Source organism: Ferrovibrio sp., from assembly GCF_036381655.1.
Classification (GTDB): domain Bacteria; phylum Pseudomonadota; class Alphaproteobacteria; order Ferrovibrionales; family Ferrovibrionaceae; genus Ferrovibrio.
Genome location: NZ_DASVCJ010000026.1, coordinates 1 through 55,829, shown reverse-complemented (window position 1 = coordinate 55,829; position 55,829 = coordinate 1). Strand labels below are relative to the sequence as shown.

Genomic DNA, 55,829 nt, shown 5'->3' with positions numbered 1-55,829 from the left:
AGCCGCCCGCAAAATAGCACAGCGACTCGCGCCAACAAGAGCGACCCATTGCCGCATTTACCGCCGCTTAATCCGGGATTGCTTAGGCTGCCCGACCTGTATGCGCCACGGGGCGCGAAGGAAGGTTGCAGTATGAACATGATGGCAAGTCCGGGCCAGGCGCGGTTGCATTCGATGTTGGCTGCCGGCCTCGAGGTGATGCGGATTCAAGAGGACCTTGCCGCCCGCCGCACCAATCTGGTGGCCGAATTGTTGCGGGACCAGAAGGACTTTTTCGAACAGCAGCATTACCCGCCCGGAGATGTCTTCGATCCCGACACCGGGGCGCAGTACTACTACCACTCGCACCGGGGCGACGGCCGCGAGCATGGCCATTTCCATGTCTTCCAGCGCCCGCATCTCCTGCCCGACCGCTTCGAGCCGGCCCGCCATGTGCGGGTGGGGATCGGCAGATGTTCGCCGCGCGAGGAGATCGGCTCGCATTGGCCGCGGGGCGAGCAGGCGCTGGCCCATATCGTCGGCGTCGCCATGGACAATTACGGTTTGCCGATCCGTCTTTTCACGGTGAATCGCTGGGTCGTCGACGAGACCTGGTTTTCGGCTCGCGACGTCATCGCCATGCTGGACCGCTTCGAGCTGAGTCACGGCTGGCCGGTGCGGGAAGTGAACCAGTGGCTCAATGCCCTGCTGCGGCTTTTCCAGCCCGAGATCGCCGAATTGATCCGACGCCGTGATGCAGCGGTCGAAGCGCGGGTGCGTGCCAATCCGCGCGGCGACGCGCTGGAAGACCGCAGCCTCGAGGTCACGGCCAGCATGGATATCTCGGTGGAGCGGCGCGTCCGTCAGCTCCGGCGTTCGCTGAGCCAGTAGGCGTTACCGCAGATGCCCGAGCCTACGCCAATCGGCATAGGCTTTGCGGAATCCCTCATACGAGTCCCAGACCGTCTTGAATTCCGGATTGGCGGCCTTTTCCTCTTTGACGACCTGATGCCAGGCCTGTTGGAGCGCCTCCAGGACGCCAGGCGGCCAGGTCTGGACGGCGATGCCCTTGGCATTGATTTCCTGCAGGGCCTTGATCTGCTCGGCTTCGCCTTCCGCCAGGCTCTTGCGGATATTGTCGCCGCAGATGCTGGTGATCTGATCGCGCTGAGAATCGGACAAGGCATCCCAGCTTGCCGCATTGATCAGCAGAGTCATCAGGCTGCTCTGCTGATGCCAACCCGGGAAATAGTAATAGCCGGCAGCCTTGTCGAAGCCGAAACGAAGGTCGACTTTCGGCGAGGAAAATTCCGCAGCGTCGATCGCACCGCTCTGCAGGGCATAGAACGTATCTCCGCCCGACATCGCGACAGTCTCGACGCCAAGTTTGGCGATGACCCTCGCCCCGAGGCCTTTGAAGCGCATTTTGAGGCCCTTGAGATCGTCGACGCTGGTGATCTCGCGGCGGAACCAGCCGCCGGATTTGGGCGGCAGGACCGCGCAGACGATGGGCTTGATATTGAACCGGGCGAAGCTGGCATCCATCAGCTCCTGACCGCCGCCGGAATCCAGCCAGGCCAGCAATTCGTCAGCGGCAGGGCCGAAGGGAACGGCCGAGAAGAACCAGAAGGCAGAGTCGCGGTCGGCAAATTCGCCTGCCGAAGCCCAGACCGCATCGATGGCGCCGTCCGATACCTTGTCGAGGAGCTGATCGTTCGGCACCACGGTTTTGGGTTCGTACAGCTTGAATTCGATATTCCCGTCCGACAGCGAGGCGAGCCGCTCGGCGGTTTCGGTGGCCATGGTTCCGATCAGCGGCGCACTGGTCGGCACGGTGCTCGCCAGCTTCAATACCTTATGGGGCGCCCGCACTTCCGGTACATTGGGGATCGATCCGGCAACCGGTTCCGCCTCCTTGATCGCGCGCGCGACCGGCGTTTCCGCCGAATGCTGCAACGACACCGCGCCGACGCCGACCAGAATCCCGACGACCAACGCGATGCCCGCCACGGCTACCATGCGCCCCATGAAGTATACCTTCTCGTCTCTCGGCCTTTACGACGGACTGCCTGCGCCGCGCAGCTTAGGCGTCATCAAAGGGCGCCGTCTATGCCGACCGGTCGTCTTGACCTTAGTTTCACATGAAACTAGTCTGCGAAAAACACTTTCTGGGAGGGGTATCGTGCGATCTACTGGTAAAGCTATTGCTGCCGCCATCCTGTTGGCCGGTTTCGCGGTGCCGGCCATGGCACAGGAAATCGAACTCAAGCTGAGCCATTTCCTGCCGCCCGGGCATGGCATTCAGCGGGATTGGCTGGGCCCTTGGGCCGAGGATCTGACCAAGCGCACCAACGGCAAGGTGAAGGTGACGATCTATCCTGCCGGCAGCGCATTCGGCAATCCGGCCCGCCAGCTCGAGCAGGCGGTCAGCGGCGTGGTGGATATCGCCCATGGCCTGCGCGGTCTGCCGGCTGGACGTTTCCCGCGCATGGGCATCATCGAATTTCCTTTCCTTGTGCAGACGGCCAATGCCGCCAGCCGGACGCTGTGGGATCTCTATCCGAAATATTTCGCGCAGGAATTTCCGCCTACCGTCAAGGTGCTGGCTCTGCATGCGCATAATGCCGGCCTGATCCATACGCGCGACAAGCAGGTCAAGACGATGGACGACCTGAAGGGATTGCGCATCCGTTCGCCCAGCCCGCAGATCAACGCCATGCTGCAGCAACTGGGGGCGACCCCGGTCGGTCTGCCGCCGGGCGAGGTTTATGAGAACCTGCAGCGCGGCGTGATCGACGGCGCCGTGTTCCCATGGGATCCGATCTATTCTTTCCGGCTTTTCGAGGTCACCAAGTATCACCTCGATGCGCGTTCCTATACGGCAAGCTTCTATTTCGTCATGAACAAGAAGAAGTACGACAGCCTGCCGGCGGATGTGCGCAAGGCGATCGACGATACCACTGGCGCGGCGCTGACCGAGAAATTCGGCGACTGGTGGAATCAGTGGGACGCTCCGGGCCTGGAAGCGGCCCGCAACAAGGGCAATGTGATCTCGTCGCTATCGAATGCCGAGCGCAATCGCTGGCGGGAGGCGCTGAAGCCGACGACGGAGAAGCTGCTGGACGATCTTGAGGCGCATGGCGTCAAGGATGCCCGCGCCATCTATCGCGACATGCAGCAGCATATCGCCAAATACGAGGGCAAATCCTGATCTCGTGCAGGTCCGCGACCCATCCCGCTTTCCAAAGCCGGGATGGGTCGTCATTTTTTGAGTTGAGTAGTCGCGCATGATCCGTATCTACCGTTCTGCCCAGACGGCCGCCGCTTGGGCGGCCAAGCTGGCCGTGCTTTGCGCCTTGCTGGCCGGCGCGATCACCTGCGCCGATATCGTGATCCGCAATGTCGGGGGCGAGGGCATCATCGGAACCGTCGACATCACCCAGATGCTGATCGTCGCGGCAGCTTTCCTGACGATTCCCCACGGCTTCATCAGCGACAGCCATGTCGCCGTGGATATGGGCGTCGACCGCCTGCCATTCCGGTTGCAGGCGGTCTGCAAGGCCGTGGCGGCGCTGCTTGGCGCGCTGCTGATGCTGGCGATAGGCTGGTACGGCATCGGCCAGTTCGACACGGTGGCGATGATGGGCGACCGGTCGCAGACCATCGGCCTGCCAATGGTCTGGTACTGGTATCCGCTGTTGGCCGGGTCCTTCTTCGCGGCATTGATCGCCGCCGTGGTCGCCTTCCGCTACGCCGTGGTGGCACTGGCGGGGCATGACGCATTCCTATCCTCCCAGTCCTCGGAGCCGAATTCATGATGCCCGCTCTGGTCGGCGCCGGCGGCTTTGCCGCCGTTCTGTTGCTCATGCTGGTCCGCGTGCCGGTCGCGGTGGCGATGGGCGTGGTCGGCGGGGTGGGCTTCCTGTTCCTGCAAGGCTGGGATGGCCTGGCCTATGTGATGGGCTCATCGCCCTTCGAAAGCGTGTTTCCCTACAGCCTGTCGGTGGTGCCGCTCTTCGTCATGATGGGCGTGTTCGCCTCCTATGCCGGCCTGTCACGTCAGCTCTACGACGTGGCCTATGCCTTTCTCGGCCATTATCGCGGCGGATTGGCGCTTGCCACCGTCGGCGCCTGCGCCGGCTTCGGCGCCATCTGCGGCTCGGCCTTGGCCACTGCGGCGACCATGTGCCGCGTCGCGCTGCCGGAGATGCGGCGCCACGGCTATGCCGACAGCCTTGCGGCGGCCTCGATTGCCGCCGGCGGCACGCTCGGCATTCTGATTCCGCCCTCCATCATTCTGCTGATCTATGCGCTGCTGACCGAGCAGTCGCTCGGCAAGCTGTTCATCGCCGCCTTGCTGCCCGGAATGCTCGGGACCGTGCTGTATATGGCGGCCATTACCATCACCACGCGGCTCAATCCGCGGCTTGGCCCGGCCGGCGATCGGATGAACTGGAATGCCCGGCTGCGGGTGATGCGCGGCGTCTGGCCGGTGATGCTGCTGTTCCTGCTGGTGATCGGCGGCATGTATATCGGCGTCTTTTCGCCCAACGAGGCCGCCTCGGTCGGCGCGGTGGGAGCGCTGCTTTTCGCCCTCGTCGGGCGGACCATGGGCTGGGACCGGTTCAAGGCCTCGCTGCTGGAGGCTGCGAGCACCAGCGGCATGATCTTCCTGATCCTGATCGGCGCCGGCCTGTTCAATTTCTTTTTCGAGACCACCAGCGTGCCGCAATATCTGATCGGCATCGTGAAGGAGTTGCACCTCGGCCCGGTCGGATTCCTGATCCTGCTGTCGCTCTTCTATCTGGTGCTGGGTTGCCTGATGGACGATCTGGCGATGATCCTGCTGACGCTGCCGCTGGTTTTCCCGGTCACGCGGGCGCTGGGCATCGATCCGATCTGGTTCGGCATCTATATCGTCACCATCGTCGAGGTCGGCCTGATCACGCCGCCGGTGGGGATGAACCTGTTCATCATCCAGGGCGTCGGTCAGATCAAGCTGCAGACCGTGATCAGAGGCATCCTGCCCTTCGTGCTGGCCGATATGGTTCGCATCGGCCTGCTGATCGCCGTGCCGCAGATTGCGCTGTTCCTGCCCGCCTTCATGGATTGAGCTTTTTCTTCGGCGGAACGATGCCATAGCGCCGCGCCCAGTCCAGGCTGGCGGCAGTGGCGCCGGCCGGGCGGTATTCGCAGCCGATCCAGCCGTCGTATCCGAGGGTTTCGAGGCGATCGAAGATGAAGCCGTAATCGATCTCGCCGCCGCCGGGCTCGCGGCGATCCGGCGGATTGGCGATCTGGATATGACCGATCCATGGCATCTGGCGCTCGAGGCGTTTGCTCAGATCGCCATGGATGATCTGGGCATGATAGATGTCGAATTGCAGGCGCAGATTGGGGGCGCCGATCTCGGTCAAGACCTTCTCGGCGTAATCGAAATCGTGCAGAAAGAAACCTGGAACGTCGCGCCGGTTGATCGGCTCGATCATCAGCATCAGCCCGGCGCCGGAAGCCTGTTCCGCGGCCCAGGCGAGATTGTCCATGTAGCAGGCCTCCAGGACGCGCCGGTCGCTCCCGGACTGCTCGAGGCCGGCGACGACATGGATCCGCGGACAGTTGAGGGCAGCAGCGAACTCGAAGGCCCGGTCCATGGCGGCACGGAATTCCTGGCGTCGGCCGGGCAGGGCGGTCAGGCCGCGCTCGCCGCCGGCCCAATCGCCGGCAGGGGTATTGAACAGCACGACCTGCAGGCCAGCCGCCTTCATGGCGGCTGCCACGGCCGCCGGGGCATGTTCATAGGGGAAGGTGAACTCGACCGCCTCGAATCCCTGATCCGCCGCGGCGGCAAAGCGGTCGAGGAACGGTTCTTCCTGGAACAGAAAGCTCAGATTGGCGGCGAAGCGCGGCATGGTGGCCCCCCTGGTCGGTTTGCCGAGACTGTCATTTCTGCTAACTCTGTCGCAAGTCCTCTTGTTTTTCCGGGCCGGGAGCCATGCAGCGCGGCGGATTGCAAACGGAGCGTGACGGGACGGTGCTGCGGCTCAGCCTGAGCGGCGCCTGGACACTGCCCAGCATGGCCGATCTGGCGATGCAGGTCACGGCCGTGCAAGCCGCCGGCCTGCGCCGGGCGGTGATCGATACCAGCCGGCTCGACCGGCTGGACACCGCCGGGGCCGTATTGCTGCACAGATTGTGGCGCCGATTGAGCGAACAGGGCGCCGCCGTGGACTGGCCTCAAACGCCGGAGCGGTATCGGCGGCTGCTCGATTACGTCGCGCCCTGTGAGGCATTGGCACCGCAGCCAAGGCCGGGCAGCGGGCTGATCGGCCTGATCGTCTATTTCGGCTGGCTGATGGAATTTTTCCTGCGCGAGGCGCGCCGGTTCGTCGCCTTCATCGGCCGGGTCGCCGAAAGCGCCGTCCGCACCGTTGTCCAGCTCAAGCATCTGCGGCTGACCTCCATGGTCTACCATATGGAGGAAACCGGTTTGCGGGCGATTCCGATCGTCGGCCTCTTGTCCTTCCTGATCGGCATGGTGATGGCCTATCAGGGCGCCAGCCAATTGCAGCGCTTCGGCGCCGAGATCTTCGTCGTCGACCTGATCGGCATTTCCGTTCTGCGGGAATTGGGCGTACTGCTGACGGCGATCCTGATCGCCGGCCGCTCCGGCAGCGCATTCACGGCGCAGATCGGCACCATGAAGGTGAACGAGGAAATCGCCGCGATGCGCACGCTCGGCCTCGATCCGGTGATCGTCCTGGTGCTGCCGCGCATGTTCGCGCTGATTATCACATTGCCGCTTCTGACCTTCTTCGCCGACATCATGGGCCTGCTCGGCGGAGCCCTGATGGCCTGGAATTCGCTGCATATAGACCCCTTCCTGTTCTTTCAGCGCCTGCATGACGTAATCACCCTGCGCACCTTTGTCGTCGGCATGATCAAGGCGCCGGTCTTCGCTGCCCTGATCGCGCTGGTCGGCTGTTACGAGGGACTGCGCGTCAAGGGCGATGCGGCGAGCGTCGGCCGCCTGACGACCCGTTCGGTGGTGCAGTCGATCTTTCTCGTCATCCTGTTCGATGCGTTGTTCTCCATCATGTTCAACATCCTCAACATCTGAGAGCTGGGCATGACCGAACAGCGCGAGGTGGTGATCCGGGTGCGCGGTCTGGTCAATCGGTTTGACCGCAATATCGTGCACGACCATCTGGATCTCGATGTCTTTCGCGGCGAAGTGCTGGGCGTTGTCGGCGGCTCGGGGACCGGCAAATCGGTTCTGCTCAACACCATCATCGGCCTCAACCGCGCGGCGGCCGGCAATATCGAGCTGCTGGGAACCGACATGATCCATGGCGAACCGTCGGCATTGACCGCGGTGCGGCAACGGTTCGGCGTTCTGTTCCAGAGCGGAGCCTTGTTCTCTTCGCTGACCGTGGCTCAGAATGTGCAGGTGCCGCTGAAGGAATTCTACCGGTTGCCGCAGGATCTGCTCGACGAGATCACGGCGGCGAAAATACACATGGTCGGCTTGCCGCCGGATGCGGCGACGAAATATCCGGCCGAGCTGTCCGGCGGCATGCGTAAGCGGGCCGGGCTGGCCCGGGCACTGGCGCTGGATCCGGAAGTGGTATTCTTCGACGAGCCGACCGCCGGCCTGGATCCGATCGGGGCTGCGGCTTTCGATCAACTCGTCCTCGATCTGCAACGCGCGCTTGGCCTTACCGTCTTCATGGTGACCCATGATCTCGATTCATTGCATGCCATCTGCGACCGGGTAGCGGTACTCGCCGAGAAAAAGGTTCTGGCCGTTGGACCGATCGAAGCGTTGCTGAGGAACGAGCATCCCTGGATCAAGGAGTATTTCCATGGGCCGCGGGCCCGTGCCGCCACCGTGACCGCGGCATTGGAAGGAAGGTGAATCGTGGAAACCCGTGCGCATCATTTTTTGATCGGCAGCTTCGTGCTGGTCTTCGTTGCCGCGATCATCGTCTTCTCCCTGTGGCTGGCAAAGTCGCAGGTCAGGAAGGATGTCGCATATTACAACATCTACTTTTCCGGCTCCGTCGCCGGCCTGGGCGTCGGCGGCGACGTCCGGTTCAACGGCATCAAGGTGGGCAGCGTCTCGCAGATCGTCATCGACCGCCAGAATACCAGCCAGATCCGGGTGACGGTCGAAGTCGATGCCGACACGCCGATCCGCAGCGATTCGGAGGCGACCTTGCAATTGCAGGGCATTACCGGCATTTCCTACGTGCTGATTTCGCCCGGCTCGGAAAAGGCCGAATTTCTGCCGGTGGTGAGCAGCGGCGGCCCAGGCAAATATCCGGTCATCCCGTCACGGCCTTCGGCCATCGAATATGTCGTCCAGGCTGCGCCGGAACTGGTGAAACGCGCCGTGGAGGTGCTCAGCGACGAAAACCTGAAGAACCTGTCCGGCTTTCTTTCGGACCTGCATCAGATTTCGCAAATCCTCGCCACGCGGCAGGACAAGATCGGCCAGGCGATCGACGGCTTTGGGCGCACCAGCGACGATATCGCCCAGGCCGCGGCGGCGGCAAGGCAGGTGGCGACCAAGCTCGATCGCGTGCTGGCGGAGACCGAGAGCACTCTCAATCAGACGAACAAGCTGGTCAGCGGCGATGCCACGCAGGCCGTGCAGGATGCCAGGCGCGCCATGCAGCAGCTTAACGCCACGCTGGCCGAAATCCAGGCCATGGTGCATGAGAACAGGGGGCCGCTGCAGGCGATCACCACCGACGGCCTCGGGGAATTTCAGCGCTTCATTGCCGAGGCACGCATCATGGTCGCCAGCCTGACGCGGGTGGCGCAGCGGCTGGAGGACAATCCAAGTGCCGTTCTGTTCGGCAACCGCGAACCGGAATACAAGGATGGAGGGGGGCGTAGATGAGCCGGGATTTCTCACGACGTCATTTGCTGGGAAGCGCCGTGGCACTCGGCACCGCGTCGATGCTCGCCGGGTGCAACGGAATCATCCCGCAGGCGCCGCCTTCCAATATCTACACGCTATCGCCGAAGACGACCTTTCATGCCGATCTGCCGAACGCGGACTGGCAGCTGGTGATCGAGGAGCCCTACGCGGCGGGCGGTCTGGATACGCATCGGATCGCCATCCTGACCAACCCGTATGAGGTGAAATACTATGCCGATGCGCGCTGGGCGGAGCGGGCGCCGCGCATGGTGCAGACGCTGCTGGTGGAGAGTTTCGAAAATACCAGGAAGATCGTTGCCGTCGGCCGGCAGTCGATCGGCCTGCGCTCGGATTTCAACCTGAAAAGCGAATTGCGGGAATTCCAGGCGGAGTTGAAGGAGGGCAGTCCAGTGCCCGAAATCCTCGTCGCCCTGAACGCCAAGATCATCGCTCAGCCGCGCCAGCAGATCGTCGCTTCCGCCAGCTTCGAGAAGCGTGTCCGCGCCAGGGATCCGCAAATCCTCGCGGTTGTGGCGGCCTTCGACGAGGCGCTGGGCGACGTGCTGCGCGAAGTCGTGCAGTGGACGCTGTTGACCGCCCGCAAGCCGGAGGCGTGACGCTCAGCGCCCGCCGCGCAGTTCGACGATCGGCTTCGACATGACGGCCTCCTGGTCCCAGGGGAACAGGATCCAGGTATCCTGGCTGACCTCGGTGATGTAGGTATCCACCAGCGGACGTCCCTCCGGCTTGGCGTAAATCGTGGCGAAATGCGCCTTGGGCAGCAATTTGCGCACGGCCCTGGCGGTGACGCCGGTATCGACCAGATCGTCGACGATCAGCCAGCCTTCGCCCTGATCGGCCAGGGCGGCATCGGCGGTTTTCAGGATATTGACCTCGGTGCCGCGCTGCAGGCCGTTGTAGGTCGAGCAGGAAATGGTTTCGATCACCCGCACTTCCAGTTCGCGCGCGACGATGGCGGCCGGCACCAGACCGCCGCGGGTGACGGCGACGACTCCCTTGAAATGGGCATTGTCCAGCAAGCGCCAGGCAAGCGCTTTGCAATGGCGATGCAGCTCCTCCCAGGAGACAGGAAAGAATTTGGTGAAACCGTGACCCTCGGTCATGCGGCGGCATCCTTCTCAAGAACGGCGGCGGTGGCGGCCTGATAGGCCAGGATGGGCTGGCGGATGTCGTCGGGTATGGCGACCGACTTCATCTGCGCATGATTGACGATGCAGGAGACCAGCTCGGCTTCGAAGCAGAGCTCATGGGCGCCGTTGCGGCCGCGCATCGCGTAGGTGATGGTCGAACGGCTGAGCCGGCGCACCAGCACTTCGATGGTGAATGGCTGGCCGAACTGGATCGGCTTGCGGAAATCCAGCTTGACGCTCACGCTGGGCGAGCCGAGTCCGTATTTCTGGTTCAGCTGAAACCAGTCGACCCCGACAACCTCGGCGAAGAAGCTCTCGGCAGCTTCCAGCACCCAGTCAAGGAAGCGTGGCGTATAGACGATCCCGGCCGGATCGCATTCACCCCATTTGACGATGCGACGGACGGTATAGGGATTCGGGGGCGCGGACATGCCCGCTCTTATACGAGCCGATTCTGCAAAAAAGAAGAGCCGAGGCAGGAGAAGAGGCGCCCCGGCAAAGGGGCGCCCCGAGGCAGGCCGAACGGAAGAAATACTGGAAAATCAGGCCCGTACGTACTCGAAATCGATCGGCTGGTTGTTGATGCCGCGGGCCGGGGGAGCGATCCAGTTCGCGAACTTGCCCCGCTCGGTGACCGGGCGCATCAGGCTGATCACATAGCTGCGGTCGGCCTCGGTCGGCAGCCATTCGTGCTGGCGGGCATCCCATTCGGCCTGGCTGATCACCTTGCCCTCCGGGGTGACGCGGACATCGGCGAACTGGCCGATCTGCCGATGGAAGCCGCGATGCGGCAGCTTCAGTTCGAAATCGATGCCGTGGCGCTTGATGATCTGGTTCCAGCGCATGACGCCGCGGGCGCAATCGTTGACATAGTCATCCCGCAGGCGCTCGTTCAGCGCCGGCAAGGCCGGCTCCTCGCTTTCCCCGATGGCGTCGCCGCGCAGCCGCAGCACCTTGTAGGCGGCATCGGCCAACTTGTGATCGTCATCGATGCGGGTCTCGTCGAAGCGGCCTTTGAGGCCCATCGTGTAGTAATTCGCCGCGTTGGTCGAAATTTCGGAACCGAACAGGTCGAGCGAAACCGAGAAGTGGAAGTTGAGATATTTCTGCAGGGTCGGCAGGTCGATTCCGCCATGCTTGCGCACGTCGTCGGTCTTGAAGTCGCGCATGATTTCGCAGGCGCGCTGAATCACGCGGCCGACGCCGGTCTCGCCGACGAACATGTGATGCGCTTCTTCGGTGAGCATGAAGCGGCAGGTCCGCGCCAGCGGATCGAAGCCGCTTTCCGCCAGCGAGGCGAGCTGGAACTTGCCGTCGCGGTCGGTGAAGAAGGTGAACATAAAAAAGCTCAGCCAGTCCGGCGTCTTCTCGTTGAAGGCGCCGAGGATGCGCGGCTTGTCGCTGTCGCCCGAGCGGCGCTGCAGCAGCGCCTCGGCTTCCTCGCGGCCGTCGCGGCCGAAATGCGCATCCAGCAGGTAGACCATGGCCCAGAGGTGGCGGCCTTCCTCGACATTGACCTGGAACAGGTTGCGCAGATCGTAGAGGGAAGGGCAGGTCTGCCCAAGTAGCCGTTGCTGCTCCACCGAGGCCGGTTCGGTATCGCCCTGGGTGACGATCAGGCGGCGCAGCACGCCGCGATATTCGCCCGGTACGTCCTGCCAGGCGGGATCACCCTTGTGATCGCCGAAGTTGATCTTGCGGTCGGCCTCCGGCTCGGCCAGGAAGATGCCCCAGCGGTAATCCGGCATCTTCACGTAATCGAAATGCGCCCAGCCCTGGGCATCGACGCTGGTCGCCGTGCGCAGATAGACCTCGCGGGCCTGGAAGCCGGCCGGCCCCATATCCTGCCACCAGTCGAGGAATTTCGGCTGCCAGTCTTCCAGGGCGCGCTGCAGGCGGCGGTTATCCGACAGATTGACGTTGTTGGGAATGCGGGAATTGTAGTCGATCGCCATTCTCAGACCCTCCTGCGGTCGTAGCCGGCGCGCTGGCCGGTGCCGTATTGCTTGAGTGCGCCTTGTTCGCCAACCGCGTTCGGACGTTGGAAAATCCAGTTCTGCCAAGCCGTGAGGCGGCCGAAGATCTTGGTCTCCATCGTCTCCGGCCCGCCGAAGCGCAGGCTGGCTTCCATGCCGGTCAGCGCGTCGGGCGAGAAGGCGGCGCGCTCCTCGATGGCGATGCGGACTTCGTCCTCCCAGTCGATGTCGTCGGGCGTGAACGTCACTAGGCCCGCTTCATCGGCGGCCCGCGCGTCGAGGTCCTCGCCGATCCGCTGCCGCAGCGCATCGACGCGGGCCGGATCGTCGAGATTGCGGCTGGCGAGCCGGCTCAGACCGTTCGGCATAGGATAGGCGCCGAAATTCAGCGGCGTCAGGCGCAGGGTTGCCGGCGGACGATTGTCGCCCTCGAAGCTGCCGTCCAGCATGTAGGAGCGGTCGGCTGCCAGCACCAGCTCGAGCAGGGTGCCGGTGAAGCAGGAGCCTGGCTCGACCAGCGTGAAGATCGAGCGCGACGAGACGTCGATGCGCTTGAAGACGCGCTTGAGGAACAGGCGGATCTCGCGCACCAGCCAGTGCGATTTATGCCGCTCCAATACGCCATCATAGGCGGCGACAAGCGCGGCATCGCCGGCGCTGCGGAACACCCAGATGCCGACGCTTTCCTCGTTGGTGCGCAGATGCAGGATCAGGTCGTCCAGCTCGCGCGCCAGCGCCAGCGGCCAGAATGCATCGCCTGCGGCCTGGATTGCGTCGGCAGCCGCCGGCGGCGGCGCCTGCGGGCCGGAAACGGTGATCTCGGCGACGCCCTTGGCGCGGTCGAGCCTGGCCTCGATATGGGAATACGCGATCCGGTCGCCTTCGATCTTGCGCTCCAGCCGGTTCAGCGCGATGCCCTTGGCGTCCGCCGGGCGATCGGACCGGGCGGCGAATTCCCAGGCGCGGGCCTGCACGGTCTCGGCCAGCTTGGTCCGGGGCACGACCTCATCGACCAGGCGCCAGTCGACGGCGCGCTTGCCCTTGATGCCTTCCTCGATGGTGCAGAAGAAATCGGCGCGGTCGCGGCGCACCATGCGCTTGTCGACAAGCCGCGTCAGGCCGCCGGTACCGGGCAGTACGGCCAGGAGAGGGACCTCCGGCAGCGACACTGCCGTATCGCCGTCGTCGGCCATGACGATGTAGTCGGCGGCAAGCGCCAGTTCATAGCCGCCGCCGGCGCAGGGGCCGTTCACGGCGGCGATATAGGCCTGTTTCGATTCAGCGGTGGCTTCCTCGATACCGTTACGGGTCTCGTTGGTGAATTTGCAGAAATTGACCTTCCAGCCATGGGTCGACTGGCTCAGCATGCGGATATTGGCGCCGGCGCAGAAGACGCGGTCCTTGGCCGAGGTGATGATGACCGAGCGGACTTCCGGATGCTCGAAGCGCAGCCGCTGGACGGCATCGTGCAATTCGATATCGACGCCGAGATCGTAGGAATTGAGCTTCAGTTCATAGCCCGGCCGCAGGCCGCCATTTTCCTGCACGTCCATCGCTAGGATCGCGATGGGACCGTCGATGCTCAGCTTCCAATGCTTGTACTGACCCGGCTCGGTGCGGAAATCCACCAACGCGGCGCCGTTCGACTGGCTTTCGGCCATGCGCAGTCCTCCCTTCGCTGATGTGCATTATAATACATCATTCCAAGGTGACAAGAAATATCTTGCAGCTTATGCGGCGGCTTCTCGCGCCAGCCAGCCGGGATGGGCCTGCACGGCGGCGATCAAATCCCGCGCGGCCTGGCCGGGGCTCTTGCCGGCCGTATCGAAGGCCAGATCGGCCCGGGCATACAGCGCCTCGCGCTGCGCCAGGATGCGCTTCAGGTCTTCCATGGCCTCGGACTGGCCGGCCATGGGGCGCAGGTCGCCCTGTGCCATGACGCGCCCCATATGCTCCTCCGGCCGCGCTTTCAGCCAGATCGTGAAGCAATGGCCGAGCAGATGGGCATAGGTGCCAGGCTCGGACGGCAGGCTTCCGCCGGTGGCGATTACCTTCGGCGTCGGGTCCATGGTGATCCGCTCCAGGGCTCGGGCCTCGAAACGGCGGTAGGCGCTCTGGCCGTAAAGGTCGAAGATCTCGTTCAGGCTCAGGCCGGCTTCCGATTCTATTTCATTAGCCATCTCAATGAATTGCAGGCGAAAGTTATCAGCCAGGATGCGGCCGAGCGTGGTCTTGCCGGCTCCGCGCAGGCCGATCAGCGCGATATGGCGCTTCACCCGCGGCGCAATCCCGAAGCGTTCGCGGATCAGGTTTTGCAGCTCCTCGATCTGCTCAGCCGAAAGCTCCTCGACCTGCCGCAACAGCAATGCCTGATCGACGCTCAAGGGAGCGCGGTCGCCGAGGAATTCGGTGATCGGCAGATCCATGGCGCGGGCAATCTGCCGCAGCAGCAGGATCGAGATATTGCCGGCACCCGATTCCAACTGGGCGAGATAGCGCTCGGAAACGCCGGAATCCTTGGCGAGAATCTTGCGGCTCATGCCGCGGCGGGCGCGGGCATTGCGCACCCGCTCGCCCACGGCTTGCAGAAAGGCCGTGTCTTCAGGGATGATCCGGTCGCGGCTTTCGGTCATGTCTGCATTATAATGCATTTTGCCCTAGAGTGCCAGCGGATCATGCGTTATAGTTCGGACCCACTACCGTATAGGAGATTTCGTCCATGCAGATTTCCGTACTTGTCGGCACCATGACCGGAACCGCCGAGCTTGTCGCCGGCGACGTCAAGAAGGCGCTGGAAGACAAGGGGCATGAGGTCGAAATCCTGTTGATGGACAATCTGCAGACCGATGTTTTCAATCGGCCGGGCGCCTTTCTGATCTGCACCTCCACCTATGGCCAGGGGGATGTCCCCGACAATGCCCGTGATTTCCTCGCCGACTTGCAGTCCCGCAAGCCCGACCTGAGCGGGAAGCTCTGCGGCGTCATCGGCCTGGGCGACAGCACCTATCAGGACACGTTCAATCACGGCGGCCAGCAGTTCGAGGAAATCCTGCGCGAGTTGAACGCCACGGTGGTCGGCGAACGCATGAGGCACAACGCTTCGGGCGGCACGTTGCCGGAAGAGGACGGCGTGGCCTGGGCATTGGAATGGGCCGAACAGGTGGCGCCGCTCGCACAAGCCGCCTGAAGAAAAATACGAGCGGCGTAAAAATCGGGAGGAAGCAATGCCGCGTTTTCTGGAGCTGCCGCGGCGGTACAACGCCGCCAGCCATTTCATCGACCGTCACCTCGTCGAGGGGCGCGGCGACAAGATCGCGTTCATCGACGACAAGGGCAGTTATACCTATGCCGACCTGGCGGCGCGAGTGAACCGGGCCGGCAACCTGCTGAAAAGCCAGGGCGTGCGGCCCGAGCAGCGGGTGATGCTGGCTCTGCTCGATGGCATCGACTTTCCGGCGATGTTTTTCGGCGCCATGAAGATCGGTGCCGTTCCGGTGCCGGTCAATACGCTTCTGACCACCAAGGATTACGATTTCCTGCTGCGCGATAGTCGGGCCGCTGTCCTGGTTGTCTCGGACGCGCTGGTCGAGAAGTTCCGGCCGGTCATTGCCAATCAGCCGCGCCTGGAACAGGTCCTGATCTCGGGCCAGGTGCCGCCGACGGTGACGCCGCTGCAGAAGCTGCTGGACGAGCAATCCGATCAGCTCGAGCCGGCCGATACCACTCCGGACGATATCGGATTCTGGCTCTACTCATCCGGATCGACCGGCATGCCGAAAGGCGCCATGCATCTGCATGGCGATCTGGTGCATACGGCCGTGCTGTACGGAGAGGACGTGCTGGGCATAAAGGCGGACGACCTGGTCTTTTCGGCTGCCAAACTGTTTTTCGCCTATGGCCTGGGCAATGCGATGACCTTCCCGCTGCATGTCGGCGCCACCGCCGTGCTGATGGCCGAGCGTCCGACACCGGCTGCCGTGATGCAGCGCCTGAAGCAGCATCAGGCGACGATCTTCTATGGCGTGCCGACGCTCTATGCCGGCATCCTGGCCGATCCGAACATCACCGGGGAAAGCGGCTCGGCGCGGCTGCGCCGCTGCGTGTCCGCCGGCGAGGCGCTGCCCGAGGAGATCGGCCGCCGCTGGCATAAGCTGTTCGGCGTCGACATCCTGGACGGCATCGGCTCGACCGAGATGCTGCACATTTTCCTGTCGAACCGGCCTGATGATGTCCGCTATGGCACGACCGGCATGGCGGTGCCCGGCTATGATCTGAAGATCGTCGGCGAGAATGGCCAGGAGGTGGAGCAGGGCGAGATCGGCGAGTTGCTGGTCAGCGGGCCGTCCTGCGCCGTGGCCTACTGGAACAACCGCGCAAAAAGCCTGGCGACGTTCCAGGGGCCGTGGACCCGCACCGGCGACAAGTATCTGCAGACCAAGGACGGCTATTATGTTTATGCCGGCCGTTCCGACGACATGCTGAAGGTCAGCGGCATCTGGGTCTCGCCCTTCGAGGTCGAATCCGCGCTGCAGGCACATCCGAAGGTTCTGGAAGTTGCCGTCGTGGCCCATGCCGACAGCGACGATCTGATCAAGCCGAAGGCCTTCGTCGTACTGAAGGAGGGCATGGGCGCCAATGATGCGCTGGTCAGCGAGCTTCAGGCTTTCGTCAAGGACCGTCTCGCACCATATAAATACCCGCGCTGGATTGAATTCGTCAGTGAGCTGCCGAAAACGGCAACCGGCAAGATCCAGCGGTTCAAACTGCGTGTGAAAGCCTAGATCGCGACGGTATGATTTCCGGGTTGCATCATGTCGGCTTGCCGTCCGGCCGCGTCGAATATCGCTGGATCGGCCAGAAGAATTCCACGCTGCGCGATACCGATCTGCCGGTCCTGGTCTTTCTGCATGAAGGACTGGGTTCGGTGGCGCAGTGGCGCGATTTTCCCGACCAGGTCGCGGCGGCAGCCAACCTGCCGGCTCTGGTCTACAGCCGGGTTGGCTATGGCGGGTCGGATCCCTGCGCGTTGCCGCGACCGCTGACCTACATGCATGACGAAGGCGAGAGGGAATTGCCGGCACTGCTGGCGGCTCTGGGCATTCGCAAGCATATCCTTGTCGGGCATTCCGACGGCGCCTCGATCGCGCTGATCTATGCCGGGTCGGCCCAGCGGGACGGCCTGCTCGGCTTGGCGGTGCTCGCGCCGCATGTTTTCTGCGAAGAGGTTTCCGTCGCCTCGATCGCTGCCGCCGACCGCGCCTATGCCGAGACAGATTTGCGCAGCCGCCTGGCGAAATATCACGGCGACAACGTGGACTGCGCCTTTCGCGGCTGGTGCGATGCCTGGCTGCACCCGGATTTCATGCAATGGAATATCGAAGCCTATGTCAGCCGCATCACGGTTCCCGTCCTGGTGATCCAGGGGGAAGGTGACGAGTATGGCACGACGGCGCAGGTTGACAGCATTGCTCGCCGCGCGGCGGGTGAGGTCGAGACCTTGCTGTTGCCGAATTGCGGCCACAGTCCGCAACGCGACCAGCCGGCGGCCACGCTGAAGGCCCTGGTTCGTTTCGCCGCCCGACGGATGTAGCTTTTAGCGCTTTCGCGCCAGTATCAGATAACAGAGAACCGGCTGGCCCATTTCCTCGCGGCCCTGGGTCTCCTCGAATTTGAGGATATCGAACCCCGCCTGCCGCAATGTGTCGCGGACATAACCCGCATCATGCTGGTAGCGGCCGGTGGCGCCGAGGCGATAGCCTTGTTCCGGAGCCGGTCCTTTCGCCGCTTCGACGGTGAAGCCAAGGACGCCTTGCGGCCCGGTCTTCCGGGCGATGGCTAGGAAACTCGGTTGCAGGTCGCCGAAATAGCAGAAGACGTCGGCGGCGATGGTCAGATCGTATTGATCGCTCGCCGCAGCGAGAAAGGCGCCCAGTTCGGTCTCATGCAGCGCGTCATACAGACCGCGCTCCCGCGCTTTCGCCAGCATGCCGCCGCTCAGATCGACACCGATCAGCTTGCGTGCCGCCGGTTTGAGGTAGGGCGCGCACAGACCGGTGCCGCAACCGGCATCGAGAACAATCAGGTCTTTCCGGTCGCCAAGCGCCTCCAAGGCGGCGCGGCTCAAGATTTCAGGAACGCGATAGCCAAGTCCTGAAAGGGCTTTCTCAAAATCCTGCGCAAACCGGTCGAAGATCTCGCGAACGTAGGTATCGCCGGCGCGCGCCGGGGTCTGTTCGCCGAGGATCGCCGCCGCCATGTGTTCGGCGACGGCGTGACCGTTGCTCATGGCGCGCCAGCGTCGTGCAAAGTCCTGCGCCTTGGCGGTTTCATCCAGCCGGATCAGCCCGTATAGCATTTCGCCCATGCTGTAATGCAGCATCGTATCGTCCGGTGCGACCGCCAGCGCCCGGAATACGATTTCCGCGCCTTCGGCATAACGGCCGAGCTTGTAGAGCGACAGCGACAGGTTGCGCAGCGCATGAATGTGGTCCGGCGCCAGCGCCAGAGCGGCGAGGGCGGCCTCGACGGCAGGAAGGTGCTTTTCCTCCGACGCCAGCAGGCCGGCCAAATTGGCATGAGCATCGGCATAGCGTGGCTCAAGCCTGACGGCTTCCCGATATGCCGCTTCCGCCTCCTGCGGCCGTTTGAGTTCGCGGTAGGCATTGCCCAGGCTGAAATAGGCTTGTGCATAGGACGGATGCAGGGCGATGGCTTGCTTGAAGCTTGCGATCGCGGCCTCGGCTTCGCCATTCAGGTTCAAGGCCACGCCGAGATTGAAATGCAGCAGCGGATCATTCGGCTGCCGCTGCAGGCCGTTGCGGTAGGTCTCGGTCGCCTGGCCGAGGCGCCCGTTGCGAAGATAAAGATTGCCGAGATGCACGTAGCCGTCGGCAACATCGGGAGCGAGCTGCACGGCGCGCTTGAACGCCTGCGCCGCCGGTTTGAAATCGCCTTTCCGGGCATGCAACTGGCCAAGGCCGAACCAAGCATCGGCGCGGCGCGGCGCCTGCTTGACCAGATTGTCCAGCACCGCCTGGGCGGCATCCAATTGCCCTTGGGCCAGGAGGGCATTGACCGCCACCATGGGATCCTGGCCTACGCCCGCCTGCTGCATGAGAGCTTCGCTTACCGACTTCGACATATATATTCCTGTCGTCTTGGCCGGACCGTAACCCGGCATACCAGTATCCGCGCAGATTACGGGAAGCTCGTTAACGATCTCAATCGCCTGGAGACCAGTTTTGCGGGTTTTCCGAATATAGCAACGTCCAGGCGTTGTCCGGCCTGCATCACGCCGGCTCGATCGTGGATGGACGCTTTTCGCCTGCTTACCTATGCTAACCGCCAAAAACAGGGACGGCGATATGGCGAGCGCAGATCAGGTCTCAACCGGGCAGAAACCGACTGCGGCACAGCTTCGCTATCTTCGGCGCGGGCTGAAGCAGCCTGGCGGCAAGCTTCCGCTTTTCGACGAACGGGGGCAGCTTATCAGTGCCAGCACGATCCAGTCCTGCATCAAGGCGGGCTGGGCCGTGCCGTGGTTCGAAAACCCGATCAAACCCGATTGGCTTGTCTGCAAGCTCACCCCCGAGGGAAGGGCGGTGCTGGAGGATTTGCGTTGACACCATTGTTGCGTTCGCGGCCGCTTTTGCTCGGCGTATTGGCCGTTATTGCGGGTTGGGCGTTGCCGGCCCATGCGCTTCCCGAAGACCGCTTTTCCGCGCCGCTCCACAAGCCGGACACCCCGATCCCCGGTACGGCGGAATTGCTGACCCGCGCGCAGGCCGGCGATCGCGAGGCGCAGTATCAACTTGGCCTGTCGTATCAGCTTGGGCTGGATGGAGTGCGCGATCTGACGCAGGCCCGCGCCTGGTTTGCCAAGGCGGCTGCCCAGGATCAGCCTCGGGCCTTGGCCGGCCTCGGTTTCCTGCTCATGCTCGGGCAGGGCGGCCCGCGCGATCTGGCGGAGGCCGAACGGGTTCTGCGCCGGGCCGGCGAGTTGGGAGAGGTGACCGCCTTGGCGAATCTGGCCGAACTCATCCTCGCCGATCGCCCGGAGGAGAAAGCGGAGGCCATAGCCCTGCTGGAGCGGGCCGTTTCCGGCGGTGCCGTGAATGCCCGCTATCGTCTGGGGCGTTTGCTGATGGAAGGCAAGGTCGTCAAGCGCGACCCTGCAAGAGGCCTGGCCCTGCTGGAAGAGGCCGCAGCGGCGGGAAGTCCCTATGGCGAGGCCTATCTCGCGTATCTGTTGAGCGGCGAGACGGACGTCAAGCCCGATCCAGATCGCGCCTTCAAACTCGCATCTCAGGCAGCCGATGCCGATTTGTCCGAGGGCCTGGTCGAACTCGGGCTGCTCTACGAGAAGGGCATCGGCACCCCGGCCGACGCCAGGCAGGCCGCCCGGTGTTACGAGCGGGCGGGCGAGCTGGGCGATCCGATCGGCTGGCATAACCTGGCGGCGCTCGAGGAAACCGGCGCGCTTGGAACGGTCGAGCTGGAGGCCGCGCGGGCGCATGCATTGCAGGCCGCAAGCATCGGCTACCTGCCCGCCGACGACATGGCCGGGCGGATGCTGTATCTGGGCAAGGGCGGTCCGGCGGATCCTGCTGCCGCGTTGCCTTATCTCAAGCGGGCGGCGGCTGCCGGTTTCCCCAGCGCCCAGAATTACCTGGCTTCGATCCTGTTCAACGGCGAGGGCGTCGCTGCCGATCAGGCGAAAGCCATGGATTGGTGGGAAAAGGCCGTTGCGCAGGGATTCGGCCCGGCCGTCAGCAACTACGCGACCCATCTCGCCGAGGGCAAGGGTCGGCCGGCCGATCCGGAAAAGGCCCGCGCCCTGCTCACCAAGACTGCGGAAGGCGGCTATGCCGGGGCGCAATTCCGGCTGGGGCTCTGGTACGAGCAGGGCTGGCTCGGCACGCCGCTTGACCTGCCCAAGGCGGTTCACTGGTTCCGCAAGGCGGCCGAGAACGGCCATGGCGCCGGTGCCTTTAAATACGCCGCCTATCTCGAAGCCGGCGAGGGCGGTGTTCGGGCCGATGCCAAGGCCGCCCTGCACTGGTACCAAGTGGCCGCCGAGCGCGGCAATCCCCTGGCGCAGTTCCAGCTGGCGCGCATCCTGTTCAATGGCGAGGCGGTGGCGGTAGACAGAGAGCAGGCCCTGGCCTGGCTGACCCGTTCGGCGCGGCAGGGTTATGCCGAGGCGCTGTTCGTGCTGGGCGATCTGACCTTCCGGGGCGATGGCCTGCCCGCCGATCCAGCCCGGGCCTGGGCCTATATGCGGCTGGCGGAGCAGAAGGGCATTCCGGATGCCGGCCAAGGCCGCCGCTATATCGAGGCGCGGCTGAGCCCTGAACAGCGCCAGCAGGCGGTTCTTGCCATCCAGCAACTGCTGGCCAGCTTTCGCAAGGAGGGGAACGAGGAATGATTGGATTGGCTCTCGCCGCCCTGGGATGGGTGTTGCTGCATGTCGTCGTGGCTGGACCGCTGCGGCCGTGGCTGGTCGGCCGGCTCGGATTGCAGCGCTACCGTGGGTTGTTCACGATCCTAAGCTTCCTGTCGCTGGGCGCCATGATCTGGACCTTCCGCCAGGCCCCGGCTGTGGCACTTTGGCCGCCCATGCCGGCTTTGAACCTCGTCCCGATCGTGGTCATACCGGTCGCGGCGCTGTTTCTGCTCGGCAGCCTGCGCAAGACCAACCCGACCATGGCCGGGCCTGACATGGTGCTGAAGGGGGAACTGCCGGTCATCGGCTTCATCAAGATCACCCGGCATCCCATGCTCTGGGCCTTCAGCCTCTGGGCCGCATCTCACATGATCGCCAGCAACGATCTGCGGATCTGGCTTTTGGCCGGGGCCATCCTGATCACCGCCGTCAACGGTATGCGTTCGATCGATCGCAAAAGACAGGGTGATTTTCGCGAGCAGTGGCAACGCTTTGTAGACAAAACCTCAGTCATTCCGTTTGCTGCGGCGGCACAGGGGCGGGTCAAGCTGCGTTTCGCCGATATTGGCTGGGGAAATGTCATAGGTGCCGCAATACTTTATGCGGTGATGGTGTGGGCTCATAACAATATTTTTGGAATTCCAATTTATTATAAATGATATAATGTATTAGAGTAAAAACTTAGAGTGGATTATCATAAGAATGGCGCGGCGTGCGGCAGGGCGTTTCCTGGGATGGTTCCGGCCCGACCGGTCGGCCGGCGGCCCGGGTTTGCAGCAGCAGCTCCATCAGGCGGTTCAGCGCGCCGTGCTCAGCCGCGAACTGCTTCCCGGCGAGCGCCTGCCGTCCAGCCGAGCCTTGGCCAGCGATCTGGGGGTCAGCCGTAATACCGTGGTCGCGGCGATCGAGCGCCTGGTGCTGGAGGGCTATCTGGAGGTCCGGCGGGGGGCCGGCGTCTTCGTTGCAACCGACATCGTTCCGGATGTCGTCCGCCCCGAGGCCGCCCCATCGCCCGGTCTATCGGATCGCGCCGGCGGATTTGCCGGCCTGCACGCAGAAGGCGAGTTCGGTGTTACTGCCAGGGCTTCCTCGCTTGGCCTGCCGGCGCTGGACGAGTTCCCGATCGAGCTGTGGCGCAAGCTGGCGCAGCAGGCGCTGCGGCGCCGCCCCAAGCTGGTCCTCGGTCCCGGCGATCCACAGGGCTTGCCGGAATTGCGGGCCGCCCTCGCGCGGTACCTGTCCGATACCCGCGGCGTGGTCTGCACGGCGCAGACCATCGTGATCGTTTCCGGCGCCCAGCAGGCCCTGGACCTGATCGGCCGCCTGCTGCTGGATCCGGGCGATACGGTGGCGGTGGAGGACCCTGGCTATCTGGGCGTGCGCCAGGCTCTCGCCGGCACCGGCGCGCGGCTGGCGCCGGTCGCCGTCGACGATCAGGGCTTCGATCCGGCAGCACTTCTCGGATTGAAGATTGTTCCCAAGCTGGCGGTGCTGACCCCCTCGCATCAGTTCCCGCTCGGCATGACGCTGCCGCTGGCGCGGCGGCTGGCCCTGTTGAAGATCGCCCGCGACAGCGGAATCTGGATCGTGGAGGACGATTACGACTGCGAATATCGCTACAGCGGCCCGCCGCTGCAGGCGCTGCAGGGCCTCGATGGCGGCAGCCGCGTGCTTTACGTCGGCACCTTCAGCAAGGTGCTATACCCTGGCTTCCGCCTTGGCTATGTCGTTCTGCCGCCGGATCTGGTGGAGGGATTTGTCCGCATCAAGGCCGTGGCCGACGGCTATGCGCCGAACTGGCCGCAGGCCATCCTGACGGCCTTCCTCGCCGAGGGGCATATGGCGCAGCATGTGCGCCGCATGCGCACGCTGTACCGCCAGCGGCGGACGGCTTTGCTGGCGGCCCTCGACCATCATGCCGCCGGCCTGTTGCGGCCGCGGCGGTCGGAGGCGGGGCTGCATCTGGTCGCGGAATTCGCTGACGGCCGCGACGATCTTGCCGCCGCGAAAGCGGCCGCCGGCGCGGGGCTCGGGATCGCGCCGTTGTCCAAATACGCCATGACAAGGCGGCTGAGCGGGCTTCTCCTAGGCTTTGCCGCAACGCCGGCGCCGGAGATGGACGCGGCGGCTCAGCGGCTCGTTGCCGCCCTCAGATAGCCCGGAAGCGGGATATCGGCTGTCTGCTGCGGATCCGGCAGGGGCGGCAGGAAGCCGGCCGCGAAGGGCAACTCGCCTGCCCAGACATGCAGTGCCATGTCTTCGGCGTCGTCTTTCGGCGGGCCGCGCCGAATCTTCGCCGAGGCCTCCGTCAAAGGCATCCGCAGGACCATGGTCGCTTTGAATTCCTGCTTGTTGGGGCTGCGAATCTCGGCCCAGCGGCCGGGCGTCAGGCGTTCCACGAAGGCCTCGAGTGCCGCCAGCTTCGCCTCGTCCGCGACGGCTTCGAACCGGCCGAAGGCGACCACCGAGCGGTAGTTCATCGAATGGTGGAAGGCCGAGCGGGCCAGCACGAGGCCGTCGAGCAGAGTGACGGTCACGCAGGCCGGGGCACCGCCGGCGAGCGTCATCATCATGCGGCTCTTGGTCGAGCCGTGGATATAAAGATGCTCGCCCTCGCGCCAGTAGGCGGTGGGAATGACGATCGGCTGATCGCCATCGCCGAAACCCACATGGCAGACATAACCGGCATCGAGTACGGCATGAATGGTGGCCGCATCGTAATGGCCGCGGTCGGGAACCCGCTTGATCCGGGTGCGTTGGCGAGGGGCGGCGCCGGTCCGATCTGGCATGGCAAGTCTCCTTGCCGGTCGGATACAGCAAGAGTGGACCTATGGTAAGTGCCAGTATTTGATCAAGATATAGATCCAGAATTGTAGACCAGCATAGGTTTACGATCACGGCTCGCCATGCTACAGCCCATGACAACGACAGTTCTGGAGTAATCTGACGGTGTGGGACAGCCTGCTGATGCTGGGCAAAGGCGGTCTGGCGGGGTTCATCATTGCTGCGCCGGTGGGGCCGGTGGGAGTGCTGTGCGTGCAGCGGACGCTGCATCGCGGCCGGCTGAGCGGCCTTACCGCCGGACTGGGGGCGGCCTGCGCCGATGCCTTCTACGGCGCCATAGCCGCCTTCGGGCTGAGCCTCGTTTCCCGTTGGCTGGAGCAGCATGAGTTGCTCTTCCGCGGCGCCGGCGGCCTGTTCCTCTGTTTCATGGCCTGGCGGATGCTGCGGGCGGCCTTGCATCCGATGCCGCAAAAGCTTCTCGCCGAGCCGCGCAACGGCCTGCTGTCGGGCTTCGTCTCCACCTTCGTCCTGACCGCCACCAACCCGATCACGATCGTGGCCTTCCTCGGCGTCTTCGCCTTCTTCGGCGTCGGCGCCTTCGGCCTGACCAATGCGATGGCCGCTTGGCTGGTGCTCGGCGTCTTTGCCGGCTCGTCGATCTGGTGGCTGTCGCTCGCGGGGCTCGCCGGCGCCTACAGGCACCGGCTGGGCAACGACAGCATGCGATGGATCAACGGCCTTTCGGGACTGCTCATGCTCGCCTTCGGCATCTATGGTGTGGGAAGCGTGCTGTTCATTTGGAGCCAGCGATAATGGATCAGCATTCGGCGCTGCCGCCGGTCGAATTGATGCCGAAGGATCTTTCGGCCTATCGGAAGGGCAACCGCGGCGTGGACTATGTCCATACCTTCGACTCCGGCCGGCCCGGCCCGCATGTGATCGTCAATGCGCTGACCCATGGCAATGAATTCTGTGGCATGATCGCAGTGACGACTTTGTTCGAGCGCGGCATCCGGCCGTTGCGCGGCAAGCTGACCTTGGTCTTCGCCAATGTCGACGCCTATCACCGCTTCGATCCGGCCCAGCCGTTCGAATCGCGCTTCGTCGAACGCGATTTCAACCGGGTCTGGGACCTCGACACGTTGGAAGGGCCGGACGAGACCGTTGACGTGAAGCGCGCCCGCGCCCTGCGGCATATCTATGCCGAGGCCGACGCTCTGCTTGATCTGCATTCGACTTCCTATGCCGTTCCGCCGATGCTGATCCACGAGCCGCATGAGAAGCTGCGGCCGCTGGCGCGGCATCTGCGCTCGCCGCTGCATCATGTGATCCTGCCGGGCGTGAAGCATCCGGGACGGCCGCTCATCCAGTACGGCGCCTTCGGCGATCCCGCGGCGACCCCGGTGGCCCTGGTCGTCGAATGCGGCCAGCACTTCGCGCGGACGAGCGGCGATCTCGCCATCGGCGTGACCATGCGCTTTCTCGACTATGCGGGTATGATTCCCGCCGATCTTGCGGCGCAATATGCACCCTTGGCGGGTGAGCCGCAGCGCTATGAAGTCATGGACGTGCTGGTCGCCAAGACGGACCAATTCAGGTTTGCGGCGCCCTTCGTCGGTTTCGAGGAGCTTGCCGGCGGCGCGCTCATAGCCGTGGACGGCGACGAAGAGATCCGCGCCCCCAAGGGCGGTTGCACGCTGATCATGCCTGCCCGGCGCATCCTGAAGGGCCGCGATGTCGTATCGCTTGCCCGGCCTCTGGCGTGAATCAGCCGCGGTATCGGCGGGCCGGGAATGATTGGTCCGCTGAAAAAGCGGTCGATCTGCACGACTGGCCGGCAGGGAGGCGGCCTTTTTCGGCGCGGTGCATTCGCAACAGATGTAGACGCGTCCGCGTCGAGCGCCTTATGATCCGCCAACGCCTTGGAGCCAAAGGGTTCTCTGGTGTCATATCCGGCCCGGTCACAACGGGCCACATCATCGTTGGGAGAAGGAAAAGGGGACGATGCAACGAGGCAAGTTTTTGAAGGCCACGCTGATCGCTGCTGTGGCAGCGGTCGCACTGCTCGGCGCGCAGCCGAGTTCGGCCAAGACGTTTACCTGGGCGAATGACGGCGACGTCAACTCGATGGACCCGTATGCCCGCAACGAGACATTCCTGCTCAGCTTCATGGCGAACATCTACGAGCCGCTGGCGCGTCGCAATCGCGATCTGAAGCTGGAGCCGGCGCTGGCCGAGAAGTGGACCCAGGTGAATCCGACGCTGTGGCGCTTCAATCTGCGCCACAACGTGAAGTTCCAGGGCGGCGAGCCCTTCACCGCCGATGACGTGGTCTTCTCCTACGCCCGCGCCATGGGCAAGGGCTCGAACGTTTCGGGCAACTTCACCTCGGTGAAGGATGTGCGCAAGGTCGACGACTTCACCGTCGAGATCGACACGAAGTATCCCGATCCGCTGCTGGTCGATAAGCTGGCGCAGATCGGCATCATGTCGAAGATCTGGGCGGAGAAGCACAACGCCACCTCGACTGCCGACATGACGAAAAACGAGGAGAACTTTGCCACGCGCAACGCGAATGGCACGGGCCCCTTCGTCGTCGTGAGCCGCGAGCCGGACGTGAAGACCGTTCTGGAGCCGAACAAGGGATGGTGGGACAAGCCGGAGCACAACCTGACCAAGGTCGTCTTCCAGCGCATCGCCAATGACGCGACCCGCGTTGCCGCCCTGCTGTCGGGCGAGATCGACATGATCTATACCGTGCCGCCGCAGGATACCGACCGCATCGCCAAGACTCCGGGCCGGCGTATCATTCAGGGGCCGGAAACCCGCGTGGTCTTCCTCGGCTTCAACCAGCAGGCCCCCGAGCTGCCGGAATCGAACATCAAGGGCAAGAACCCGTTCAAGGACAAGCGCGTGCGCGAGGCCTTCTACCGGGCCATCGACGTGGAGGCGATCAAGCGCACGGTGATGCGCGGCCAGTCGCAGCCGACGGCGCTGATGATCGGACAGGGTCTGAACGGCTACATGAAGGACCTCGATGTCCGCCCGAAATACGATCCGGTTTTGTCGAAGAAGCTGCTTGCCGAGGCGGGATATCCGAACGGTTTCGAAACCGGCATGGACTGCCCGAACGACCGCTACGTGAAGGATGCGGCGATCTGCCAGGCGGTCGTTTCGATGCTGGCCAAGATCGGCGTCAAGGTGAACCTGCTGGCGCAGACCCGTTCGAAGTACTTTGCCAAGATTCTGCGTACTTCCTCGGATATCGAGAAGTCGCCGAACACCAGCTTCTACATGCTGGGCTGGTCGCCGGGCGCGACCTACGACGTGCATAACGTCTTCGAATCGCTGATTCAGACGCCGAGCGCCAAGACCGGCAAGGGTCTGTTCAACGCGGGCGGCTACTCGAATCCGAAGTTCGATGCACTGGCCGACAAGATCGAGCAGGAGACCGATATCGCGAAGCGCAACGAGATGATCAAGGAAGCCACCAAGATCTATCTCAATGACTATGCGTATATCCCGCTGCATCAGCAGGTTCTGGTCTGGGCGGCAAAGGATACGGTCGATCTCTTCCAGCCGGCGGACAACTATTTCCCGCTGCGCTTCGTGAAGGTGAAATAATTACCTATCCTGTTATAACGGGCGGCCCGGACTATTGGTCCGGGCCGTAGCCGTTCGGGACCTGCTCTATGATTGCTTTTATAGTTCGACGCATTATCCAGGCTGCTCTTGTCATGCTGGCGGTGGCGTTCATCGCCTTCGCCATGTTCAATTTCGTCGGCGATCCGGTGGCGATCATCGCCGGCCAGGACCTTCCGGCGGAACAGCGTGTCGAGCTGCGCAAGACGCTTGGCCTGGACGATCCGATGCCGGTGCGTTTCGGCCGTTTTGTCGTCAATGCCGTGCAGGGCGATTTCGGCCTGAGCTACCGCACGACCCAGCCGGTCGGCCAGATGATCGCCGAGCGCCTGCCGGCGACGCTCGAACTCAGCCTTGTCGCTGCGCTGTTCGCATTGTTTGCCGGCATTCCGATGGGGGTTTTCTCCGGGCTCTATCCCCATCACTGGCTCAGCCGGTTGATGCTGACGATCTCGTTGATCGGCGTCTCGCTGCCGACATTCCTGATCGGAATTCTGCTGATCTACATCTTTGCCGTGCTGCTTGGCTGGCTGCCGTCGTTTGGCCGCGGCGAAGTCGTCAAGATCGGCTTCTGGTCCACCGGGCTGCTCACCATCGAGGGGCTCAAGGCCATCATCCTGCCGGCGATCACGCTCGGCCTGTTCCAGCTTACCTTGATCATGCGCCTGGTGCGGGCGGAGATGCTGGAAGTCCTGCGCACCGACTACATCAAATTCGCGCGTGCCCGCGGCCTGTCGAACCGGGCGGTGCATTTCGGCCATGCATTGAAGAACACGCTTGTGCCGGTGATCACCATTACCGGACTGCAACTGGGCTCGGTCATCGCCTTCGCGATCATCACGGAAACCGTCTTCTCCTGGCCCGGCGTCGGTTTGCTGTTCCTGCAATCGGTGCTTTATGCCGACATCCCGGTGATGGCGACCTACCTGGTGCTGATCGGTTTTCTCTTCGTCCTGATCAATCTGATAGTCGATATGCTGTATTTCGTCGTCGATCCGCGTCTGCGTTCTCAGGCTGCCAGGGTGGGGGGAGCCAAGTGATATCGCCGTTTGCACGCCTGTCGGCATGGTGGACGCAGATCCGGGACAGCGATCTGTATTGGAGCTTCACCCGCTCGAAGCTGGTCATGCTCTCGGCGTTGATCACCGTGGTGTTCTTCGCCGCCGCTTACGGTGCGCCATTGCTGGCGCCGCACAACCCCTTCGATCTGGCTTCGCTGAACCTGTCCGACGGTTTCAAGCCGCCGGTATGGGAAGAGGGGGGCGATCCGTCTTTCCTCCTGGGCAGCGACGATCAGGGCCGCGATATTCTGTCGACCATCATGTATGGATCGCGCACCTCGCTCAGCGTCGGATTTCTTGCGGTCATCTTCGCCATGGTGCTCGGTATCGGCCTTGGGCTGATTGCCGGCTATCTCGGCGGTTCGGTCGATGCCTTCATCATGCGCATCGCCGATGTGCAGCTGTCGTTCCCGGCCATCCTGATCGCCATGCTGGTCGATGGCGTCACCCGCAGCGTCATGGGCTCCGACCGGCATAGCGAGGCGGCGCTGACCGTGCTGATCGTCTCGATCGGCCTGAGCTATTGGGTCCAGTACGCCCGCACGGTGCGCGGCTCGGTGCTGGTCGAGAAGAACAAGGAATATGTCCAGGCCGCCCGTGTCATCGGCCTGCCCGGTCCGCTGATCGCGATCCGCCATGTGCTGCCCAATGTCATGGGGCCGGTGTTGGTGATCGCCACGATCAATCTTGCTCTGGCGATCATCACCGAGGCGACGCTCAGCTTCCTCGGTGTCGGGCTGCCGCCGACGCAGCCTTCGCTGGGTACGCTGATCAATACCGGCCAGCAGTTCCTGCTTTCCGGCGAATGGTGGATCACCATTTTCCCCGGTGCGGCCCTGGCCATTCTGGTGCTGTCGGTCAACCTGCTGGGCGACTGGCTGCGCGACGCCCTTAATCCCAAGCTCCGGTAGTTGGCGATGAGTAATCCGAAGCTTCTCGAAGTTTGCAATCTCCGCGTCGAATTCCCGACCCGGCGCGGCACGCTGGTGGCCGTCGACGACGTCTCGCTCGATATCTCGGCCGGCGAAGTGCTGGGCGTCGTGGGCGAGTCCGGCGCCGGTAAATCGATGACCGGCTCGGCCATCATTGGCCTGCTGGAGCCGCCGGGCCGGATCGCCGGCGGCGAAATCCGTCTCGAAGGCCGCCGCATCGACAATCTGCCGTATACCGAGATGCGCAAGATCCGCGGCCGGCAGATCGGCGCGATCTTTCAGGACCCGCTGACCAGCCTCAACCCGCTTTATACCATCGGCGATCAGCTCATAGAGACGATCCTCACGCACCTGCCGCTCAGCCATGCGCAGGCGCGCGACCGCGCCGTCAAGCTGCTCGAGGATGTCGGCATTCCCTCGGCAAGCGAGCGCATCTCGCATTATCCGCACCAATTCTCTGGCGGCATGCGTCAGCGCGTCGTGATCGCGTTGGCCCTGGCGGCGGAGCCGAAGCTGATCATCGCCGATGAGCCGACCACCGCGCTCGATGTGTCCATTCAGGCGCAGATCATCGCCTTGCTCAAGCGGCTTTGCCGCGAGCACGGTACGGCGGTGATGCTGGTGACCCACGATATGGGCGTCATTGCCGAAACCGCGGATCGCGTCGCCGTCATGTATGCCGGCCGTATCGCCGAGATAGGGCCGGTGCAGGATGTGATCAAGCGGCCGCATCACCCCTATACGATCGGTCTGATGGGGGCTATCCCCACCATGACGCACAAGGTCGAGCGCCTGACGCAGATTGACGGCTCGATGCCGCGCCTGAATGCCATCCCGAAAGGGTGCGCCTTCAATCCGCGTTGCCCCAAGGTATTCGACCGCTGCTATCGGGATCGCCCTGATCCGATGCCGGCCGGCTCCGGCCTGGCCGCCTGTTGGCTGGTCGAGGAGAAGGCTCATGTCTAAGAGCAACGTGCCAATGCTGACCGTGACCGGCTTGAAGCGGGTCTTCGATGTCTCGGCGCCGTGGCTGAATAGGGTGCTGGAGCGCAAGCCGAGAACCTTCGTGCGCGCCGTCGATGGCGTCGGCTTTTCGATCGACAAGGGCGAAACCTTCAGCCTGGTGGGCGAGTCCGGCTGCGGCAAGTCGACCGTGGCGCGGCTGATCGTCGGCCTCTACGAGCCCACCGAGGGTTCGATCAGTTTCGAGGGCGTTGAAATCGGTCCGGCGGCCGAGCGGGCCAAGCATCCGGACATCCAGGGCCGGATGCAGATGATCTTTCAGGATCCCTATGCCTCGCTCAATCCGCGCTGGCGGGTAGGAGACATCATCGCCGAGCCGATCCGTTTCCGCCGCCTGCTCAAGGACAAGAAGGCGCTCGACGATCGTGTCGCGGCGCTGTTGACGCAGGTCGGCCTTTCGCCTGTCGATGCGGCAAAATACCCGCATGAATTCTCCGGCGGCCAGCGGCAGCGCATCTCGATTGCGCGCGCCCTGGCGGGCGAGCCGGAATTTCTGGTCTGCGATGAGCCGACATCGGCACTCGACGTTTCCGTACAGGCGCAAATTCTCAATCTGATGAAGGATCTGCAGCGCAAGCTGGGGCTGACTTACCTCTTCATCAGCCACAATCTTGCCGTTGTCTATCACGTCTCCGACAAAGTGGGCGTGATGTATCTCGGCCGGCTGGTCGAATGGGCCGATACGCAGACCTTGTTCAACCGGCCGCAGCATCCCTATACCCGCATGCTGCTGGACGCCATTCCGGATCTGGACATGAGCGGCCGTGCCCGCGTGCCGGTGGCAGGCGAGGTGCCGAGCCCGCTCAATCCGCCGCCCGGCTGCAGCTTTCATCCGCGCTGCCCGTTTGCCAACGAGCGCTGCAAGCGCGAAGTGCCGAAGGCGATTCCGGTGCCGGGCGGTGCCGTCGCCTGTCATGCGGTGGAAGAAGGCAGGCTGCCGCCTTGGAAGGCCCAGGCTGCCGCCTAGGCGGGGCGGACTCTCGCCGCGGTGTGGTCTTGTAACAACCCTGTTCGGGGCTTAAATTCTCAAGCGAGGGCCGGTTCAGCCGGTCATCATCGCCGTTGCGTTTAAGCCATATCAATCAGCTGTCACCGGCGGGGGCATAGGCCGGGGCGGCCCAGAACAGGGAGGCCGGGCGATGAGTTACCGCGATATCCTGGTGCATCTGACACTCGATCCGCGCAATGAGACCCGCATTCAGGTTGCCATTGCCATGGCGCGCCGCTTCGGTGCGCGGGTCAGCGGCCTGTATACGGTGCCGCCGCCGAATGTGCCCTATTACATGGGCGAGTATATCCCGACCGAATTGATCCAGAAGCAGATGGACGAGGCCCAGAAAGCCTCCGCCAGCGCCCGGCAGAGTTTTCTGTCGATCTGCGAAGGGGCCGGCATCGAGCACCGCTGGCTTGCCAGCGACATGGCGCCGGTCGAGGCATTGCGCCTGGCGGTGCGGGCAAGCGACATGGCGATCGTCGGGCAGCCCGATCCCAATCCGGGCAATCCAGCCTCGGTTCCCTATGGAACCGATGTGCTGCCGCAGGAACTGGCGTTGCAGGCCGGGCGTCCGGTGCTTGCCATCCCGTATGCGGGACAATTCGGTGAAGTGGGGCGCCGCGTTCTGCTGGCCTGGAACGGCAAGCGCGAAGCGGCCCGCGCCGTGCACGATACGATGCCGATCCTGCGCGGCGCGGAAGTCGTGCATCTCATCGTGGTGGCGCCGGAGAAGAAGGGACGGACGCCTCTGGCCGAGATCGCCGAGCATCTGCAACGCTACGGTCTGCGGCTTGAGACGGCGGTCGTCGATGGTGGCGGCCAGAAGGTCGGCCTTGCACTGATGGCGGAAGCGCAGGCCCGCAATGCCGATCTGGTCGTCATGGGCGCCTTCGGCCATTCCCGCCTGCGGGAAATGGTGTTCGGCGGCGTCACGGAAACTGTGCTGTCCAATATGACATTGCCGGTTGTGCTGAGTAACTAGCAGCCATCAAAAAAGCCTCGTTTTCCAATTGACCCAAGTCAATGCCGCATCAGTTTCATGCGGCAGGATGGCCTTGTCGTCGCTCGGACGGCCAGATCAGGAAGCGAGGCATTCTCATGACCTACAGTGATATTCTCGTCCACCTTACCGACGATCCCCGCAATGGGGCCAAGACCGACGCGGCGCTCCTGCTGGCGCGGAAGTTCAATGCGCATGTGACCGCGCTGTACACTCTGCCGCCGCCGCAGCAACTCTACTACATGGGTGAATATGTTCCCGCTGAGCTGTTCCAGCGTCAGGCCCAGGAAGCCCGCGCCAAAGCGCAGAAGGCCAAGGCGGCCTTCGAAGCCGAGGCGGCCAAGCAGGGGGTGACCAGCGATTGGCTGGAAAGCGAGCGGCTGCCGGTCGATGCCGTCGAGACCTTCGGACGTTCCTTCGACCTGCTCGTGCTGGGCCAGCCCGATCCCGATCCGAAGGATCCCGCCGTTGTGCCCGCCGGTGTCGACGTGCTGCCGCATGAATTGGCGCTGCGCGCCGGCCGGCCGATCCTGACCATCCCCTATGCCGGCCAATATCCCGAAATCGGCAGGTACATCATGGTTGCCTGGAACGGCAGCAAGGAGGCGACGCGGGCGCTGCATGATGCAATGCCGTTCCTGACCGCCGCCAAGCAGGTGGTGGTGTTCGGCATCAATCCCGAGCAGGAGGGTGGCACGCCGGGCGCGGAGATCGCCCGCCATCTGGCACGGCACGGCGTCAAGGTCGAGGTCGCCAATGCCGTCGCCCAGGACATCGGGCCCGGCGAGGCCTTGCTGTCCGCCGTTGCCGATCGCGGCGTCGATCTGCTCGTCATGGGCGCCTACGGCCATTCCCGCCTGCGCGAAATGGTGTTCGGCGGAGTGACCGAGACGGTCCTGCGCAGCATGACCGTCCCCGTTCTGCTGGGCAACTGATCGGGCATGGTAAGGCCGAGCCGATGAGTTACCGCAATATCACCCTGTATCTTGCCGCCGATGTTTGCGGTGAAAAACCGGTTTGCGTCGATTATGCGGCGCTGCTGGCGCAGCATTGCGGCGCTCATCTGACCGGCCTGCTCAGCCGGCCGCGCCTTCCGATGGCCTATCACTATATCCCGCATTCGGTGATCGAGGAGCATAAGGCCAATCTGGAACTGGCGGCCAGGACAGCGCGCGATGCCTTCCAGGCATCGCTTGCCGGCTACGAGATCTCCGGCGAATGGATCGAATACGATGGCGGCGCTCTCGAGGCGATCCATGTCCATGGCCGTGTCGCCGATCTGCTCGTCATCGGCCAGGCAGGCTGCAAGAGCGAGGATCGCATCCTCGGCGACGAATATGGCGCCGAGCTGTTGAGGAACGATGCGGTGCTCGATCTCGGCCGTCCGGTCCTTGTCCTTCCGGCGGAGGCGAACGGGAGCGCTCAGGTTGCCGGGATGCGCATTCTGGCCGCCTGGAACGGCAGCAAGGAGGCGACGCGCGCCGTTCACGATGCTTTGCCTCTTCTGAAACGGGCTGGCGCCGTCACCGTGCTATGCATCAATTCGGACGGCGCTGCCCAGGAAAGCGGCGGCCTGCTGGTCCGTCATCTGGCGCAACATGATGTCGCGGCCGAATTGTCCGTGCTGCGCCAGGACGGAACGGAGATCGGCGAACTGATCCTCTCGGAAGCGGCAAGGCATTCGGCGGATCTTCTGGTCATGGGCGCCTATGGCCATGTCCGGTGGCGCGAGGTGGTTTTTGGCGGCGCCACCGAAACCGTGCTCGCCGACGCCACGATCCCGGTCCTGTTCAGTCATTGATCGCCTGGCGGCATTTGCGGCAGGTGGCGTCAGGCGCTAAAGTCCTGATACGCTATGACCCTGCTTTCCGCCGCCCAAAGCCTTTTACTCATCGTCGATATCCAGGATCGCCTTCTGCCGGCGATGCAGGACGGCGAGGCGGTTGTCCGCAATAGCGCCATTTTACTGCAGGCGTCCGGCAAACTCGGCATTCCGGCGCTACTGACCGAGCAGTACCGCAAGGGCCTGGGGGGGACCGTGGCCGCGGTCGCCGAAGTTGCCGCAGGCGCTCCCGTCTGCGAAAAGATGCATTTTTCCGCCTATGCCGATCCGGCGATAAGGGGGCGTATCGAGCAGTTCGGCCGCAAGCGGATCGTCATCGCCGGGATCGAAGCGCATGTTTGCGTGTTGCAGACGGCGCTGGACCTGATTGCAGGCGATTACGACGTTTTCGTCGTTGCCGATGCCATTGCCTCCCGCCGCCGGGAGAATGTCGAGTTGGCCAGGCAGCGTCTGGGCATGGCGGGCGTGGCGCTGGTCAGCACGGAGATGTGCCTGTTCGAGTGGCTCGAAACTGCATCGCATGCCCAGTTCAAGGCGCTGTCTCAGTTGATCAAGTAATCGAAAGAAAGGACAGACGATGCGCCAGCCCCTGGTGCTTGTGCCCGGCTTGTTGCTCACCGCCGATTTCTGGCGTGAACAGGTGGCGCGCCTGTCCGGCACGGCGCAATGCATTGTCCCGTCCGGTCAATACAATCTGGACAGCATGACCGACATGGCACGTGCGGTGCTGGCCGAGGCGCCTGAGAAATTCGCCCTCTGCGGACTCTCGATGGGCGGCTATATCTGCCACGAGATCATGCGCCAGGCGCCGGAGCGGGTCACCAAGCTGGCGCTGCTCGACACCTCGGCGCGGCCGGACACGCCCGAGCAGACGCAGCGCCGCCGCGCGTTCATTCAGCTGGCGCAGACCGGCCGTTTCAGGGGCGTCACGCCGCAATTGCTGCCTGTCCTGCTGCATCCTGACAATCTCGACAAGAAACCGCTGACCGACCGTCTGATGGCGATGGCCGAGGAGATCGGCCGCGACGGCTTCATCAGGCAGCAGACGGCGATCATGGGGCGTCCCGACAGCCGGCCCCATCTTCCGCATTACAAGGTGCCGACCCTGGTGCTTTGCGGCCGTCAGGATGCGCTGACGCCCTTGGAAGGGCATGAGGAAATGGCGGCGCTGATCCCCGGCGCCGAACTGGTCGTCATCGAAGGCGCCGGCCATCTGCCGCCGATGGAAGAGCCGGACGCCGTCGCAGCGGCGCTGCGCCGCTGGCTGACGCGCTGACAGCCAGTTTCAGGCCCGATGGAAGGCCGCGGGGCCGAGCATCGCCACTTCGATGCGGTTGCGTCCGTTGGTCTTGGCGCGATACAGCGCGGCGAGAGCCCGTTGCAGCACCGACGCCCAGTCATTGCCATGCAGGCCGAGCGTGGCGACGCCGAAGCTGGCCGTGACCGTCAGCTCGGTATCCGCATCCACCCACAATCTGGCGCCGGCGATATGGTTGCGCAGGCGTTCGGCGAGAATCTGCGCACCGTCAAGCTGGGTGCTCGGCAGGATGACGCAGAAGGTCCCGCCATCGAGCCGGCCGAATTCATCCTCGCGCCGCAGATTGCCGGCCACCGCTTCGGCCAGCCGGCGCAGCACGACATCGCCAGTCGGATAGCCGTGGCGGCGGTTCACCTGGGTCAGGAAATCGAGGTCGAAGGCCAGGATGGAGAGGGGAAGGCCATGCCGCCGCGCCCGCGACACTTCCTTGACGCCGAACTCGTCGACCAGGCCGCGGCTGAGCAGGCCGGTGAGGTCGTCGAGCTGGACCGCGGAGCGCAGGCGCTGCTGCAGGCGCTGGGTCAGCATCAGGCCGCAGGCCGTCGTCGCCAGGAACGAAATGATACAGGGGATCAGGAAGATGCCGTTGCCCAACGGGCCGCGGCTGAAGGCGGCGGTATCGAACAATCCCGTCACGGCGGCCACGGCGCGCAGGAAAAACAGCACCGCCATGATGCCGAACATCATCCCGGCCAAAGCCTGGGTCTGCAGAAGGCCGGGCTCGATCCGGTGCAGCATACCCCAGGCGATGGTGCCGCAGATCGCCGTCAGGGCCAAGCAGACCACGGCGACGCGGATAACGGGGTCGGGCGCCCAGAAGACATAATAGCTGAACGGCACGATGAACACCGCTATCGCGGCGATGCCGAGGACGAAGGGCGGCCGCTTGCGCAGGAAGCGGGCGCAGCCCCAGCCGAAGACGACGAAGCCGATGACGAAGGCGAGGTTGCCGATGAAGGCAATGAAAGGCTCGTTGTCCGGCCGGCGCAGCAGCAGAACGGCGGCGCCGGCGCCAATGATGGCATTGGCAAGGGCCCAGGTCGAAGGGCCGGTCTCGCGCGGATGCACGAGGCTGAAGCCGAACATCACCAGGACGTTGACGGTAGCCGTGGCGATCGACACCAGGGCGATGGTCGAATAGCCCTCGATGCCGACGAAATCCATGGCTAGACGTCGATATCGGTCGCGAAAGCGGCGCGCTCCTGGATGAATTGGAAGCGCATCTCGGCTTTGCGGCCCATCAGCCGTTCGACCAGATCGTCGGTCTCCTTCACGTCGTCGGTCAGCACCTGGACCCGCAGGAGTGTGCGGTTCTTGGGATTCATCGTGGTTTCCTTGAGTTGCGCGGGCGGCATCTCGCCAAGGCCCTTGAAGCGGCTGACTTCCACCTTCTTGTTGCCGAAGACCTCCTTGGTCAGGCGGTCCCTGTCGAGATCGTCCATCGCATAGACCGTCTTGCCGCCATGGCTGAGCCGGTAGAGCGGCGGCTGGGCGAGATAAAGATGGCCATGCTCGATCAGCTTGGGCATCTCGCGGAAGAAGAAGGTCATCAGCAGCGAGGCGATATGCGCGCCGTCGACATCGGCGTCGGTCATGATGATGACCTTGTCGTAGCGCAGATCCTCCTCGCGGTATTTGCTGCCGGTGCCGCAGCCGAGCGCCAGCACCAGATCCGACAGCTCCTGGTTGGCGGCCAGCTTGCCCGAGCCGGCGGAAGCGACGTTGAGGATCTTGCCGCGCAGCGGCAGCACGGCCTGGGTGCGGCGGTCGCGCGCCTGCTTGGCGGAGCCGCCGGCGCTGTCGCCCTCGACGATGAAGATCTCCGAACCGTTGGCGGCTTCGTCGGAGCAATCGGCCAGTTTGCCGGGCAGGCGCAATTTGCGGGTCGCCGATTTGCGGCCGACTTCCTTCTCGGCGCGGCGGCGCAGGCGATCCTCGGCGCGCTCGATGATGCGGTTGAGCAGGGCATTGGCGTGCTGCGGCGCGCCGGCCAGCCAATGGTCGAAATGATCCTTCACCGCCGCTTCGACCAGCTTCTGCGCTTCCACGGTGACCAGCTTGTCCTTCGTCTGGCCCTGGAATTGCGGCTCCTTGATGAAGACCGACAACATCGCCGTGGCGCCGCCGATGATGTCGTCGGCCGTGATGCTGCTGCCTTTGCGGTTGTTGGTCAGCTCGGCGTAATCCTTGAAGCCGCGCAGCAGGGCCGAGCGGAACCCCGCCTCATGCGTGCCGCCTTCCGGCGTCGGCACGGTGTTGCAGTAGGAATGCAGCCAGCCTTCGTCGATTTCCTGCGGCCAGTGGATCGCCCATTCGACCTGGCCGCGCTCGCCGGCCAGAGCCGCGCGCCCGGCGAACGGCGTCGGCGTGACCGTCTGCTGGCCCTCCAGCTGCGCCGCGAGATAATCCTGCAGGCCGCCGGGGAAATGCAGCACCGCCTCGGTCGGCGTATCGTCTCCGGTCAGGATCAGCTCGGCCGCGCATTTCCAGAAAATCTTGACGCCCGGATACAGATAGGCCTTCGAGCGCGCCATCCTGAAGATGCGGGCCGGGCGGAAATGCGCGCCCTTGCCGAAGATCTGTTCGTCGGGATGGAAGATCACGCTGGTGCCGCGCCGGTTCGGCGCCGCGCCGACCTTGATGAGTTTTCCCTTCGGCGCGCCGCGGGAATATTCCTGCCGCCACAGTTCGCGCTCGCGCGCGACCTCGACGATCAGCCGGTCCGACAACGCATTGACCACCGAGATGCCGACGCCATGCAGGCCGCCGGCGGTGGAATAGACCTTGGAAGAGAATTTGCCGCCGGAATGCAGCGTGGTGAGAATCACCTCCAGCGCCGACTTGTCCTTGAACTTGGGGTGCTTGTCGATCGGGATGCCGCGGCCGTTGTCGAACACCCTGAGCGCACCGTCGGCCTGCAATTCGACCTCGATGCGGTCGGCATGGCCGGCGACCGCCTCGTCCATCGCATTGTCGAGCACCTCGGCGAACAGATGATGCAGCGCGCGCTCGTCGACGCCGCCGATATACATGCCGGGCCGGCGGCGCACCGGCTCGAGGCCTTCGAGAACTTCGATATCCTTGGCGGTGTAATCACTGCCGCTCTTACCGCCAGACTGGAACAAGTCGTTCATAACATTCATGGATTCTATTTACGGGATGACTCGTCGTTGCGACGCAGTATAGTGTGGGCAGGTCTAGCGGCACAACCAACATATGGTGGATGAATGGCAAACGCTTCCCAGGATAAACGCCAGGATACGCGCCAGGATACGGGACGGGCGGACGATCAGGGCGGCTTGTCGCACATGCGCGTCGACCGGGGCGAGCCGCTGATCCGCACCGCGCCGATGCCCGCTGACATGAACGGCAACGGCGATATTTTCGGCGGCTGGGTGCTCAGCCAGATGGACATCGCCGGCGGCATCGTCGCCGCCCGCCGCGCCCAGGGCCGCGTCGCCACCGTGGCGGTGGATGCCATGACCTTTCATCAGCCGATCAAGGTCGGCGACATCGTCTCGATCTACGGCCACATCATCCGCGTCGGCCGCAGCTCGATGGCGGTGAAGCTGGAGACCATCGTGGCGCGGCGGCTCGATCCGACCGAGATCAAGGTGACCGAGGGCGTCTATACCTACGTCGCCATCGACGAAGAGGGGCGGCCCAGGCCCGTGCCGGTCGAAGCCTCTTCCGTCAGGCCATGAAGCCGCCGACCCAGACCAGGCCGGCGGATCATTGGGCAGCAGACGAGATCGTCGCGCCCGAGCTGGTGGCGCTGAAAGCCTGGTACGATGGGGCCAGAGGCGCGCGGCCGATGCTGGCTTTCGCCGCGCTGCCGTATCTGGCGACCTTGCCGGGCGCGGCGGACCTGGCGCTGGTCGCGCTCGCCGAGGAGGATGGCAGCTATCTCTATCTGCAGACGGGCGAGGGCTATCGCCGGACCGCCGCGGTCGGCGGCGGCGGATTGCAGCCGCGGCCGGATGGCAGGATCGCCGAAACGCGGCCGGTGATGTGTCAGCATCTCGATCTGGCGGCGGCGCAGCGGGCGCCGTTCCATGTCAGCGTGACCCGCTGGGACGGGCTGAAGATCCTGCAATACGACCGGCTGATCCTGCCGCTGGACGACGGTCAGCAAAAGGGGATGGTGACACATCTTCTGGTTGGCGAATGCTTCCTGCGTCTGGCCAAGGATGCCTGAGGTTTTTTTCAGCTAGATCATTGTATGTCAGCATCGGGTTCGGCCCATTGCGCATCAATAGAGGCCGTTGACGGCCAATTCGGTGCCGATCGAGGGCTGATGGAAAGCCAATTGAATGCCCGTTGAGTTCCATTCGAGCCAAGTCAGGCCAATTGGAACCAATTCGAGTGACGAAAATATTCTTGTTAAACGAGTGCGTCCTGCCAGCCGGACCAGGCTAGCGTCAGGGGCAAGCTACGTCTGCACGATGTGCAACAGCAGCAAAGGGTTTCGTAAGAACGTAATGCGAACTCTCTGTCGCGTCAATACCCCCGTGCCATGGCATGGCCTCCCCCAAGACAAGGCATGACGCCCTATATGGACAGGATCGATTTCGCTGCCGGATTCCACGCCATGATCATCCATCGGCAGATCAAACAGCTTCATCCCGCCTTGCGCGACGATATCGGCGATCTGCAGACGCGGCGGCCGTTGCCCGGGCCGGGCATCGCGCATGTCGGGCCGTTCCTGTTTCTCAATCATCACGGTCCGCAGGTCTATCCGCCGCATAATCGCGGCCTGCCATTCGGGCCGCATCCGCATCGCGGCTTCGAGACGGTGACTTTCATCCTCGAAGGCGAACTGGCGCATCGCGACACCGCCGGCCATGAAAGCATCATCCGCAGGGGCGGCGTGCAATGGATGACGGCCGGTCGCGGCCTGATCCATGCCGAATTGTCGCCGGAGGATTTCAAGCGCCAGGGCGGCGCACTGGAGATTCTGCAGCTCTGGGTCAATCTGCCGGCCAAATTGAAGATGACCGCGCCGCGCTATATCGGCCTGCAGGCGGATGCGATCCCGGTGCTGCCGGGCGAAGACGGCAAGGCGCGCCTGCAACTCATCGCCGGCGAATGGCACGGCAAGCATGGGCCGGTCCCATCGCTGACGGGCGTGTTCATGGCGGTGATCGAAGCCAAAGCCGGCGCGCATCTGGCTTTCGCCGGATTGGAGGGCCGCAGCATCTTCCTTTATGTCGTGCGCGGCGCCATCCGCGTCGGCGGACAGGAGGCGGGCGGCTTTGATCTCGTCGAACTGAGCGAGACCGGCGATGCGCTGGGCATCGACGCGTCCGCCGACAGCGTGCTGCTGTTCGGCCATGCCGATCCGATCGACGAGCCGATCGTGGCGCATGGACCTTTCGTGATGAATACCTGGCCGGAAATCGAGCAGGCGATCCGCGATTATCAGGCCGGCCGGTTCGAGGTGCCGGCAGCCTGATGCCACCCAGCCGCGAAGTATAGGCCGCCGCCGGCCGCCCCTCCCGTATCGGTTGCATCCATTACCGTCTAATTACTTGTAATTCCAAGGGAATTGACGAAGCTAAGCATCGTCGCGCAAGGCAGAATGAAAAACAGCCGGCCTTGCGCGCTTTCGCTTGGGGAATGCTTTGTCGACGCTGTTTCGCACCGGGGGGAGTTCGGCTGCCAAGGCCGCCGCCTCCGCTCAAAGCCGTGGCCAACCGGGACCGTTCGCGCGCCTGCGCGACAGCCTGAACCGCTGGCTTGGCCGGATGCCGCCCGCCGTGGCGACTCTGGTGCTGGTCGGCATGATCGTGGTCGGCGCGGTGGCGTTTCATATCCTGTATGGCTGGCTGTTCTGGAAAGTGCCGGGCCTCGACTTCCTGCTTATATCGGCACTGGTCGCCGCAACGGTGGCGACGCCGATCATTCTCCTGGCGCAGCGACTGATCCGCTCGCTGCGCGGCACCAAGAACCAGCTTCGGATGATGACGCGCGAACTCGCCATCGCGCTGCATAAGGCGGAGGACGTCAATCACGCCCGCATGCAGCAATTCGCCAATATGAGCCACGAACTGCGCACGCCGATGAATGCCATCCTCGGCTTCTCCGAAATCCTGCGCAATCAGCGCTTCGGCCCGATGGGCAATGCCCGCTATCTCGAATATGCCGGCGACATCAACGACAGCGCCCAGCATCTGCTGGAACTGATCAACAACCTGCTCGATCTCGCCAAGATCGAGGCCGGGCGCTTCGATACGCATGACGCCGCGCCGATCGAAATCCATCACGCCGTCGAGATGGCGGCCCGCATGGTGCGGCCGCTGGCCGAGCGGCAGGGCGTGACGCTGAAAGTGACGACGGCGGAGCAGGAGCTGCACATTCATGTGGTCGAACGCATGCTGCGGCAAATCCTGATCAACCTGTTGTCCAACGCCGTGAAATTCACGCCGCATGGCGGCACGGTCGGCGTCACCGCCCAGCTGACCGAGGACGGCAAGGTGCGCATCGCGGTGCGCGACAGCGGCATCGGCATGTCGCCCGAGGAGATTCGCATCGCCTTCCAGCCCTTCGGGCAGATCGATAGCATGCTCAGCCGCAAGCATGCCGGCACCGGGCTCGGCCTGCCGCTCACGAAGGCGATGGTCGAACTCAATCAGGGCGAACTGGCGCTGCGCAGCCGGCCCGGCGAGGGTACCGAGGTGATCCTGGCTTTCCCGGCCTGCGATGCCGAGGGCGTCTTTCTGCGCAAAATCAGCGGCCGCGGCGAAGGGCCGCCGCAGTAAGCCGCCTCGTCAACTCGTTGCCCAGGTCAGGCCGCTGCCCGCCGCCCGTTGCCGCTTTTTGCTGACATGCGGTCCAGCCTGCGGCCGATCTCGGCGACCTGCTTGCGCAGCCAGATCGAGCCGGGATCCATCTGCGCCCGCACCGGCCAGAACATGAATTGCTCGTCGATGCCGGGATCGAGCGGCGGCGTCAATGCCGCAAGGCGCAGCGCCGGCGCCTGCGCCTCGACCAGCCGGCGAGGCACGAAGGCGACGAGGTCGCTCGCCGCCGCCATATGCAGGGCCTGCAGATAGCTCGGGACGGTGAGCGCGATGGGGCGGGCGAGGCCATGCTGCTCGCGCAACCAGGCATCGATCATATCCTCGCGCTGGCCGCGGTCGACGACGGCGATATGCCGCGCCTTCATGAAGCCCGGCAGCCGTTTCAGCTTCGCCGCCTGCGGATGGCCCTTGCGCACCGCCAGAACGTCGGAATCGCTATACAGCCGCTGGCGGTGAAAGCCGTCGAAGGCATCCGGCGTGCAGGCGATCACCAGGTCGATATTGCGCGCCAATTCCGGCGTCATGATCGCCGGGCCGCGCCAGGGCAGCACATCGAGCGCCACGCCGGGAGCCGCGGCGGCCACGCGCTCGACCAGCGGCATGACGATCAGGTTGAGCAGCAGATCCGGCATCATCAGCGCGAAGCGCCGCGTGGCGCTTGCCGGATCGAAGCCGTCGGCAACGAACAGGCCGCGGACCTGATCGAGCGCCTGGCGCAGGGGCGCCCGCAGTTGCTGCGCCCGCGGCGTCAGCTCCATCCGCGCGCCGGTACGCACCAGCAGGGGATCGCCGATGACCTCACGCAGACGGCGCAGGGTATGGCTCATCGCCGGCTGCGACAGGCCGACGCGCATCGCCGCGCGGCCGACATGGGCATCGGTCAGCAGCGCATCGAGCGCCACCAGGAGGTTGAGGTCGAGCGCGGCCAAATTCATCACGCGAATATATATCATCCGGCCAATCGATTGGAAGAATGGCATGCCGGCGGCGCATGATCCGGCGCGACAGAGGATATCGGGAGCGCAGGCATCATGGACGCAGCAGAGAACAAGAGAATATTGCAGCAGGTCTTTGCCGGACTGGCGGAGGGCGACCCCCGGCCGTTGGTTCAAGCCCTGGCGGAGGATTTCTGCTGGGTGATCACCGGCAACACCAAATGGTCGCGCCGCTATGAGGGGAAGCAGACCGTGCTGGACGAGCTTTTCGCCAGGCTGCGCGAGCGGATCGTGGGGCGTATCAAGACCCGCGCGCATCGCTTCATCGCCGAGGACGACAGCGTCGTGGTGCTGGCGCGCGGCGACAACCTGACCGTCGCGGGCAAGCGCTATGACAACGATTACTGTTACGTCTGCCGGCTGCGCGACGGCAAGCTGATCGAGTTGATCGAGTATTTCGACACCGAACTGGTGCGCGAAGCGCTCGGCGATCCGGCGGTGCCGCTGGCGGCGGGATGAGCCTCGGCTCGGCTTGACAGGCCGCGTCGGCGCCGGTATTTCCGCAGCCGGATGTCGCGCTGCCGTCCGGCGGTCGACCGTAAGCGTTAACGTCACTCAACGCATCCCGCGCCCGACCCGGTCCGGCGCGAATGAAGGTATGCGTGATGACGGCTCAAACTTCTCCGATCAAAACCTCTCCCGTGCTTTGGCGACTGCTGCCCTTCGTCGCCATCGTCTTTCTCGGCTTCCTGACGGTCGGCATCCCGCTGCCGGTGCTGTCGGCGCAGGTGCATGGCGCGCTCGGCTTCGGCACCGTGATGGTCGGCTGGGTGATCGGCATCCAGTCGATCGCCACCGTGCTGACCCGGCAGTTCGCCGGCGTCACCTGCGACAGGCGCGGCGCCAAGGCGGCGGTCCTGCTTGGCCTGCCGGCGGCGGTGCTGGCCGGTGCGGCCTATCTTGCCTCGGCGCTGCTGCCCGTTTCCGCCTCCGTAAGCCTGACCATCCTGCTGGCCGGGCGGCTGCTGCTCGGCGTCGCCGAAAGCCTGTTCCTGACCGGCGCGATGAGCTGGGCGATCGCCACGGTCGGGCCGCAGAATACCGGCCGCGTCATGGCCTGGCAGGGCATCGCCATGTATGGCGCGATGGGTCTGGGCGCGCCGCTCGGCCTGTGGCTGCTCGATGCCTTCGGCTTCGTCGCCGTCGCCATGGCGGCGATCATCGTGCCGTTGCCGGCCCTGGGTATCGCGATGCTGCGCAAGGGCATCGCGCCGCTGCAGGCCGGGCCGCGCGTGGCCTTCTATCGCGTGCTTGGCCTGATCTGGCAGCCGGGGCTGGCGCTTGCCTTCAGCGCCATGTCCTTCGGCGCGTTGGCTGCGTTCATCACGCTCGATTACGCCGCGCATGGCTGGGAGGGCGCCGGCCTTGGGCTCAGCGGCTTCGGCGCCGGCTATATCCTGGTGCGGCTGTTCTTCGCCGGCCTGCCGGACCGCCATGGCGGCGTCAAGGTCGCGGTGGTCTCGCTGCTGATCCAGGCGATGGGGCAGGGCGTGCTGTTCGCCGCCGCCAATGCCATGGCGGCTTTTGCCGGCGCGACGCTGACCGGGCTCGGCTTTTCGCTGGTGTTTCCGGCCATGGGCGTCGAGGCGATGCGGCGCGTTTCGCCGCAAAGCCGCGGGCTCGCGGTCGGCGGCTATATCGCCTTCTTCGATCTGGCCATCGGCCTGACCGGCCCGGTGCTGGGCCTGGTCGCCGGCGGCTTCGGCTATCCGGCCGTGTTCCTCGCCTGCGCCGGGGCGGCTCTGGTCTCCGTCCTGCTTGCCGCCACGCTCAAGCCCGGGCCGCAATAAAGCGGGTCAGTGTTTGTAATCCGGTTCCTCGCGGTCGAGGATGCGCTTGACGCTCTGCAGATGCAGGCGGGCTGATTCGGCATTCTCGTCCTGGATCTGCCTTGCCGTCGCCGCGGCGATGGCGGGATCGATCGGCTGTACAGGACGGCCGGTCGCCTGCGCGATGCATTGCACCTGGCAGACGCGTTCGAGGTAATAGAGATCGTCCCATGCCTCGGCGATGCTGGGCGAGAGCACCAGCACGCCATGATGCTTGAGGAAGACGATATCGGCATAGCCCGCGGCGGCGGCGATGCGGTCGCCCTCGCTGTTGTCGAGCGCCAGGCCGTTATAGGCGGAATCGACGGCGATGCGGCCGTAGAATTTGAGCGAGGTCTGGCCGGCGAAGAGCAGGGGATCGCCATCGACCATGCACAGGGCCGTCGCGTAGGGCATGTGGGTATGCAGGGCGACGCGGGCCCGCGGCAGCGCCTTGTGCAGCCGGGCATGGATGTAGAAGGCGGTTGCCTCCGGCTCGCCGCTGCCGGCCACGACCTTGCCGCCGAAGTCGCAGACCAGCAGGTTGGACGCCGTCACCTCGCTGAAGGCATAGCCATAGGCGTTGACGAGGAAGAGGTCGTCATGGCCCGGCACCATGGCGGAGAAGTGATTGCAGATGCCCTCATGCAGGCCGAGCCGCGCCGCCATGCGGAAACAGGCGGCGAGATCGATCCGGGCCTGCCGCACCGCCTCGCTGTCGAGACCAGGGCGATTATGTCCCGGCGCTGCGGTGGCGGCACGGTCCGGATTGTCGGCAGCATTCAGGGGGCGGGCCATGGCGATCCTTCAATCGTACGGCGATGGGCTGCAACATTACGGCCCCGAAAGATGCCGGCGTCAATCTTGTTCCGCCTGCTCCTCCATGCTGGTGATGTCCTTGGTCGAGAACAGGTATTCCTTGAGCTGCCTGTCGAATTCCGGGCTGTTGCGGCGGATCCATTCCAGCACCATCGCCGCATGCTCCATTTCCTCGCGCATGTTGTGCAGCAGGATCTGCTTCAGCGCCGCATCGTCGCAGTCGTCGGCGCGCTGCTGATACCAGTCGGTCGCTTCCAGCTCCTCCATCAGGGAGACGATGGCCTGGTGCATGGCGAGCGTATGCGGGCGCAGGCGCTCGCGGGGGGCATGGAGGTGTTCGCTCGACATCCGTTTCTCCTTCTCGTGCCGGTGGCCAACCGTCGGGAGAAAATGGCTCGATTGCGGCGGAAGGCTAGGCTAGCTGCGCCAGAAAGCCCGGCTGAACGGGATCAGGAAGACCAGGATTTCCAGCCGCCCCGCCAGCATGCCGAAGGACATCAGCAGCTTCACGCCGGTCGGCACCTCCCTGAAGGTGCAGCACGGGCCGATATGGGGGCCGAGCCCCGGGCCGACATTGCTCAGCGCCGTGGCGGCGGCGCCGAGGCTCTCGCGGAACTCCAGCCCGTAGGCGGAGATGGCCAGGGTCAGGGCGGTCAGCAGCAGCAGGTAGATGAAGATGTATGTGGCAACGCCGGCGCGGACGGCCTCCGGGATGTTTTCCCCGTTGAAGGTGACCCGGAAGGCGCCATGCGGGAAGATCTGCCGGTGCAACTGCGCCTGCAGCAGCTTGATCATGGTGAAGATGCGGAACACCTTGATGCCGCCGACCGTCGAGCCGGTGCAGCCGCCGATCAGCATCAGCAGCAGCACGACCGCCTCGGCGAAACCGCCCCATTGCGCATAGTCGGGTCCGGAGAAGCCCGTCGTGGTCATCGTCGAAACGGTGGCGAAAGCGGCCTCGCGCAGCGCCAGCCAGAAGCCATGGCCGGATTTGATCATCAGCCAAAGCAGCAGCAGCAGGGTTGCCGTGGCGATGATGCCGAGGAACAGCCGGACCTGATCGTCGCGGAACAACCGCTCGGGCTGGCCGTAGACGGCGATGATGTAGAGGCCGAACGGCATGGCGCCGAGCGTCATGAAGACTATGCTGACCCATTCGATGGCGGCGCTGTGGAAATAGCCGATGCTGGCATCGTGGGTCGAATAGCCGCCGGTCGCCAGCGTCGTCATGGCGTGGCAGATGGCGTCGAAAGGCGACATGCCGGCGATCCAGTAGCAGGTCGCGCACAGCACCGTCAGCATGATGTAGATGATGCCGATCTGGTTGACCACTTCGGTGATGCGCGGCACGAACTTGGCCGAGTTCGGCGACAGGTCCAGGCTGAACAGCTGCAATCCGCCGATGCGCAGGAACGGCAGCGCCAGCACGGCGATGGTCACCACGCCGAAGCCGCCGATCCACATCAGCAGCGAGCGCCACAGCAGCAGGCCGCGCGGCAGCCTGTCGAGCCCGACGATCACGGTCGAGCCGGTATTGGTCAGGCCCGACACCGCCTCGAAGATCGCATCGGACAGCGAGAGATGCAGCTCCGAGACCATGAAGGGGATGGCGGAAACCAGGCTGATGGTGATCCAGGTCGCCGGCAGCAGCAGCAGCGTCTCATTGAGATTGATCTGCTGGCTGCGGTTGTAGGTGGCGATGGCGACGCCGGCGCCGACGAACAGGGTGCCGGCGGCGCAGGTCAGGAAGACGATGGAATCGTCATGGCTGTCGGCGATGTCGACCAGCATCGGCGCCAGCATGGCGAGGCCGAAGCAGCAGCTCACCGCACCGACGAAAAACAGGATCGGCGCCAGCCGGACGGCCGTGCTGCCGCGGCCGGCGGCGGTCAGGGCGGAGTTGTTCATTGCGGCGGAGTGTGGTCGGGCCACGCCGCGGAATCAAGAGGGCCGGCAGGCTTGACATCCGCCCGCCGGCCCAGGGGCGCGCTTAGGAACCCGGCATGCCGGCGTGGCTTCCGGGTTGATAATCAGCACGATAACCGCTTGCCGGCTGGCCGCTTGCGGCATCTTCGCTGCCGACGCTGGCGGCGACGCCGATTCCATGCCGATACGACATCTCGCCGCCGAGCCAGCCGGTCACCATGACCAGAAGAACGGCCGCGACCGACAGGACCAGCCCCCAGGGATAGGCGCTGTCCGGCGCCGTGCCGCGCGGCAGGAACAGGTTTGCGACCACCAGGCCCATGACGATGGCGTTGCCGATGCCATGAGCGATGCCGATGCGCAGGTGATGGGCGCGATGCAGGCGGATCAGTTCGATCAGGCCGAGCAGGGCGGCGACCGCGCCGGAAATCAGGGCGGCCACCAGCAGCCAGAAAGCGGCTGCGCTCCAGAACGGATTGCGCGTCACCATGAAAGCGATATCGGCGCAGAGCGCCAGTGCAATCGACCCGATCGGCAGCGGTACCACCATCGGATGCAGCGGATGACCGGCAATGGCAACGGCGCTGCCGGTGCCGGCGGAATATTTCGGTGCAGCCATGTCACACCTCCTCCGTATGTCACGGTTCGGGGGAAACCCGCAGGCGCACAGGCGGTTCCTGCCGCTGCAGCAAACAAACAAAAACCCCGCCGGCAGGAATACCGGCGGGGCTCGTTGGACGCCCGGCTGTCAGGCCGGGCCCAGGGAAGTTTGTCCGGGAGACGCTTAAACCGAGTAATACATGGAAAACTCGATCGGATGCGGGGTGTGCTCGAAGGCGTACACCTCTTCCCACTTCAGCTCCATGTAGGCGTCGATGAAGTCGTCGGTGAAGACCCCGCCGGCCTTGAGGAAGGCGCGGTCCTTGTCGAGATTCTCCAGGGCCTCGCGGAGGCTGCCGCAGACCTGCGGCACGTTCTTCAGTTCCTCGGGCGGCAGATCGTAGAGATTCTTGTCCATCGGATCGCCCGGATGGATCTTGTTCTTGATGCCGTCGAGGCCGGCCATGAGCATGGCGGCATAGGCAAGATAGGGGTTCGCGCCCGGATCGGGGAAGCGGACCTCCACGCGCTTAGCCTTCTCGCCGGCGCCGAGCGGGATACGGCAGGAGGCCGACCGGTTGCGCGACGAATAGGCGAGCAGCACCGGAGCCTCGAAGCCGGGGATCAGGCGCTTGTAGCTGTTGGTCAGCGGGTTGGTGAACGCGTTGATCGCCTTGGCGTGCTTGATGATGCCGCCGATGTAGTACAGCGCCATATCGCTCAGGCCGGCATACTTGTTGCCGGCGAAGAGCGGCTTGCCGCCTTTCCACAGCGACTGGTGGACATGCATGCCCGAACCGTTGTCGCCCTTGATCGGCTTCGGCATGAAGGTTGCCGTCTTGCCCCAGGCATGGGCGACGTTGTGCACGCAGTACTTATAGATCTGCATGTAGTCGGCGCACTTCAGCAGGGTGCCGAACTTGATGCCGAGTTCGTGCTGGCTGTTCGCCACCTCGTGGTGGTGCTTCTCGACCGGCACGCCCATCGAGGCGATGGTGGAGAGCATCTCCGAGCGCAGATCGCCGCCCTGATCGAGCGGGGCGACCGGGAAGTAGCCGCCCTTGATCGGAGCGCGGTGGCCCATATTGCCGCCTTCGTAGACCTTGCCCGAATTGTAGTTGCCTTCGATATCATCCATGTAGACGAAGGTCTCGTTCATCGAGGTCTTGAAACGGACGTCGTCGAACACGAAGAACTCGGCCTCGGGGCCGAAATAGGCGACATCGGCGGTCTTGCTGGCCTTGATATAGGCCTCGGCCGCCTTGGCGATGCTGCGCGGGCAGCGGTTATACGGGGTGCCTTCATGCGGCTCCAGCACGTCGCAGAGCAGCACGGCGGTGGTCTGGGCGCTGAACGGATCGAAGGTCAGGCTGTCAAGGTCGGGCTTGAGCAGCATGTCCGACTCGTTGATCGCCTTCCAGCCGGCGATCGAGGAGCCATCGAACATGATGCCTTCCTTCAGCGTCGATTCATCGCACATGCCGATATCGAACGCGACATGCTGCCACTTGCCGCGCGGATCGGTGAAGCGGAAATCGACGTATTTCGCCTCCTTGTCCTTCAACTGTTTAACAATGGTCTTTGCATCAGCCATGGCTGTTTTCCTGCTGCTTCTTCCCTGGTTGTACACTGCTCATGACGGCTCCCCAGAACGGAAAGCCCGATGAGGATAGGCTGGCGGAGAATCCTGCTCCGCCGTCAGACCGCTTCCGCGCCCTTTTCCCCGGTGCGAATACGGATGACCTCTTCGATGTTGGAAATGAAAATCTTGCCATCGCCGATGCGGCCGGTGCGGGCCGCCTGGGTGATCGCCTCGACGGCGCGGTCGACCATGCTGTCGTCCAGTACCACCTCGATCTTCACCTTGGGCAGGAAATCGACGACGTACTCGGCACCGCGATACAGCTCGGTATGCCCTTTCTGGCGGCCGAAACCTTTGGCCTCGGTGACGGTCAGGCCCTGCAGGCCGATCTCGTGCAACGCCTCCTTCACTTCGTCGAGCTTGAAGGGCTTGATGATGGCTTCGATTTTTTTCATGGGATCAGGACGGTTGGTGCGACAGAGGGTTAATGAAGGTCTCTAGCTGGTTATCGCAATGCATGGGTCGTGCCACCAGCGGGACGGGTTCAACCCGCTGGAATTCCGCCAGGAGACGGATGGCCGAGCGCGGCCGCTTAAAGCCCGTGCATAAGGAACGCTCACTTTGCACAAAAAATAGGCTTAAGTTTGCCTATTGTTTTGGCCGGTTGCCGGCAAGAAAGGCTTTGATCCGCTCCAGCGCCTCGGCAATGGCCTCATCGGAGGCAGCGAAAGAGAGGCGCAGGTAGCCTTCGCCGTGGCGGCCAAAGCTGGTTCCGGCGATGGTGGCGACCCCGGCCTCTTCCAGCAGGCGGTCCTGCATCTGGCGCGCGGTCAGCCCGGTGCGGGTGATATTGGGGAAGGCATAGAAGGCGCCTTCGGGCTTGATGCAGCTGATCCCTTCGATCTTGTTCAGGCCGGCGACGCAGAGATCGCGGCGGCGGCGGAAGGCCTGGCGCATGTTTTCCACGGCATCCTGCGGGCCCTCCAGGGCGGCGATGCCGGCATACTGGGTGGCGGCATTGACGCAGGAATGGGTATTGATCGCCAGCTTGGTGGCCAGTTCGGCCAGGTTCTGCGGCCACAGCCCCCAGCCGAGGCGCCAGCCGGTCATCGCATAGGTCTTCGACCAGCCTTCCAGGATGATCAGCCGGTCCTGCAACTGATCGAGATAGGGGATGAAGCTGGCATAATCCCCGGCGCCGTCGAGCACCAGGCGGGAATAGATCTCGTCCGCCATGATGGCGACATGCGGAAAACGCTGCAGTCCCTCGACCAGCTTCTTCACTTCCGCCGCCGGAGCGACGCCGCCGGTGGGGTTGGCCGGCGAATTGACGATCAGCAGCCGGGTCTGCGGGGTGATGCGGCTGAGCAGGTCGTCAGCGCGGAAGGCGAAGCCATTCTTTTCCAGCAGCGGATAGCCGGCCAGCCTGGCGCCGGTGAAATTGACCAGCGATTCGTAGATCGGGAAGCCGGGATCGGGATACATGATTTCGGCGCCCGGTTCGCCGAACATCATGATTGCGGTCGCCATGGTTACCTTGCCGCCGGGCACGATCACGATCTGCTCGGGGGAGACGGTCTTCTTGTAGCGGCGGGCGATTTCGGCGCAGACGGCTTCGCGCAGGGGCAGGATGCCGTTGGCCGGCGTATAGCCATGATGGCCGTCGCGCAGCGCCTTGATGCCGGCCTCGACCACATGCGGAGGCGTGGGAAAATCCGGCTGGCCGATGCCGAGGTTGATAACGCTCTTGCCCTGAGCCTCGAGGGCCTTGGCCCGGGCCAGCACCTCGAAGGCGCTTTCCGAGCCCAGGCGCGACATGCGCTCTGCAATCTGCATGTGATCCTCCCGACAGATCGTCGGCTGCTTATGCCGGGATTCCGGCCCAGCGGCAACCGCCGAAGAGCGGAACGGCGCTATTCCGCCGCAATCGGGCGCTTTCCGGTCATGGTGAACTGCGCCGCCAGGAAGGACAGGATGGCGCAGCCGGCGATGCCGGCCACCATCGGCAGGGCCGTGCCGTCGACGAAGGCGCCGCTGACAGCCATGATCACGGCGCCGGCGGCAAGCTGGATGGTGCCCATCAGCGAGGAAGCCGTGCCGGCGATCGCGCCGTGATCGGCCATGGCCAGCACCGACGTGACCGGCAGCAGGATGCCGACGAAGCCATAGCCGATGAAAAGGACGGTGCCGAGCACCGCCAGGCTTTCGACGCGGGCGAGCGTGAGTACCAGCAGCAGGGTCATCGCTGCGGCGTAACCGGCCACGGCGGGGCGGACCAGTCGCTGCAGGCCGAACCGGGCGCCGAGCCAGCCATTGAACTGCATGGCGGCGAAAAAGGCGGCGGCGTTGACCGAGAAGGCGATGCTGTAGCCGGTCGGCGACAGGCCATATTGCCCCATCAGCACGAAGGAGGAATGCGACAGGAAGACGAAGAAACTGGAAATCGCCAGCGCGCCGATGGCGGTCAGGCCGAGGAAATTGCGGTCGGCGAATAGCAGGCGGCAACCGGCCAGCAGGCTCGTCAGGTCGCTCTCGGCGCGCAATTCGCGCGGCCGGGTTTCCTTGACGAAGATCGCGGCGAGGAGAAGGCCGAGCAGGCCGGCCAGCGTGGTGAACCAGAAGATGCCGCGCCAGCTCGTCTGCGCGATGATCAGGCTGCCGAACAGCGGCGCAAGGAGGGGAGAGACGCTGAGCACCAGCATCAGCAGCGACAGCAGGCGCGCCTCGTCCACACCGCTATGCAGATCGCGAACGATGGCGCGCGAAATGATGATTCCCGCGGCGCCGCCCAAACCTTGCAGCATGCGAAAGCCGATCAGCATGTCGATATCGCTGGCCAGGGCGCAGCCGACGCTGGCGGCAAGGAACAGCAGGATGCCGAAATACAGCGGCGTCTTGCGGCCGATCATGTCGGAGATCGGGCCATAGATCATCTGCCCGAGCGCGAAGGTGGCGAAGAAGCCGGTCAGGCTCAGCATCGCGGTGTCGGCGCCGACGCCGAGCGCCTGGCCGACGGACGGCAGCGAGGGCAGGTACATATCGATGGCGAAGGGACCGATGGCGGTCAGCAGGCCGAGCACGACAGCGTTACGCAGGAACCGGGGATTGTCCCGCACGGCAAATTCAGACGACATGATTTTTCGATTTCCCTTTACAACGAGCGGCGGAACGCGGCGATAGCTAACGCAGTCATGCCGCAAGGCAATGGCAGGGCGCTGCGGTAGCTGGGTTGATATCAACGTTTTTGGGGGAAGTCAAAGCATGTTCGGGCGCGGCCGTAGCGTCAGCAGGCCGTACAGCAGCAGGCCGTGCCGCCAGCAGGCTGCGTTTGCGGCATGACGTCATGCACGCAGCGTATGAAGCTTGCGGTCAAGATTTGTCATTCTGCGCGACAAAGCCGGAACAGGCTTGCAGGGCTGCGCCGCCTTGCCTAGTGTCCTTTGCCTCACCCAGAGGAAACCCGCGAATGCTGTTCGACGTCCGCACCTATACCTGCCGCCCCGGCACCACCAAGCTGCAGCTCGAACTCTACGAGAAGCTCGGCCTCAAGCCGCAGACGCGCCATCTTGGCCAGCCTTTCGCGTTCCTGGTCACCGAGACCGGCCCGCTCAATACCTATCTGCATGTTTGGGCCTATGAGAGCGCCGCCGACCGCGAAACGAAGCGCGCCGCCATGCAGACCGATCCGGACTGGCAGGCCTATCTGAAAGCCAGCGCCGAAGCCGGCTATCTGCTCAGTCAGCAGACTCAGCTGATGACTCCGGCGAGCTTTTTCCAGACCAAGCGATAACATCCCAAGAGAGTAGAGAGTCATGAAACGCAGTGGAGGTCAGATTCTGGTCGAGCAGCTCCGTATCCAGGGCGTCGATACCGTATTCGGCGTGCCGGGCGAAAGCTTTCTTGCCGTGCTGGATGCCTTTCACGACCACACCAACAGGATGCGTTTCGTGATCTGCCGCCAGGAGGGCGGCGCGGCGATGATGGCGGATGCCTATGGCAAGACGACCGGGCGGCCGGGCATCTGCATGGTCACCCGCGGTCCCGGCGCCACCAATGCCTCGGCCGGCGTGCATGTCGCCTTCCAGGATTCGACGCCGATGATCCTGTTCATCGGCCAGGTCGGCCGCGACATGATGGAGCGCGAGGCCTTCCAGGAGATCGACTATCGCCGCATGTTCGGCCAGATGGCCAAGTGGGTGGCGCAGATCGACGATGCCGCCCGCATCCCCGAATTCGTCGGCCGTGCCTTCAGCGTGGCGATGTCCGGCCGCCGCGGCCCGGTAGTGCTGGCCTTGCCGGAAGACATGCTGACCGAATGGGTCGAATGCGCCGATGGCGAGCCGGTGCAGCCCGTCGAGGCGCATCCGTCGGAGGCGCAGATGGCGCAGGTCAGGCAGATGCTGGAAGCGGCCAAGCGGCCGATGATGATCGTCGGCGGCAGCGGCTGGAGCGAGCAGGTGCGCGAGCAGGTGCAGGCCTTTGCCGCCGCGTCCCACCTGCCGGTCGGCGCCGTCTTCCGCCGCCAGGATTACCTCGACAATGAATGGCCGAATTATGTCGGCGATGTCGGCATCGGCATCAATCCCAAGCTGCAGCAGCGCCTCAAGGACGCCGACCTGCTGCTGGTGATGGGCGCCAAGCTGGGCGAGATGGCGACTGGCGGCTATACGATGATCAATATCCCGGTGCCGGGCCAGACGCTGATCCATGTCCATGCCGGCGCCGAGGAGCTGAACCGGGTCTATCGCGCCAATCTGCCGATCAATGCCTCGAATGCGGCCTTCGCCGCGGCGTTGCAGAAGATAGGTCCCGTCAGGGCCGGCGCCGGCTGGGCCGAGCAGGTGCGCCAGGCCCGCGCAGAATATGAGGCCTGGCAGGAGCCGCCGGTCTCGCCCGGCAGCATCCAGATGGGCCAGGTCATGCGCTGGCTGGATGCCAACCTGCCGGCCGATGCCGTGCTGACCAATGGCGCGGGCAATTACGCCACCTGGCTGCATCGGTTCCACCGCTATCGGCGGCATACCGGCCAGCTTGCGCCGACCTCCGGCTCGATGGGCTATGGCGTGCCGGCGGCGGTGGCGGCCAAGCTGGTCAATCCGCAGCGCACCGTGGTTGCGTTTGCCGGCGACGGCTGCTTCCTGATGACGGGGCAGGAATTCGCCACCGCGCTGCAATACGGCGCCAATGTCGTCATCGTCGTGGTCAACAACGGCATGTACGGC

At 64.2% G+C, this 55,829-nt stretch carries 55 protein-coding genes; 35 read left to right on the top strand and 20 right to left on the bottom strand.

Annotation, left to right across the window (positions count from 1 at the left end; translation table 11 throughout):
- Window positions 1–132: 132 nt before the first annotated feature.
- Entirely contained in the window at window positions 133–870 is a 738-nt protein-coding gene (locus VF194_RS05465) for a DUF6969 family protein (RefSeq protein WP_330888824.1), read from the top strand.
- A 3-nt stretch (window positions 871–873) separates the two neighbouring features.
- On the opposite strand, the gene VF194_RS05460 is transcribed toward VF194_RS05465, so the two are convergent.
- Complete coding sequence (locus VF194_RS05460) at window positions 874–2,007, bottom strand: TRAP transporter substrate-binding protein (protein WP_330888822.1); 1,134 nt, start codon at window positions 2,005–2,007, stop codon at window positions 874–876.
- Between the two features lie 154 nt (window positions 2,008–2,161).
- Between VF194_RS05460 and VF194_RS05455 the strand changes: the two genes are divergently transcribed.
- From VF194_RS05455 to VF194_RS05445, 3 genes are all read left to right on the top strand, one after another.
- A complete protein-coding gene (locus tag VF194_RS05455; protein WP_330888820.1) occupies window positions 2,162–3,190 on the top strand; it encodes a TRAP transporter substrate-binding protein in 1,029 nt (342 codons plus the stop codon).
- 76 nt (window positions 3,191–3,266) lie between these two features.
- Window positions 3,267–3,797, top strand: a complete 531-nt coding sequence (locus tag VF194_RS05450) for a TRAP transporter small permease (protein WP_330888818.1) — start codon at window positions 3,267–3,269, stop codon at window positions 3,795–3,797.
- A complete protein-coding gene (locus VF194_RS05445) occupies window positions 3,794–5,092 on the top strand; it encodes a TRAP transporter large permease (RefSeq protein ID WP_330888816.1) in 1,299 nt (432 codons plus the stop codon). The genes VF194_RS05450 and VF194_RS05445 overlap by 4 nt, the downstream gene beginning before the upstream one ends.
- Here VF194_RS05445 and otnI read toward each other — a convergent pair.
- Complete coding sequence (gene otnI, locus VF194_RS05440; protein ID WP_330888814.1) at window positions 5,082–5,888, bottom strand: 2-oxo-tetronate isomerase; 807 nt, start codon at window positions 5,886–5,888, stop codon at window positions 5,082–5,084. The genes VF194_RS05445 and otnI overlap by 11 nt on opposite strands.
- A gap of 83 nt (window positions 5,889–5,971) precedes the next feature.
- Between otnI and VF194_RS05435 the strand changes: the two genes are divergently transcribed.
- The 4 genes from VF194_RS05435 to VF194_RS05420 are packed head-to-tail and all read left to right on the top strand — an operon-like array spanning window position 5,972 to window position 9,522.
- Window positions 5,972–7,096 (top strand): MlaE family lipid ABC transporter permease subunit, encoded by a 1,125-nt coding sequence (locus tag VF194_RS05435; protein WP_330888812.1) that lies wholly within the window; start codon window positions 5,972–5,974, stop codon window positions 7,094–7,096.
- Between the two features lie 9 nt (window positions 7,097–7,105).
- Window positions 7,106–7,894 carry an ABC transporter ATP-binding protein gene (locus VF194_RS05430; RefSeq protein WP_330888810.1) on the top strand — a complete coding sequence of 263 codons (789 nt, stop codon included), beginning with the start codon at window positions 7,106–7,108 and terminating at the stop codon, window positions 7,892–7,894.
- 3 nt (window positions 7,895–7,897) lie between these two features.
- The gene (locus VF194_RS05425) at window positions 7,898–8,884 is read left to right on the top strand and encodes an MlaD family protein (protein ID WP_330888808.1); all 987 of its coding nucleotides are present in this window, start codon (window positions 7,898–7,900) and stop codon (window positions 8,882–8,884) included.
- A 38-nt stretch (window positions 8,885–8,922) separates the two neighbouring features.
- A complete protein-coding gene (locus VF194_RS05420) occupies window positions 8,923–9,522 on the top strand; it encodes an ABC-type transport auxiliary lipoprotein family protein (RefSeq protein ID WP_330888806.1) in 600 nt (199 codons plus the stop codon).
- A 3-nt stretch (window positions 9,523–9,525) separates the two neighbouring features.
- Here VF194_RS05420 and gpt read toward each other — a convergent pair whose 3' ends face one another.
- From gpt to VF194_RS05395, 5 genes are all read right to left on the bottom strand, one after another.
- Window positions 9,526–10,029, bottom strand: coding sequence for a xanthine phosphoribosyltransferase (gpt, locus tag VF194_RS05415; protein ID WP_330888804.1), 504 nt, complete (start codon window positions 10,027–10,029; stop codon window positions 9,526–9,528).
- Window positions 10,026–10,487: a thioesterase family protein gene (locus VF194_RS05410; protein WP_330888802.1), complete on the bottom strand. Its 462-nt coding sequence runs from the start codon at window positions 10,485–10,487 to the stop codon at window positions 10,026–10,028. Before VF194_RS05410 ends, gpt begins: the two co-directional genes overlap by 4 nt.
- 111 nt (window positions 10,488–10,598) lie before the next feature.
- Window positions 10,599–12,011, bottom strand: coding sequence for a benzoyl-CoA 2,3-epoxidase subunit BoxB (gene boxB, locus VF194_RS05405; protein WP_330888801.1), 1,413 nt, complete (start codon window positions 12,009–12,011; stop codon window positions 10,599–10,601).
- A gap of 2 nt (window positions 12,012–12,013) precedes the next feature.
- Complete coding sequence (gene boxC / locus VF194_RS05400) at window positions 12,014–13,693, bottom strand: 2,3-epoxybenzoyl-CoA dihydrolase (protein WP_330888799.1); 1,680 nt, start codon at window positions 13,691–13,693, stop codon at window positions 12,014–12,016.
- A 69-nt stretch (window positions 13,694–13,762) separates the two neighbouring features.
- Window positions 13,763–14,665, bottom strand: a complete 903-nt coding sequence (locus tag VF194_RS05395) for a helix-turn-helix transcriptional regulator (protein WP_330888797.1) — start codon at window positions 14,663–14,665, stop codon at window positions 13,763–13,765.
- Window positions 14,666–14,751: 86 nt separating this feature from the next.
- Here VF194_RS05395 and VF194_RS05390 point away from each other — a divergent pair, with 86 nt between their 5' ends.
- From VF194_RS05390 to VF194_RS05380, 3 genes are read left to right on the top strand one after another with little or no spacing between them, the layout of a single operon-like run.
- Window positions 14,752–15,219 carry a flavodoxin domain-containing protein gene (locus VF194_RS05390; RefSeq protein WP_330888795.1) on the top strand — a complete coding sequence of 156 codons (468 nt, stop codon included), beginning with the start codon at window positions 14,752–14,754 and terminating at the stop codon, window positions 15,217–15,219.
- A gap of 37 nt (window positions 15,220–15,256) precedes the next feature.
- On the top strand, window positions 15,257–16,813 hold the full coding sequence (locus VF194_RS05385) for a benzoate-CoA ligase family protein (RefSeq protein ID WP_330888793.1): 1,557 nt from the start codon (window positions 15,257–15,259) through the stop codon (window positions 16,811–16,813).
- Between the two features lie 11 nt (window positions 16,814–16,824).
- A complete protein-coding gene (locus tag VF194_RS05380) occupies window positions 16,825–17,622 on the top strand; it encodes an alpha/beta hydrolase (protein WP_330888791.1) in 798 nt (265 codons plus the stop codon).
- Between the two features lie 3 nt (window positions 17,623–17,625).
- Here the strand turns inward: VF194_RS05380 and VF194_RS05375 are convergent, their stop codons facing one another.
- The gene (locus VF194_RS05375) at window positions 17,626–19,173 is read right to left on the bottom strand and encodes a tetratricopeptide repeat protein (RefSeq protein WP_330888789.1); all 1,548 of its coding nucleotides are present in this window, start codon (window positions 19,171–19,173) and stop codon (window positions 17,626–17,628) included.
- Window positions 19,174–19,396: 223 nt separating this feature from the next.
- Here VF194_RS05375 and VF194_RS05370 point away from each other — a divergent pair, with 223 nt between their 5' ends.
- Genes VF194_RS05370 through VF194_RS05355 form a run of 4 tightly spaced genes read left to right on the top strand, consistent with a single transcriptional unit; the run spans window position 19,397 to window position 23,634 of the window.
- Window positions 19,397–19,654 (top strand): hypothetical protein, encoded by a 258-nt coding sequence (locus VF194_RS05370; protein WP_330888787.1) that lies wholly within the window; start codon window positions 19,397–19,399, stop codon window positions 19,652–19,654.
- Complete coding sequence (locus VF194_RS05365; RefSeq protein ID WP_330888785.1) at window positions 19,651–21,459, top strand: tetratricopeptide repeat protein; 1,809 nt, start codon at window positions 19,651–19,653, stop codon at window positions 21,457–21,459. Before VF194_RS05370 ends, VF194_RS05365 begins: the two co-directional genes overlap by 4 nt.
- Window positions 21,456–22,136: an NnrU family protein gene (locus VF194_RS05360; protein WP_330888783.1), complete on the top strand. Its 681-nt coding sequence runs from the start codon at window positions 21,456–21,458 to the stop codon at window positions 22,134–22,136. The genes VF194_RS05365 and VF194_RS05360 overlap by 4 nt, the downstream gene beginning before the upstream one ends.
- 43 nt (window positions 22,137–22,179) lie before the next feature.
- On the top strand, window positions 22,180–23,634 hold the full coding sequence (locus VF194_RS05355; protein ID WP_330888781.1) for a PLP-dependent aminotransferase family protein: 1,455 nt from the start codon (window positions 22,180–22,182) through the stop codon (window positions 23,632–23,634).
- On the opposite strand, the gene VF194_RS05350 is transcribed toward VF194_RS05355, so the two are convergent.
- A complete protein-coding gene (locus VF194_RS05350; RefSeq protein ID WP_330888779.1) occupies window positions 23,607–24,266 on the bottom strand; it encodes a pyridoxamine 5'-phosphate oxidase family protein in 660 nt (219 codons plus the stop codon). The genes VF194_RS05355 and VF194_RS05350 overlap by 28 nt on opposite strands.
- Before the next feature lie 160 nt (window positions 24,267–24,426).
- On the opposite strand from VF194_RS05350, the gene VF194_RS05345 reads away from it, so the two are divergent.
- The 12 genes from VF194_RS05345 (at window position 24,427) to VF194_RS05290 (ending at window position 36,032) form a co-directional block, all read left to right on the top strand.
- Window positions 24,427–25,074, top strand: coding sequence for a LysE family translocator (locus VF194_RS05345; protein ID WP_330888777.1), 648 nt, complete (start codon window positions 24,427–24,429; stop codon window positions 25,072–25,074).
- Window positions 25,074–26,027 carry a succinylglutamate desuccinylase/aspartoacylase domain-containing protein gene (locus tag VF194_RS05340; RefSeq protein ID WP_330888775.1) on the top strand — a complete coding sequence of 318 codons (954 nt, stop codon included), beginning with the start codon at window positions 25,074–25,076 and terminating at the stop codon, window positions 26,025–26,027. Before VF194_RS05345 ends, VF194_RS05340 begins: the two co-directional genes overlap by 1 nt.
- A 238-nt stretch (window positions 26,028–26,265) precedes the next feature.
- Window positions 26,266–27,885, top strand: coding sequence for an ABC transporter substrate-binding protein (locus VF194_RS05335; RefSeq protein WP_330888772.1), 1,620 nt, complete (start codon window positions 26,266–26,268; stop codon window positions 27,883–27,885).
- A gap of 68 nt (window positions 27,886–27,953) precedes the next feature.
- Window positions 27,954–28,943: an ABC transporter permease gene (locus tag VF194_RS05330; RefSeq protein WP_330888770.1), complete on the top strand. Its 990-nt coding sequence runs from the start codon at window positions 27,954–27,956 to the stop codon at window positions 28,941–28,943.
- Window positions 28,940–29,875, top strand: coding sequence for an ABC transporter permease (locus VF194_RS05325; RefSeq protein WP_330888768.1), 936 nt, complete (start codon window positions 28,940–28,942; stop codon window positions 29,873–29,875). The genes VF194_RS05330 and VF194_RS05325 overlap by 4 nt, the downstream gene beginning before the upstream one ends.
- Before the next feature lie 6 nt (window positions 29,876–29,881).
- Window positions 29,882–30,862 carry an ABC transporter ATP-binding protein gene (locus VF194_RS05320; protein WP_330888766.1) on the top strand — a complete coding sequence of 327 codons (981 nt, stop codon included), beginning with the start codon at window positions 29,882–29,884 and terminating at the stop codon, window positions 30,860–30,862.
- A complete protein-coding gene (locus tag VF194_RS05315) occupies window positions 30,855–31,886 on the top strand; it encodes an oligopeptide/dipeptide ABC transporter ATP-binding protein (RefSeq protein ID WP_330888764.1) in 1,032 nt (343 codons plus the stop codon). Before VF194_RS05320 ends, VF194_RS05315 begins: the two co-directional genes overlap by 8 nt.
- Before the next feature lie 172 nt (window positions 31,887–32,058).
- On the top strand, window positions 32,059–32,895 hold the full coding sequence (locus VF194_RS05310; RefSeq protein WP_330888761.1) for a universal stress protein: 837 nt from the start codon (window positions 32,059–32,061) through the stop codon (window positions 32,893–32,895).
- Window positions 32,896–33,011: 116 nt separating this feature from the next.
- On the top strand, window positions 33,012–33,848 hold the full coding sequence (locus VF194_RS05305) for a universal stress protein (RefSeq protein ID WP_330888759.1): 837 nt from the start codon (window positions 33,012–33,014) through the stop codon (window positions 33,846–33,848).
- A 23-nt stretch (window positions 33,849–33,871) separates the two neighbouring features.
- Complete coding sequence (locus VF194_RS05300) at window positions 33,872–34,714, top strand: universal stress protein (protein WP_330888757.1); 843 nt, start codon at window positions 33,872–33,874, stop codon at window positions 34,712–34,714.
- 54 nt (window positions 34,715–34,768) lie between these two features.
- Window positions 34,769–35,314 (top strand): isochorismatase family protein, encoded by a 546-nt coding sequence (locus VF194_RS05295; RefSeq protein WP_330888755.1) that lies wholly within the window; start codon window positions 34,769–34,771, stop codon window positions 35,312–35,314.
- A gap of 19 nt (window positions 35,315–35,333) precedes the next feature.
- On the top strand, window positions 35,334–36,032 hold the full coding sequence (locus tag VF194_RS05290) for an alpha/beta fold hydrolase (protein WP_330888753.1): 699 nt from the start codon (window positions 35,334–35,336) through the stop codon (window positions 36,030–36,032).
- A gap of 9 nt (window positions 36,033–36,041) precedes the next feature.
- On the opposite strand, the gene VF194_RS05285 is transcribed toward VF194_RS05290, so the two are convergent.
- Together VF194_RS05285 and parE are read right to left on the bottom strand one after the other, a co-directional pair.
- Window positions 36,042–37,238 carry a GGDEF domain-containing protein gene (locus VF194_RS05285; RefSeq protein WP_330888751.1) on the bottom strand — a complete coding sequence of 399 codons (1,197 nt, stop codon included), beginning with the start codon at window positions 37,236–37,238 and terminating at the stop codon, window positions 36,042–36,044.
- 2 nt (window positions 37,239–37,240) lie between these two features.
- Window positions 37,241–39,208 (bottom strand): DNA topoisomerase IV subunit B, encoded by a 1,968-nt coding sequence (gene parE / locus VF194_RS05280; RefSeq protein ID WP_330888750.1) that lies wholly within the window; start codon window positions 39,206–39,208, stop codon window positions 37,241–37,243.
- 93 nt (window positions 39,209–39,301) lie between these two features.
- On the opposite strand from parE, the gene VF194_RS05275 reads away from it, so the two are divergent.
- The 4 genes from VF194_RS05275 to VF194_RS05260 all read left to right on the top strand — a co-directional run bounded on the left by VF194_RS05275 (window position 39,302) and on the right by VF194_RS05260 (window position 42,835).
- Window positions 39,302–39,778 (top strand): acyl-CoA thioesterase, encoded by a 477-nt coding sequence (locus tag VF194_RS05275; RefSeq protein WP_414656073.1) that lies wholly within the window; start codon window positions 39,302–39,304, stop codon window positions 39,776–39,778.
- Window positions 39,775–40,272, top strand: a complete 498-nt coding sequence (locus VF194_RS05270) for a hypothetical protein (protein ID WP_330888749.1) — start codon at window positions 39,775–39,777, stop codon at window positions 40,270–40,272. Before VF194_RS05275 ends, VF194_RS05270 begins: the two co-directional genes overlap by 4 nt.
- A gap of 345 nt (window positions 40,273–40,617) precedes the next feature.
- Window positions 40,618–41,529, top strand: a complete 912-nt coding sequence (locus VF194_RS05265) for a pirin family protein (RefSeq protein WP_330888747.1) — start codon at window positions 40,618–40,620, stop codon at window positions 41,527–41,529.
- 169 nt (window positions 41,530–41,698) lie between these two features.
- Window positions 41,699–42,835 (top strand): HAMP domain-containing sensor histidine kinase, encoded by a 1,137-nt coding sequence (locus VF194_RS05260; protein WP_330888745.1) that lies wholly within the window; start codon window positions 41,699–41,701, stop codon window positions 42,833–42,835.
- A gap of 26 nt (window positions 42,836–42,861) precedes the next feature.
- Here VF194_RS05260 and VF194_RS05255 read toward each other — a convergent pair whose 3' ends face one another.
- A complete protein-coding gene (locus tag VF194_RS05255) occupies window positions 42,862–43,812 on the bottom strand; it encodes a LysR family transcriptional regulator (protein ID WP_330888967.1) in 951 nt (316 codons plus the stop codon).
- Between the two features lie 96 nt (window positions 43,813–43,908).
- Here VF194_RS05255 and VF194_RS05250 point away from each other — a divergent pair, with 96 nt between their 5' ends.
- Both VF194_RS05250 and VF194_RS05245 read left to right on the top strand, forming a co-directional pair.
- Window positions 43,909–44,331, top strand: coding sequence for a nuclear transport factor 2 family protein (locus tag VF194_RS05250; RefSeq protein WP_330888743.1), 423 nt, complete (start codon window positions 43,909–43,911; stop codon window positions 44,329–44,331).
- Window positions 44,332–44,477: 146 nt separating this feature from the next.
- Window positions 44,478–45,662 carry an MFS transporter gene (locus VF194_RS05245; protein WP_330888741.1) on the top strand — a complete coding sequence of 395 codons (1,185 nt, stop codon included), beginning with the start codon at window positions 44,478–44,480 and terminating at the stop codon, window positions 45,660–45,662.
- 6 nt (window positions 45,663–45,668) lie between these two features.
- Here the strand turns inward: VF194_RS05245 and VF194_RS05240 are convergent, their stop codons facing one another.
- The 8 genes from VF194_RS05240 to VF194_RS05205 all read right to left on the bottom strand — a co-directional run bounded on the left by VF194_RS05240 (window position 45,669) and on the right by VF194_RS05205 (window position 53,741).
- The gene (locus tag VF194_RS05240; RefSeq protein WP_330888739.1) at window positions 45,669–46,478 is read right to left on the bottom strand and encodes an aldolase; all 810 of its coding nucleotides are present in this window, start codon (window positions 46,476–46,478) and stop codon (window positions 45,669–45,671) included.
- A 60-nt stretch (window positions 46,479–46,538) separates the two neighbouring features.
- Window positions 46,539–46,847 (bottom strand): ferritin, encoded by a 309-nt coding sequence (locus VF194_RS05235; RefSeq protein ID WP_330888737.1) that lies wholly within the window; start codon window positions 46,845–46,847, stop codon window positions 46,539–46,541.
- A 69-nt stretch (window positions 46,848–46,916) separates the two neighbouring features.
- On the bottom strand, window positions 46,917–48,407 hold the full coding sequence (locus VF194_RS05230; protein ID WP_330888736.1) for a TrkH family potassium uptake protein: 1,491 nt from the start codon (window positions 48,405–48,407) through the stop codon (window positions 46,917–46,919).
- Between the two features lie 82 nt (window positions 48,408–48,489).
- Window positions 48,490–49,044 carry a DUF2231 domain-containing protein gene (locus tag VF194_RS05225; protein ID WP_330888734.1) on the bottom strand — a complete coding sequence of 185 codons (555 nt, stop codon included), beginning with the start codon at window positions 49,042–49,044 and terminating at the stop codon, window positions 48,490–48,492.
- A gap of 165 nt (window positions 49,045–49,209) precedes the next feature.
- Window positions 49,210–50,619: a type I glutamate--ammonia ligase gene (glnA, locus tag VF194_RS05220; RefSeq protein WP_330888732.1), complete on the bottom strand. Its 1,410-nt coding sequence runs from the start codon at window positions 50,617–50,619 to the stop codon at window positions 49,210–49,212.
- Between the two features lie 104 nt (window positions 50,620–50,723).
- Window positions 50,724–51,062 carry a P-II family nitrogen regulator gene (locus tag VF194_RS05215; RefSeq protein WP_330888730.1) on the bottom strand — a complete coding sequence of 113 codons (339 nt, stop codon included), beginning with the start codon at window positions 51,060–51,062 and terminating at the stop codon, window positions 50,724–50,726.
- Between the two features lie 193 nt (window positions 51,063–51,255).
- Window positions 51,256–52,443 carry a pyridoxal phosphate-dependent aminotransferase gene (locus VF194_RS05210; RefSeq protein ID WP_330888728.1) on the bottom strand — a complete coding sequence of 396 codons (1,188 nt, stop codon included), beginning with the start codon at window positions 52,441–52,443 and terminating at the stop codon, window positions 51,256–51,258.
- Between the two features lie 77 nt (window positions 52,444–52,520).
- A complete protein-coding gene (locus tag VF194_RS05205; RefSeq protein WP_330888726.1) occupies window positions 52,521–53,741 on the bottom strand; it encodes a multidrug effflux MFS transporter in 1,221 nt (406 codons plus the stop codon).
- Between the two features lie 332 nt (window positions 53,742–54,073).
- On the opposite strand from VF194_RS05205, the gene VF194_RS05200 reads away from it, so the two are divergent.
- Together VF194_RS05200 and VF194_RS05195 are read left to right on the top strand one after the other, a co-directional pair.
- Complete coding sequence (locus tag VF194_RS05200) at window positions 54,074–54,397, top strand: NIPSNAP family protein (RefSeq protein WP_330888724.1); 324 nt, start codon at window positions 54,074–54,076, stop codon at window positions 54,395–54,397.
- 22 nt (window positions 54,398–54,419) lie between these two features.
- On the top strand, window positions 54,420–55,829 hold a 1,410-nt coding region (locus VF194_RS05195), incomplete at its 3' end, for a thiamine pyrophosphate-binding protein (RefSeq protein ID WP_330888722.1).

Coding starts and splice junctions, on each gene's coding strand:
- VF194_RS05290 (WP_330888753.1), top strand. CDS start 35,334: ATGCGCCAGCCCCTGGTGCTTGTGCCCGGCTTGTTGCTCACCGCCGAT.
- VF194_RS05235 (WP_330888737.1), bottom strand. CDS start 46,847: ATGTCGAGCGAACACCTCCATGCCCCCCGCGAGCGCCTGCGCCCGCAT.
- VF194_RS05255 (WP_330888967.1), bottom strand. CDS start 43,812: ATGAATTTGGCCGCGCTCGACCTCAACCTCCTGGTGGCGCTCGATGCG.
- boxB (WP_330888801.1), bottom strand. CDS start 12,011: ATGGCGATCGACTACAATTCCCGCATTCCCAACAACGTCAATCTGTCG.
- VF194_RS05380 (WP_330888791.1), top strand. CDS start 16,825: ATGATTTCCGGGTTGCATCATGTCGGCTTGCCGTCCGGCCGCGTCGAA.
- gpt (WP_330888804.1), bottom strand. CDS start 10,029: ATGACCGAGGGTCACGGTTTCACCAAATTCTTTCCTGTCTCCTGGGAG.
- VF194_RS05200 (WP_330888724.1), top strand. CDS start 54,074: ATGCTGTTCGACGTCCGCACCTATACCTGCCGCCCCGGCACCACCAAG.
- VF194_RS05265 (WP_330888747.1), top strand. CDS start 40,618: ATGACGCCCTATATGGACAGGATCGATTTCGCTGCCGGATTCCACGCC.
- VF194_RS05225 (WP_330888734.1), bottom strand. CDS start 49,044: ATGGCTGCACCGAAATATTCCGCCGGCACCGGCAGCGCCGTTGCCATT.
- VF194_RS05230 (WP_330888736.1), bottom strand. CDS start 48,407: ATGAACAACTCCGCCCTGACCGCCGCCGGCCGCGGCAGCACGGCCGTC.
- VF194_RS05355 (WP_330888781.1), top strand. CDS start 22,180: ATGGCGCGGCGTGCGGCAGGGCGTTTCCTGGGATGGTTCCGGCCCGAC.
- VF194_RS05315 (WP_330888764.1), top strand. CDS start 30,855: ATGTCTAAGAGCAACGTGCCAATGCTGACCGTGACCGGCTTGAAGCGG.
- VF194_RS05310 (WP_330888761.1), top strand. CDS start 32,059: ATGAGTTACCGCGATATCCTGGTGCATCTGACACTCGATCCGCGCAAT.
- VF194_RS05320 (WP_330888766.1), top strand. CDS start 29,882: ATGAGTAATCCGAAGCTTCTCGAAGTTTGCAATCTCCGCGTCGAATTC.
- VF194_RS05395 (WP_330888797.1), bottom strand. CDS start 14,665: ATGACCGAAAGCCGCGACCGGATCATCCCTGAAGACACGGCCTTTCTG.
- VF194_RS05360 (WP_330888783.1), top strand. CDS start 21,456: ATGATTGGATTGGCTCTCGCCGCCCTGGGATGGGTGTTGCTGCATGTC.
- VF194_RS05305 (WP_330888759.1), top strand. CDS start 33,012: ATGACCTACAGTGATATTCTCGTCCACCTTACCGACGATCCCCGCAAT.
- VF194_RS05205 (WP_330888726.1), bottom strand. CDS start 53,741: ATGTCGTCTGAATTTGCCGTGCGGGACAATCCCCGGTTCCTGCGTAAC.
- VF194_RS05210 (WP_330888728.1), bottom strand. CDS start 52,443: ATGCAGATTGCAGAGCGCATGTCGCGCCTGGGCTCGGAAAGCGCCTTC.
- VF194_RS05450 (WP_330888818.1), top strand. CDS start 3,267: ATGATCCGTATCTACCGTTCTGCCCAGACGGCCGCCGCTTGGGCGGCC.
- VF194_RS05270 (WP_330888749.1), top strand. CDS start 39,775: ATGAAGCCGCCGACCCAGACCAGGCCGGCGGATCATTGGGCAGCAGAC.
- glnA (WP_330888732.1), bottom strand. CDS start 50,619: ATGGCTGATGCAAAGACCATTGTTAAACAGTTGAAGGACAAGGAGGCG.
- VF194_RS05240 (WP_330888739.1), bottom strand. CDS start 46,478: ATGGCCCGCCCCCTGAATGCTGCCGACAATCCGGACCGTGCCGCCACC.
- VF194_RS05385 (WP_330888793.1), top strand. CDS start 15,257: ATGCCGCGTTTTCTGGAGCTGCCGCGGCGGTACAACGCCGCCAGCCAT.
- VF194_RS05275 (WP_414656073.1), top strand. CDS start 39,302: ATGGCAAACGCTTCCCAGGATAAACGCCAGGATACGCGCCAGGATACG.
- VF194_RS05445 (WP_330888816.1), top strand. CDS start 3,794: ATGATGCCCGCTCTGGTCGGCGCCGGCGGCTTTGCCGCCGTTCTGTTG.
- VF194_RS05375 (WP_330888789.1), bottom strand. CDS start 19,173: ATGTCGAAGTCGGTAAGCGAAGCTCTCATGCAGCAGGCGGGCGTAGGC.
- VF194_RS05215 (WP_330888730.1), bottom strand. CDS start 51,062: ATGAAAAAAATCGAAGCCATCATCAAGCCCTTCAAGCTCGACGAAGTG.
- VF194_RS05300 (WP_330888757.1), top strand. CDS start 33,872: ATGAGTTACCGCAATATCACCCTGTATCTTGCCGCCGATGTTTGCGGT.
- VF194_RS05350 (WP_330888779.1), bottom strand. CDS start 24,266: ATGCCAGATCGGACCGGCGCCGCCCCTCGCCAACGCACCCGGATCAAG.
- VF194_RS05430 (WP_330888810.1), top strand. CDS start 7,106: ATGACCGAACAGCGCGAGGTGGTGATCCGGGTGCGCGGTCTGGTCAAT.
- VF194_RS05390 (WP_330888795.1), top strand. CDS start 14,752: ATGCAGATTTCCGTACTTGTCGGCACCATGACCGGAACCGCCGAGCTT.
- VF194_RS05410 (WP_330888802.1), bottom strand. CDS start 10,487: ATGTCCGCGCCCCCGAATCCCTATACCGTCCGTCGCATCGTCAAATGG.
- VF194_RS05465 (WP_330888824.1), top strand. CDS start 133: ATGAACATGATGGCAAGTCCGGGCCAGGCGCGGTTGCATTCGATGTTG.
- VF194_RS05460 (WP_330888822.1), bottom strand. CDS start 2,007: ATGGGGCGCATGGTAGCCGTGGCGGGCATCGCGTTGGTCGTCGGGATT.
- VF194_RS05250 (WP_330888743.1), top strand. CDS start 43,909: ATGGACGCAGCAGAGAACAAGAGAATATTGCAGCAGGTCTTTGCCGGA.
- VF194_RS05340 (WP_330888775.1), top strand. CDS start 25,074: ATGGATCAGCATTCGGCGCTGCCGCCGGTCGAATTGATGCCGAAGGAT.
- VF194_RS05245 (WP_330888741.1), top strand. CDS start 44,478: ATGACGGCTCAAACTTCTCCGATCAAAACCTCTCCCGTGCTTTGGCGA.
- VF194_RS05370 (WP_330888787.1), top strand. CDS start 19,397: ATGGCGAGCGCAGATCAGGTCTCAACCGGGCAGAAACCGACTGCGGCA.
- VF194_RS05285 (WP_330888751.1), bottom strand. CDS start 37,238: ATGGATTTCGTCGGCATCGAGGGCTATTCGACCATCGCCCTGGTGTCG.
- boxC (WP_330888799.1), bottom strand. CDS start 13,693: ATGGCCGAAAGCCAGTCGAACGGCGCCGCGTTGGTGGATTTCCGCACC.
- VF194_RS05330 (WP_330888770.1), top strand. CDS start 27,954: ATGATTGCTTTTATAGTTCGACGCATTATCCAGGCTGCTCTTGTCATG.
- parE (WP_330888750.1), bottom strand. CDS start 39,208: ATGAACGACTTGTTCCAGTCTGGCGGTAAGAGCGGCAGTGATTACACC.
- VF194_RS05335 (WP_330888772.1), top strand. CDS start 26,266: ATGCAACGAGGCAAGTTTTTGAAGGCCACGCTGATCGCTGCTGTGGCA.
- VF194_RS05435 (WP_330888812.1), top strand. CDS start 5,972: ATGCAGCGCGGCGGATTGCAAACGGAGCGTGACGGGACGGTGCTGCGG.
- otnI (WP_330888814.1), bottom strand. CDS start 5,888: ATGCCGCGCTTCGCCGCCAATCTGAGCTTTCTGTTCCAGGAAGAACCG.
- VF194_RS05295 (WP_330888755.1), top strand. CDS start 34,769: ATGACCCTGCTTTCCGCCGCCCAAAGCCTTTTACTCATCGTCGATATC.